The sequence below is a fragment of the Serratia sp. NPDC087055 genome (assembly GCF_044900985.1).
Lineage (GTDB): Bacteria > Pseudomonadota > Gammaproteobacteria > Enterobacterales > Enterobacteriaceae > Serratia.
The window spans coordinates 2,467,581-2,525,251 of record NZ_JBJDOG010000001.1 but is presented as its reverse complement, the minus strand read 5'-3'; the positions used below and the strand labels follow the sequence as shown (position 1 = coordinate 2,525,251).

Below are 57,671 nucleotides of genomic sequence, written 5' to 3'. Positions count from 1 at the left end.
CATCTCGCTGGTCGGCTTGCGGATGAACGCGGGGTTGTGGGTGCCTTTTTTCAGCGGGCTAAGGTACGGCCCTTCCAGATGCAGGCCAAGTGCCTGATTCGGGTGTTTTTTCAGATAAGCGCGCATCACATCGATGCTGTGCTTCATAAATTCGTCGCTGCTGGTGATCAGCGTTGGCAGATAGCTGGTGCAGCCGGATTTTTCGTTGGCACGCTGCATGATTTCCAGCGTCTCTTCCGAAATGGCGTCCAGCGAGTCGTTAAATTGCACACCGCCGCAGCCGTTAAGCTGCACGTCAATCAAACCGGGGGCCAGGATAGCGCCACCCAGATCGCGCGTTTCGATGCCGGCCGGCAGCTCAGCCAGCGGGCAGACTCGTTCAATCAGCCCATCAGCGATAATAACTGCGTGGTCGTCAAGTACGTCGTGGCCGGTGAAAATACGGCCGTGGGTTAAAGCGAACATCGTAGCCCCCTGCAAGAATTAAAGACTCTTAACGCTTTCCGCTTCTAATTCGCGGAAATATTTAACGGTTTTGACTTTCAGTTCCATGGTAGATGGCTCATCGCACACCACAACCGCTTTGGCATGCAATTGCAGGCAACTGATGGTCCACATATGGTTGATATTGCCTTCCACAGCGGCTTCCAGAGCTTGTGCCTTGGCATGGCCGGTCACCAGAATCATCACTTCTTCTGCGTCGAGCAGCGTACCGACACCCACGGTCAGTGCAAACTTCGGTACCAGGCTGACATCGCCGCCGAAGAAGCGGGAGTTGGCGATACGGGTATCTTCAGTCAGCGTTTTGATGCGAGTACGTGATGCCAGGGATGAAGCCGGCTCGTTAAACGCGATATGACCGTCAATGCCGACGCCGCCCATGAACAGATTGATTTTGCCGTAGGATTTGATTTTTGCTTCGTACTGGCGGCACTCGGCGTCAACATCCGGTGCATTACCATTCAGCAAGTTGATATTTTCACTTGGGATATCAACGTGATCAAAGAAATTACGGTACATGAAGGTATGATAGCTCTCCGGGTGTTCCTGCGGCAGGCCAACGTATTCATCCATGTTGAAAGTCACCACATGCTTAAAGCTTACTTCACCTGCTTTGTGCATCGCAATCAGATGTTTGTACGCTTCCAGCGGAGTACCGCCGGTTGGCAGGCCGAGCACAAACGGACGCTCCGCAGTAGGCTTGAATGCGTTGATGCGCTGGACGATATGGCGGGCGGCCCATTTGCCGACTTGTGCAGTATCTTTCAGTGGGATAAGTCTCATCTAACACCTCTTGGGGTAAGTAAACTAAAGCTATACTGGTTCGAGCCTGTGCAAGAGTCCTAAGCGTAACCCAGCTTTATGATTCTCGCGTGAAGCGTCAGGCTTGATGATTTTTTTAATGATAAAATAAGTTTTGTGTGATGGCTAGCAATGTGGCAGGTAAAGACTGCTTTTTGGTGATATAAATCACAAAAAAGGAGGTTTTAATTTGCGATACGAAATAATTTTTTTACACTCCACTTGTTGTCGCTCGTCCAGAGTTAATCGCAGTGTGTGATGGCGCTTGCGTAAAATATGATAAAGCCCATAAAAGGGCATTAGGGGGAATATTAAGGTGAACATACTCGGCTTTTTCCAAAGATTGGGCAGGTCGTTGCAACTGCCAATCGCAGTACTGCCCGTTGCGGCGCTTTTGCTACGCTTCGGCCAGCCTGATTTACTCAATATTTCGTTCATCGCACAGGCCGGTGGATCAATCTTCGATAACCTGGCGTTGATCTTTGCTATCGGTGTGGCGGCAACCTGGTCGAAAGACAATGCCGGCTCAGCTGCACTGGCGGGCGCGGTGGGTTACTTCATCCTGACCAAGGCGATGGTCACCATTAACCCAGCAATCAACATGGGTGTGTTGGCAGGTATCATTACCGGCCTGGTGGGTGGTGCTGTCTATAACCGCTGGTCCGGCATCAAACTGCCAGAGTTCCTTTCCTTCTTCGGCGGTAAGCGTTTCGTCCCAATCGCTACCGGCTTTTTCTGTTTAATCCTTGCAGCCATCTTTGGTTATATTTGGCCACCGGTTCAAAATGCTATCCACGCAGGCGGTGAATGGATTGTTTCCATGGGCGCGATCGGTTCCGGTATCTTCGGTTTCGTTAACCGTCTGCTGATCCCAACCGGTTTGCATCAGGTATTGAACACCATCGCCTGGTTCCAGATTGGTGAATTCACCAATGCCGCAGGCACTATCTTCCACGGCGACATCAACCGCTTCTACGCGGGTGACGGCACCGCCGGGATGTTCATGTCCGGCTTCTTCCCAATCATGATGTTTGGTCTGCCGGGTGCGGCATTGGCCATGTATTTCGCGGCACCTAAAGAGCGTCGCCCAATGGTCGGCGGTATGCTGCTGTCCGTTGCTCTGACCGCATTCCTGACCGGTGTGACCGAGCCACTTGAATTCCTGTTCATGTTCCTGGCTCCGCTGCTGTATTTAGTCCACGCTATTTTGACCGGCATCAGCCTGTTTGTTGCTACCTTGCTGGGCATCCATGCCGGGTTCTCCTTCTCTGCCGGCGCGATCGACTACGTGTTGATGTACAACCTGCCAGCAGCCAGTAAGAACGTCTGGATGCTGATTGTGATGGGTCTGGTTGCCTTCGCGGTGTACTTCGTCCTGTTCTCTATCATTATCCGTGCGTTCAACTTGAAAACCCCTGGGCGTGAAGATGCGTCTGACGATGTCGTCGCTCCTGAAGCCAACAGCAACACGGATGAAGGCCTGCGCGCACTGTCTCGCAGCTACATTGGTGCCATCGGGGGGTCTGACAACCTGACCGGCATTGATGCCTGTATCACCCGTTTACGTCTGACCGTTAAAGATTCTTCAAAAGTACTCGATGCAAGCTGTAAGCGCCTGGGGGCTTCAGGCGTCGTGAAACTGAACAAGCAAACCGTTCAGGTTATCGTGGGCTCTAAAGCTGAAGCCATTGCTGATGGTATGCGTGCAGTCATCGCTACCGGCCCGGTTCCTGCGGCAGAAGTCGCACCGGCTGCCGGTGTGAATGTCGCAAAATCACAGGCTGTGCCTAATGCACCTAAAGTGGCCTTTGAGTCGCTGGTGGCGCCGGTAACAGGTGATGTGATGGCGTTGGATCAGGTTCCTGATGAAGCCTTTGCCAGCAAAGCCGTAGGCGACGGCGTAGCGATTCGCCCGACCGACAAAACCGTAGTGGCACCGGCTGACGGCACCATCGTGAAAATCTTCAACACCAATCATGCATTCTGTCTGGAAACAGACAAAGGTGCGGAGATTGTGGTGCACATGGGTATCGACACCGTTGCACTGAACGGTCAAGGCTTCAAACGTCTGGTTGAAGAGGGTGCTGAGGTGAAAGCCGGTCAGCCAATCCTTGAATTGGATCTGGAATTCCTGAACGCCAATGCCCGTTCGATGATCAGTCCTGTCGTGGTCAGTAACTCTGACGATTACGCAGGTCTGACGGCGCTGGCAACCGGCTCTGTCGTGGCTGGCCAGACCAAGCTGTTTGAGATCCAAAAATAAACTGTTTTACCTGAGTAGTGCCCGGGGTGTTTAACGAGTCATGACGGAAGGCACCCTACCTTTGGCGGGAAGAGAGCAATCTCTTCCCGCTTTTTTATGGGTGGCGAAGAAAGAAGAGGCCACAGAAAGGGGGGCAGCGATCCATTGTGGTGCAATGCTCCGCATTTTTCGTGAAACAAACGGTTGTTTCCGGGCGTGGCTTGTTGGAACATAGGCGGTTATGTGTAGCGCTTTGCATTGAGGAATAGTGAAATGAGTGAGGCTGAAGCCCGCCCAACCAATTTTATCCGTCAGATCATTGATGAAGATCTGGCGTCAGGGAAACACGCGTCTGTTCATACCCGTTTCCCACCAGAGCCAAATGGCTATCTGCATATTGGCCATGCTAAATCCATCTGCCTGAACTTTGGCATCGCCCAAGATTATCAAGGCCAGTGCAACCTGCGTTTCGATGATACTAACCCGGTAAAAGAAGACATCGAGTTCGTTGAGTCGATCAAACACGATGTAGAGTGGTTGGGCTTTGAGTGGAGCGGTAACGTCCGTTATTCCTCAGATTACTTCGATCAACTGCACCATTATGCGGTGGAACTGATCGGTAAAGGCTTGGCTTATGTCGATGAACTGTCGCCTGAACAGATCCGTGAATATCGCGGTAGCCTGACCGCGCCGGGTAAAGACAGCCCATACCGTGACCGCAGCATAGAAGAGAACCTGGCGCTGTTTGAGAAAATGCGCAACGGCGAGTTCGCCGAAGGTGCCGCTTGCCTGCGCGCTAAAATTGATATGGCATCCTCGTTTATCGTGATGCGCGATCCCGTGCTGTACCGTATCAAATTTGCTGAGCATCACCAGACTGGCAACAAATGGTGCATCTATCCGATGTACGATTTCACCCACTGCATTTCCGATGCGCTGGAAGGGATCACCCATTCACTGTGTACGCTGGAGTTCCAGGACAACCGCCGTCTGTATGACTGGGTGCTGGATAACATCACCATCCCTTGTCATCCGCGTCAATACGAGTTCTCGCGTCTGAATCTTGAGTACGCCATCATGTCGAAGCGCAAGCTGAATCAGTTGGTGACCGAGAATATCGTTGAAGGCTGGGATGACCCGCGTATGCCGACCGTTTCTGGCCTGCGTCGCCGTGGCTATACTGCCGCATCAATTCGCGAGTTCTGCCAGCGTATCGGCGTGACCAAGCAGGATAACAACGTCGAAATGATGGCGCTTGAGGCCTGTATTCGTGAAGATCTGAACGAGAACGCGCCGCGTGCGATGGCCGTGCTGGATCCGGTGAAGGTCGTTATCGAGAATTTGACGACCGGTGTGGAAATGGTGACGATGCCTAACCACCCGAATAAGCCGGAAATGGGCAGCCGTGAAGTGCCGTTCAGCCGTGAGATTTATATTGATCGCGCTGACTTCCGTGAAGAAGCCAACAAACAGTACAAGCGTCTGGTACTGGGTAAAGAAGTGCGTCTGCGTAATGCATACGTGATCAAGGCGGAACGCGTTGAGAAAGACGCTGAGGGTGAGATTACCACCATCTTCTGCAGCTATGACCCCGATACGTTGAGCAAGGATCCTGCCGATGGCCGCAAGGTGAAAGGTGTGATCCACTGGGTTTCCGTTGAGCACGCATTGCCAGCTGAAATCCGCCTGTATGATCGTTTGTTCAATGTGCCGAATCCAGCTGCAGCAGAGGACTTCCTGACCACGATCAACCCTGAGTCGTTGGTTATCAAGCGTGGCTTCGTAGAGCCAAGCCTGGCAGCAGCACAGCCTGAAAAAGCCTATCAGTTCGAGCGTGAAGGTTATTTCTGTGCTGACAGCCGCGACTCTTCGGCCGAGCACCTGGTGTTCAACCGCACTGTTGGCCTGCGTGATACCTGGGCTAAAATTGACGCCTGAGTTCTGAAGCGGTATTAACGCGAAAAGCGCAACTTGAGTTGCGCTTTTTTTATGCCTGTCGCTGCCGCTTAGCCCCAGCAGGGCATTTTATTTTCTCAATCTTATTTATCTGCCCGGCATATCAGTAATTTCTTGATAAAAATCATTAGTAATATAACATTGTCTTATATATTCGCGATGCGAATTAATGTCATTTAGAGAGCGCTCTCACATTTTTTCTCCTGACTGACTTTTTTGATTAAGCTGAAACCATTAATCGTCTCTGGTTGACCTGATATCCTTTTTTATTCTGATTTAATTGAATTTTTTATTCGACAGCCTCTTTGCATAGCTACGTAACAAAATCTCATCGATATGTGCTCTTTGTCATACTTTGACAAATCTCTCTCATAATTCATTTGATAATTCGCGTCGCGAAAAATAGTCTAGCTGTAGCAATAAGTGCTGTGGGGTTTGAGCTCTGCCAGCATTATTTTTTACCCGGTTGGGTTTTTTATTAGCAGTCGTGCAGGGCAGTGGTGAACACGGGCGGCTGCAACTTTTAAAGTTAAGTCAAAGAGGAATTTCATTATGGGTACGCACGGTGCTCAGCGTAAAACGCTGGCGCTCGCAGTAGCGGGTGCGCTGTTGGGAACAGGGTTTGCCATGGCCCCTGAGGCGAAAGCCGCAGGGTTTGTCGATGATTCCACGATGACCGGCGGTGTGTATTACTGGCAACGTGAACGCGACCGTAAAGATCTCAATCCGACCAGTGACGATTACAATAAATACACCACTAACCTGTCACATTCGACGGCCAACCTGAGCCTGGATTTCGCTTCGGGCTATGCCTGGGACATGTTTGGTCTGGACGTAGGCGCCTTTACCGCCATTGAGCTCGCTGAGTCCAGTGCCAGCGGCCACCCGAACGAAATTGCGTTCTCTTCCAAAAACCGTACCTATGATGAAGATTACAGCGGCGATAAAGGCGGTATCAGCCTGTATAAAGCTGCAGGTAAATTCAAGTATGGCCCCGTCTGGGCACGTGCCGGTTATATCCAGCCAACCGGCCAAACTTTGCTGGCGCCACACTGGAGCTTTATGCCGGGCACCTATCAAGGGGCTGAGGCCGGTGCCAAATTTGACTACGGTGATGCAGGGGCATTGAGTTTCTCCTACATGTGGACCAATAAATACAAAGCGCCATGGCATATCGAAATGGACGACTTCCGCCAGAACGATAAAAAAACGGGCGTCTCCTACCTTCATTCGCTTGGTGCGAAGTATGACTTTAAAAACGACTTTGTACTGGAAGCGGCATTCGGTCAGGCCCAGGGCTATGTAAACCAGTACTTCACCAAAGCCTCTTATAAATTCGATCTGGTAGGCAACCCGTTGACGACCAGCTATCAGTTCTACGGTACGGAAGACCGCATTAGCGACAAGAATGATCCTAACAGCATCTATGACGGGTTAGCCTGGTTGCAGGCGCTGACTTTTGGCTACACCACAGGGCAGTTTAATTGGCGCCTGGAAGGCACCATGGTCAAGGCCGAAGGCAATCAGGGTTACTTCCTGCAGCGTATGACTCCAACTTACGCTTCGTCCAACGGGCGTCTCGACGTGTGGTGGGATAACCGTTCTGACTTCAACGCCAACGGCGAAAAAGCGGTTTACGCCGGCGTGATGTATGACCTGAGCAACTGGAACCTGCCGGGGATGGCGGTTGGCGGTTCTTATGTTTATGCCTGGGATGCGAAGCCGAGTACCAACCCAATGTACGATCAGAGCCAGCGTTTGAAAGAAAGCGCCTGGAGCCTGGACGCGATGTACACCATTCAGGACGGTCGTGCCAAAGGCACCCTGCTGAAACTGCACTACACCCAATATGACAACCACACCAACATCCCAAGCTGGGGTGGCGGCTACGGCAACATCTTCCAGGACGAGAAAGACGTCAAGTTCATGGTTATCGCACCATTCACCATTTTCTAAAACATAGCCTATGGCCTTCAAGTTACGGCTAGGCGGCCAGCTGGCTCCTCCCCTGGCAAGGTAGGGGCGCTGCATGCAGCGCCCGTATTCATCGGGACGAATATATTCGTCCCCTAGGGTAACGGGTAAGCGAGTGCCGATAACAACGCTGCGGCTTGAAAGATGACGGGTATATTCCCGGCGGCAGCGCCGGGGACACTTAACGGGAATAACACGATGAAAAAAATCATGTTGATGTTGGCCGCAACTGTCGCGCTGAGTGCGTGTGTACAGCCAGCTGCACCGCCGGAAGACGCCAAATTGAAACAGGCCTACAGTGCCTGTATTAACACTGCCGAAGGGTCGCCAGAAAGGCTACAGCCCTGTAAGGCCGTGCTGAACGTATTGAAACAAGAGAAGCAGCATCAGCAGTTTGCCGAGCAGGAAACGGTGCGGGTGATGGATTATCAGAACTGCATTCAGGCGGTTCATAGCGGCAACGGCCAGGCTTATGACGCACAGTGCGGGAAAATTTGGAAAGAGATCCACGATAACAATAATTAAGGATGATGCTAAAGATGAACAAATTCAAATTGAGTGCGGTTGCTGCATTGACGGCAACCGTAGGGTTATTTGGCAGCGTGGGGAACGCGATGGCCAATCAGCAATTGGTGGATCAACTTAGCCAGTTGAAACTGAATTTGAAAATGGTCGATAACCGCGCCGCAGACAGTGGCCTGGATTGCGGCAAACTGGGCGCCGATTGGGCAGCATGCAATAAGGTCCTAATCAGTCTGACCAACGATAATCAGGAAATTACAGGCCACGACTGGGCGATTTACTTCCACAGTGCCCGCCAGACAATGCGGGTGGACAACGATCAATTCAAAATATCTCACCTGACGGGCGATCTGTATAAGCTGGAGCCCACCGATAAATTTACCGGCTTCCCTGCGGGTAAAACGGTTGATATCCCGATTATTGCAGAATACTGGCAGTTGTTTAAAACAGACTTTGTGCCGCGCTGGTATGCCACTTCAGGCGATGCCAAGCCAAAAATCCTGATCAATACCGACACCGAAGATCTGAGTCAGTTTGTGGCGCCCTTTACCGGCGACCAGTGGAAGCGCACCAAAGATGACAATAACATCTTGATGACGCCAGCCTCCCGTTTCACAAAAAATGCCGAGCTGAAAACCTTGCCGGCAGCGTCACTACGCGGTCAGATCGTGCCCACGCCGCTGCATGTGAAAGTACATTCACAGGATGCCGATCTGAGTAACGGCGTAGCGCTGGAATTAAGCGCATTGTCCAAACCGGCCGCAGACGCGGCAACCCAACGTTTTGCTTTATTGGGAATAACCGATAACGCGAGTGGCTATCCGATCAAGACCGATATCCAGCCTGGAAAATTCAACGGTGAGTTGGCGGTGTCGGGTGCCTATGCGTTGAGCATTGGCAACAAGGGAGCACAGGTTATCGGTTTCGATCAGGCCGGGGTTTTCTATGGTCTGCAATCTATACTGTCGCTGATTCCTGCCGACGGTAGCGCCAAAATTGCCACGCTGGAGGTTAAAGATGCTCCACGCTTCCAGTATCGCGGTATCTTCCTGGACGTCGCACGTAACTTCCATCAAAAAGAGGCCGTTTTGCGTCTGCTTGACCAGATGGCGGCTTACAAACTCAATAAATTCCATTTCCACCTGAGTGATGACGAAGGTTGGCGTATTGCCATCCCAGGGTTGCCGGAATTGACGGAAGTCGGGGGGCAGCGCTGCCATGACTTGAGTGAAACCACCTGCTTGTTACCACAATACGGCCAAGGCCCTGACGTCTACGGTGGGTTCTTCTCCCGTCAGGATTATATCGACATTATCAAATACGCTCAGGCGCGCAAGATTGAAGTGATCCCAGAGATCGATATGCCGGCGCATGCTCGTGCAGCCGTGGTCTCAATGGAAGCACGTTATAAAAAACTGCAAGCCGCAGGTAAAGAGCAAGAGGCCAACGAATTCCGCCTGGTGGATCCGACCGATATCTCCAATACCACCTCGGTGCAGTACTTCAACCGTCAAAGCTACCTCAACCCTTGCCTGGACTCGTCCAAGCGCTTTGTCGATAAGGTGATTGGCGAGATTGCCCAAATGCACAAAGAGGCGGGGCAGCCGCTGAGCACTTGGCACTTTGGCGGTGACGAGGCGAAAAACATTCGTTTAGGTGCTGGGTATACCGATGTTGCCAAGCCGGAGGCGGGTAAAGGCATCATTGATCAGCGTAAAGAAGACAAACCTTGGGCGAAGTCCCAGGTGTGCCAAATGATGATCAAAGACGGTAAAGTCGCGGATATGGAACACCTGCCAAGCTACTTTGGCGTCGAAGTTAGCCAACTGGTGAAGGCACATGGCATCGACAGAATGCAGGCTTGGCAGGATGGTCTGAAAGATGCGAAGAATGCCAAGGCATTCGCTACTGAACGCGTCGGGGTGAATTTCTGGGATACCTTGTATTGGGGCGGTTTTGATAGTGCCAATGACTGGGCCAATAAAGGCTACGAAGTGATCCTGTCTAACCCGGATTACGTTTACATGGATTTCCCGTATGAGGTGAATCCGGACGAGCGTGGCTATTACTGGGGTACCCGTTTCAGCGACGAACAGAAAATGTTCAGCTTTGCGCCGAATAACTTGCCGCAAAATGCGGAAACCTCGGTTGACCGTGATGGCAATCATTTCACCGCCAAGAGCGACAAACCTTGGCCGGGCGCTTACGGTATTTCAGCCCAGATGTGGAGTGAAACCCAGCGCACCGACGATGAAATGGAATACATGATATTCCCTCGTTCGCTGTCGGTGGCAGAGCGCGCATGGCACCGCGCAAGTTGGGAGCAAGATTACCGGGCGGGCCGGGAGTATAAAGGCGGTGAAACCCACTTTGTCGACACGAAGAAACTGGATCGTGATTGGCTGCGCTTTGCCAACCTCCTTGGTCAGCGAGAACTGGCAAAACTGGACAAAGGTGGCGTGAGTTATCGGCTGCCGGTGCCGGGCGCTCGCGTAGTGGGGGGCATGCTGGAGGCCAATATTTCTCTGCCGGGTCTGGGCATTGAGTATTCCACGGATGGTGGCAAGCAATGGCAGCGGTACGATGCCAACGCCAAGCCGCGAGTTGGCGGTGAGGTGCTTATCCGCGCGATAAGCCCGGACGGGAAGCGCTATAGCCGTGCCGAGAAAGTGTAATTTTTGAGCCACGGCCCGTCTGTTCGCAGGCGGGCCGTTATTGATCCTCAATAGCAGCGACCGACGGTAATCAGAGATGAATTCGATACGGCTGACCTTTATGGTCGTTGCTTTTTTTTCCGGGATTGCCGGGGCACTGCAAATACCGACCCTGAGTCTGTTCCTCACGACCGAGGTGCAGGTCACGTCTTTATGGGTCGGTTTTTTTTATGCGGTTAACGCTGGCGTTGGCATTATTGTCAGTTTTTTACTGGCGAAAAAATCAGACCGCCAACGGGATCGGCGCAACCTGATTTTAATCTGTTATTTATTGGCGGCGGGGAACTGTCTGTTATTTGCATTTAATCGTAATTATTTAACGCTAATAACGGTGGGCGTGCTGTTAACGGCCATCGCCAATACGGCGATACCGCAATTATTTGCTCTTGCGCGTGAGTATGGCGAGCGCTCAACGCAAAACGTTGCGATGTTCAGCGCGGTCATGCGCGCCCAACTTTCTCTTGCCTGGGTCTTTGGCCCCCCATTGGCGTTTATGCTGGTGGTGAATTATGGCTTCACTGCCATGTTTATTTTTGCCGCGGGGATATTTCTGTTAGTTACGCTGTTGGCTTGGCGGATATTGCCCGAGGTGGCGCGTGTCATCATCAATAGCCATGTCGCAACGCAGCAAAAAACGGTCTTTGATAAAGACGTTAGCCTGCTGTTTTTTGCCTCGGTATTGATGTGGACCTGCAGCGCCATGTATCTGATTGATGTTCCGCTGTATATCAGTGCCGAACTGGGTTTGCCGCAGCGTTTGACCGGCTGGATGATGGGCGTTGCCGCTGCGATAGAAATCCCGATCATGATCCTGGCAGGGCGTTACGTGAACCGGGTGGGCAAACGCCTGATGATGTTGACTGCGATGGTGGCTGGCATGCTGTTTTATGCCGGCATGCTGTGGTTTACCTCTCCCGTTGGCTTGCTGGTCTTGCAGGTCTTTAATGCGATATTTATCGGTATTGGGGCCACCATCGGCATGCTCTACTTCCAGGATTTGATGCCGGAACGGGCGGGGATGGCCACCACGTTGTTCACCAACAGTATTTCAACCGGCGTGATCCTGGCCGGAATATTACAAGGGATCCTGACCGAGTACGGGCCACATTCCTCCGTTTATCTGTTAGCCATATTACTGCTTTTTATTGCTTTACCTGTCGGTTTTAAAACCCGGGAAGTGTAGGTGGTTTCTGAGTGAGTCGTTTATTTTTAAACACAAACAAGGATATATGATGGCTATATTGGTGACGGGCGGCGCCGGTTATATCGGCTCGCATACGGTGTTGGCGCTGTTGGAAAGGGGGGAGAACGTCGTTGTATTAGACAACCTGTCCAACAGTTCGTCAGAGTCTCTGTTTCGCGTAGAAAGGCTGACGGGGAAAAAAGTTATTTTCTATCAGGGTGATATTCAACAATATCACCTATTGGATCACATCTTCCGTCAGCATGATATTCATGCTGTTATTCATCTTGCCGGTTTGAAATCTGTCAGAGAATCAACCGAGCAGCCACTGAAATATTATCAAAATAATATTTCGGGATCATTGATCGTACTGGACAGAATGCGCCATGCGGGCATTAATCAGTTTATTTTCAGCTCTTCGGCCACCGTTTACGGACCTGCGGAATATACCCCGCTGACGGAAAATTGCCGTGTTGGGCAGACCACGAATCCTTATGGCACTTCCAAGCTGATCGTTGAGCAGATCCTGGCAGAGTTTGCCACCACTGCGCCACAGATGGCGATCACCGCATTGCGTTATTTTAATCCCGCCGGTGCGCATGAGTCTGGCTTGATTGGTGAAGATCCCGCCGGCATTCCCAATAATCTTCTGGCGTATCTGGCACAGGTGGCTATTGGCAAACTCGCGGTGTTGCCCGTGTATGGCAACGACTACCCGACCAGCGATGGAACTGGGGTACGTGATTATATCCACGTTATGGATCTGGCTGAAGGGCATTTGAAAGCGCTGGATAACCTGCAGCCAGGTTTTAACGTCTATAACCTGGGCACGGGCAAGGGTTACTCGGTACTGGAAATTATTCAGGCGTTCGAACGTGCCTGTGGATTCAAGATCGCCTACCAATTTAATCCCCGACGTGCGGGTGACATCGCCGAGTGTTGGTCCGATCCGTCGTTGGCTGCGGAAAAGCTGGGTTGGCAAGCTAAGCGCAGCCTGGAAAAAATGGTATGTGATGCGTGGTCTTGGCAGAGCAAAAATCCGCAGGGTTATGGTCCATTAATAAGGATGGCTGCCGATGGCGCTTAACAACGGGCATTTTGGCGCCCTGCAGGATGATCTGTTTCGGGCTGAATATGAGGCGCGGCTAAGCGATTTGAAGTTTGAATTCGTGAAGTGCCAACGTCAGGCTACGCCAGCGGCAAAGGCGCGTTATCAACGTGGGGTGAATCAACTACGGGAATGGCTGTCTGCGCAGGGGCATTTATTTGATGCCGCACGCTGTTCTTCACTATTTTGCGTGCCCACGCGGCCACTTGCCGCAGGGGAACAATTGCTGCACCGCATTTGGTTGGGCGGAGCCATTCCTGACGACGCGCGAGAAGTTATCTCTCAGTGGGGGGATGCACAACAAGCGGTGAGTCGTGGCGAGGCTCGTGACTGGGTCGGCATGTTATGGGTTTGGGATGCAAAGCAGCTGGCAAAGGATGCCTGTTTCATTGCCTCACCCCAAACGCATGGCGGCCAGTTGGGTGAGTACGATGCCGGTAACCATCGCCTGCAGGTGCATTCGTTGAGTGAACTGGCGCAAAGAAGAGTCGGTAATAGTTTGGGGTTTATCCATCAGCTCCATGATAAACGCTATTACGCCACACTGTCCGACTACTTCCGCTTTTTGATTTTGATTGAGATGGGGGGCGTGTATATGGATATCGACACACTTCCCCACCGAGCGGCGACACTGTTTCTGATCAAGCCTGAGGTTCCGGACTATCTTCAGTTCCTGCCCGGAGGTGAAGTTAGCCACGTCAGTTGGTTGAATTTGTTCCTCGACGAAACGGGAATGATCATCAGCCGTAAGGGAGATATGGCGCTGTGCAGGATGTTAGCTGGGCTCGATCAAATTTATGCGGGGGAAAGCAGTGAGGTACCGGAAAGAAATCCGATTTATGAACGGAAGCTGTTCGATCCTTTTTACCAATTGTGGAGTCGTCATATTGAACGTACTTTCCTCAGCCACGATCGTTTTTGCCAGATGCATGGTGTTTTGTATGACGCAACCCCACAGGCGGTAACCTGCGGTATTCGCGGTATGCGGCTGCTGGAAGATGTGATCACCAATGTGCGGCTACCGTTGTCGCAAGAAGAAGAGCAGAGCTACCGGCAATGTGTTAGCCGGTTGGAAAATCTGGATTGGCAGCTTGAGCAGCCGCTGGATTTGGCACGCTATGCGGAAATATTTACCGTTGATGAAGTACCTCGCATGGCCTATCCGGCGCAGATTCGGTCCGACATCGATCATTACCACTACTATTCGGTGCTTTCTCATGATCAGCGGCTTGATCGGGTAAACCAGCTTTTTGGGGAGTACCTGATTGCCGACAACCGGCGGCAGATAGCGGCAGGGAATTACTGGCGTTCTGCCCAGGGCGAGGGGGAGGCTGTGCCGCCTGAACCGCGGGGATCGTTGCATTTCATGGCGGGACGGCAGGTGGGTGAAGCGGATAAGACCCGCATGGCAAAGCTGATTTTTAGCACGAGCTACCTGGAATACTGTTCTGTTGGCAATCGTGCTGGGCTGGATCTGGTGTCTTTGCAGCAGGCGCAAAATATCGAGCCTTACCTGGATCTGATCACCGTGGCTTACGATCGGCGCGGAGAGTTTATCGGTTTTTTCAATGCGGCGACCGTCAGTGAACTGTATGCCATAGACGCGGACTACCTTTATCGCGATGAAATGAAACCTCTTGATGAGGCTTACGACAGCTTTGTGCAAAGCCACTGTGTCGCTGACGATTATTTTGTCTGTAGCTTGGCGATTGAGAGCCAATTTCGGGGGCTGGGGTATTTTAACCAAATGTTTGCCTTGATTCAGCTACAGGCGGATCAACGCCAGGCGAAAAACATTGCGCTGTGCGTCTGGCAAAGTAGTGATGCCTGCAAAATGTATTTGAACAAGGGGTTCCGTATTCGTGGTGTGTTCGACCAAGCCAAGGCAATGTTTTTTGATCGGCTGCTCTTTCTTGAATATGCATTGTAACGAGTTTACTCATCCGCGTGTCGGCGGGGGAGTTGACGTTGAAGTGGGTGTAAGTGGGAAGTGAGAAGTACCGTGGAGAAGTGCCGCTGCAATTGTTGTCATTTAGCTATGATCTTTCCCCGGGCCTGTCCGGGGATTTTTTTATCTATTTGCTTCAGGCATAAAAAAACCGCCGTTAAGGCGGTTCTCAATGCCGGTTAAGGGCATTATTTTTTGTCGTGCAGAGTGTCGTCTTCGCGGCAGTCACCCGTTTCACAGTGGCCGTACAGGTACAGGCTGTGGTTGGTGAGCTTGATGCCGTGTTGTTTGGCGATATCACGCTGACGCACTTCGATAGATTCATCGCTGAATTCGATCACTTTGCCACAATCCAGGCAAATCAGGTGGTCGTGATGATGTTGCTGAGTCAGTTCGAACACGGACTTGCCGCCTTCGAAGTTGTGACGAGTCACAATGCCTGCATCATCAAATTGGTTCAGTACGCGGTAAACCGTAGCCAGGCCAATTTCTTCGCCCATATCTATCAGTTTTTTGTACAGATCTTCCGCACTGACGTGATGGCATTCCGGATTTTGCAGTACTTCCAGGATTTTGAGTCGCGGAAGCGTGACTTTTAAGCCGGCCTTCTTCAATGCGGTGTTGTTGTCAGTCATGCGGATTCAGTCCTGTTACTATGCTAATCAAGTTGAGGCGTTCTCGCCTGTGGCATCGGTCGGCACAAAGTGTTAATTGCGTCTCATTATAGAACCGGTTGGCCTAAATAGAAACCGCCGGTTGTTAACAAAGATATAATTGCACTATTGCATGTTGCACACGCAACGTCTTGATGGATGGGATAAACCGATATCTCAGTCTACCTTGACGATGTGAGAAGTTACAAATATGTATCTTCTATTGCAGTAATCCGTACTGCCGATGACGGCCCTGCCGGCAACACTATGCACTTTGCAGGGCTTTTGTTCAACCTTTGGCGTTACCCGACGATCTCGGCCAGGCTCAACTCTTCGACGATTTGTTTTACCCAACCTTCGACACGTTCATTGGTCAGTTCTGGCTGGCGATCTTCGTCAATGGCGAGACCGATGAAGTGGCTGTCACTTGCCAGGCCTTTCGACGCTTCGAAGTGGTAACCTTTGGTTGGCCAGTGGCCTACAATGGCGGCGCCACGTGGTTCAATGATGTCGCGGATAGTCCCCATCGCATCACAGAAATATTCTGCATAGTCTTCTTGGTCGCCACAGCCAAACAGCGCAACCAGTTTGCCGTTGAAGTCGATCTCTTCCAGCGTTGGGAAGAAGTCATCCCAGTCACACTGGGCTTCGCCGTAGTACCATGTCGGGATACCGAGCAACAGAATATCGAAACCTTCCAGGTCTTCTTTACTGCTTTTGGCGATGTCGTGAATTTCGCAAACATCGTCGCCAAACTGTTGCTTAAGAATTTTCTGGATCATCTTGGCAATGTTTTCGGTATTGCCAGTGTCGCTGCCAAAGAAAATGCCTACATTAGCCATATCGCGTATAACCTTTAAATTCAATAAATTGCATTACACGATGTTAGCGCTGACCACGATAACACCGATTAAAATGATGCCATAGCAAGGGAAACCCTTACCGGTAATTGCGTATCATGCCAGAAATTTACCCCGGGGTTTTATCACGTTTATGCGATACCGGGTGGAATAAAACGATGTTGATCGGGCGTCATCCTTAACGCCGCGCCGCACGTGCGGCTGCAATGATCAATGTTCTGGCTGGTCGTCTGCCAGTTGCGCCAACAGCATTTGCTCAATAAGCTCGCTGCGACTGATATTACGCTGTTCCGCCAATTTGTTCAGGGCGTCCACCGCATCCGCGTTGATCTTCAGTTCCACACGCCGTAAGCCACGGACTTTATCGCGTCGAAGCTGATTACGCTTATTGATTCTAAGCTGTTCATCTCTGGATAGCGGGTTGGTTTTCGGGCGCCCCGGACGGCGTTCATCTGCGAACAGATCCAGCGTCGTGCGATCCGTTTGTTCTTTTGCCATAGGTAGCGGTACTGCAAGGGAGTTTGCATCAAAAAGCGCGTAAACGCTTCTGGATGGTTCGGTTAACACACTTCGGGCCAATAAACCCTAACCCAAATTCACCCCCAGCCCGGCGCTATTGAACACGCTTAGCACGGCGGCAAAATTATAGCGCGCCATATTACCCCAGCAGATGGAGCGACGACAATGTTTAACTGAGCCGAAAACGCGCTAAGCCGTTATCTTTAGCGCGTTTTTTCACCAGATGGCCGTTTTAGGGAGGATTCCTTCTCTGACAAGGGGGCAATTGGCTCAGGCTTCGCCGAGAAAACGATGAATGGCACGTAACACGGCTTCTGGTTTTTCTGCATGAACCCAGTGCCCAGTGCCTGCAACCACGTGTGCACGCGCCTGTGGGAATTGACGGGCGATATCGGCGCGGTAGCTATCTTGTACATAGGGCGACAGCCCACCACGAATGAACAGCGTCGGGTGCGGCCAGGCGGGGACTTCCTGCCAGCCGGTGATATTTTCATATTGATCGATCAGCGCCGGCAGGTTGAAACGCCATTGGCCCTGATGGAATGACTTCAACAAGAACTGGATCACACCTTCTTCATCCAGATAGCTGCGCATCAACTCCGCAGCCTGTTGGCGCTGCGTGATGCCGGCTGCGCTGACGGCTTGTAACGCGGCAAAAATTTCGTCGTGGCGGCGAACGTGATAGTCCACCGGTGCAACGTCAATAATGATCAGTTTCTCCACTCGCTCTGGCGCGATGGCCGTCAGTGCCATCGCCGCTTTACCGCCCATTGAATGGCCGATAACAATGACCTTCTCCAGATGCAAATCATCCAGCAACGCCAGCAGATCCTGGGCCATTTCCGGGTAGGTCATTACCGCTGAGCGTGGCGACAGGCCGTGGTTACGCAAATCGACTTTAATCACGCTGTGCTGTTGGTTCAGGTCGCGCGCCAGGACGCCCAGATTGTCCAGATTGCCGAATAGCCCGTGGATCAGCATGACCGGCAACGCTGCGGACTCGGTTGCCAGCAATTGATAATGTAATTTCATGGTGAAGTTCATACTGAGAGAGATTCAGATTAGGTTATCATGATTAAAACACCGGATGAACATACCCGTTGCCGTGCTGCCGCTTGAAATCCATGGGGTATAACGCGGATTTTTCATGGTAAGGTGCGGGTTTGGCAACGTGGATGCTGGGCGGACTCTAGGTAATAGTCTGCTTTTGCCCTGTCGGGACACATTGTTATGTTCGCTCCCGCGCTTTTAACCTTATAATCCCATGGCTTGAATGCAGGATCTGGCTTCAGGTTCTAAGTAGAAAAAAACAGTACTGGATAAAGATGAAAACTATTGAAGTCGACGAAGAGCTTTACCGTTATATTGCCAGCCACACGCAACATATTGGTGAGAGCGCGTCCGATATTTTGCGCCGTATGTTGAAATTTACCGCCGGTCAGCCCTTGCGCGCTGCGCCAGTTGCCAGCGCACAGAGCGCCGAGCAGGACAAAATTGTTGCTGCTCCGCGACCGCGCGATCGCGTGCGTGCCGTGCGCGAACTGCTGTTGTCGGATGAGTATGCCGAGCAGAGCAAAGCGGTGAATCGTTTTATGCTGGTACTATCCACCCTGTATACCCTCGATGCGGCCGGTTTTGCCACCGCAACTGAAGCGTTGCACGGCCGTACCCGCACCTATTTTGCAGGCGATCAGCAAACCCTGTTGGCGAATGGAACGCACACCAAGCCGAAGCACGTTCCGGGCACGCCTTATTGGGTGATCACCAATACCAATACCGGTCGCAAACGCAGCATGGTGGAGCACATCATGCAGGCTATGCAGTTCCCAGCGGAACTGACAGATAAAGTTTGCGGCACTATCTAATTTAGCGAACAGCCCGTCATGGTGGCCGTGAGCGACATATTGCCAGGCCGCTGGACAGGGATTAGGGAGATATGTCGATGGCGAATAACCCACGTGCCGGGCAGCCGGCTCAGCAAAGCGATTTGATCAACGTAGCCCAGCTGACGTCGCAGTACTATGTACTGCAACCGGAAGCGGGCAACGCCGCACATGCGGTGAAGTTCGGAACCTCAGGCCATCGTGGCAGCGCTCAGCGCCACAGCTTCAATGAAGCCCATATTCTCGCTATCGCGCAGGCGATTGCCGAAGTACGCCACCAGCAAGGGGTCACCGGCCCATGCTACGTGGGCAAAGACACCCATGCATTGTCAGAGCCAGCCTTCATTTCTGTGTTGGAAGTGCTGACAGCCAACGGCGTGGATGTGATCGTGCAGGAACATAACGGTTTCACACCGACGCCTGCGGTATCTCACGCCATCTTATGCCACAACCGCAACGGCGGAGCATTGGCTGACGGTATTGTGATTACCCCATCCCATAATCCACCTGAAGACGGCGGCATCAAGTATAACCCGACCAACGGTGGCCCGGCCGATACCAACCTGACTTCTGTGATTGAAAAACGTGCCAATGAACTGCTGTCTGTGCAGTTGAAAGGCGTACAGCGTCAGTCGCTGGATAAAGCCTGGAACAGCGGTCATGTACAGGCTCAGGATCTGGTGCAGCCCTATGTTGAAGGTTTGGTGGACGTGGTCGATATGCCCGCCATTCAGCGTGCCGGTCTGAAGCTGGGTGTTGATCCGCTCGGGGGTTCTGGCATTGCCTACTGGCAGCGCATTGCAGAGCACTACAAGCTGGATCTGACGCTGGTGAATGATTCTATCGATCAGACCTTCCGCTTTATGCACTTGGATCACGACGGCGTGATCCGCATGGACTGTTCGTCGGTTCCGGCGATGGGGGGCCTGCTGGCGCTGCGTGACAAGTTCGATCTGGCGTTTGCCAATGACCCGGACTATGACCGCCACGGCATTGTTACACCGGCGGGCCTGATGAACCCGAACCATTATCTGGCGGTGGCTATCAACTATCTGTTCCAGCATCGTCCACAGTGGGGCGCTGATGTGGCAGTGGGTAAGACGCTGGTTTCCAGCGCGATGATTGACCGCGTAGTGGCAGATTTGGGCCGTAAATTGGTCGAAGTGCCGGTGGGCTTCAAATGGTTTGTCGACGGTCTTTTCGACGGTAGCCTGGGCTTTGGTGGTGAAGAGAGCGCAGGGGCATCGTTCCTGCGTTTCAACGGCACACCTTGGTCGACCGACAAAGACGGCATCATCATGTGCCTGTTGGCCGCCGAAATCACTGCGGTGACTGGCGAAAACCCTCAGCATCATTACGATGATTTGGCCAAGCGCTTTGGTGCACCGAGCTACAACCGCATCCAGGCACCGGCAACCTCAGCGCAAAAAACCGCGTTGTCCAAGCTGTCGCCAGACATGGTCAAGGCCGATACTCTGGCGGGTGACCCTATCACTGCACGCCTGACGGCAGCGCCGGGTAATGGTGCACCGATTGGTGGTTTGAAAGTGATGACAGACAACGGCTGGTTCGCAGCACGTCCTTCTGGTACTGAAGATGCCTACAAGATTTACTGTGAGAGCTTCCTGGGTGCCGAACACCGCGAAAAGATCGAGCATGAAGCCGTCGATATCGTGAGTGCGGTACTGGCGTCCGCCAAGTAATCTTTCTTCGTCTGATAAAAAGCGCTGTTTTTACAGCGCTTTTTTTATGCCCGGAGTTTAGATATATCTTTTTCATGAACACCGCTTGCGCATTTCGATATATCGATCTAGATTAGATATATCGAAGTTATTTAGATATATCTAAATAACCTCGTCAACGTACTATTCATTGAGAGGTATACCTATGTTTCACCGTTTAGATTTACACCGTCGTCATGGTTGTCACCATGACAGCGAAGAAGGGCACGACCATCATCGCCGTCGCGGCGGACGTCATCACTTTGGTGGCGATCACGGCGAAGAACTTGGCCGTGGTGGGCGAGGTGGACGTGGCGGGCGTCACCGCATGTTTGAACATGGCGATCTACGATTGGTGCTGTTGGCGCTGGTGGCGCGTAAGCCAAGCCATGGTTACGAACTCATCAAGGCGATTGATGAGGCGTCCTCCGGCCTGTATGTGCCAAGCCCAGGTGTGATTTACCCCACGCTGACACTGCTGGAAGAGCAAGATTTTCTTGAGCCAATCACCAGCGGCAACGGCCGTAAAAGCTACCAGATTACCGCACTAGGCCAGAGTGAGCTGCAAAAGCACCAGGCCGCTGTCGACGTGATCCTGGCCCGCCTGGCAGGAGCCGATCGGGGTCATCATCATCACGGCAATCTTGCCGAAGGCATCTCTGACGCCATGAACCGTCTACGCAGTTTGCTACGCGGTAATGTGATGCGTGCCGATCTTTCACCGCAGCAAGTTGAACGCATTAATGCCGCATTGCTCACCGCAGTAGCGGCGATTGAAAGCGAAATGAACATTACCCCAACAGCGACGGAGAATGACTGATGCCAGGACACCGTTTCCGTATTACCGTCGAAGCGTTGAATGACCGTAAGGGGGAGCCCGTCGACAAAGCACCACTGAGCTTTGAGGTGGAGAACCACGATGACATTCTGGGCATCGTTGAGCGTATCAAAGCGCGTGAAGATCTGAATTTCGGTGACAATAACAGCGCGGCTTTTGCCGTTGGCCTCAAGTTGTTTTCTGAAGTGATGATCGAAAACCGCAAGCACCCGGTGTTTGCACCGTTACGTGAGGCGTTCAAAGAATTTATGATGGGGTTGAAGAAAGGGCCAAACGCGTAGGGGCGCGGTTTGTCGCGCCCCTGACTCTTAAGGCATAAAGCGGTAACCGACGCCGGTTTCGGTCAGTAAATGTTTTGGCCGGGCCGGATCGGCCTCCAGCTTTTGCCGTAGATGACCCATATAAATCCGCAGATAATGGCTATGCTCGACGTAATTCGGTCCCCAGACGTGGCTCAGTAGCTGACGCTGGGTGATGACTTTGCCGGAATTTGCCAGCAGTTCGGCCAGCAGACGAAACTCAATCGGCGTCAGATGCAGATCTTCACCCTTACGCAGCACCCGGCGATTAATCAGATCGACGGTAATTTCCGAGAAGTTAACCAATGGGCTTTCCTGCAGGCTGCCGGAATGACGCCGTAAAGCGACCCGCACCCGAGCAAGCAGTTCACCGATACCAAAAGGTTTGCTGAGATAGTCGTCCGCTCCAGCGTCCAGCGCGGCAATCTTGTCTTCTTCGGCGTTGCGCGCCGACAGCACAATCACCGGAATAGCGCTCCATTGCCGTAAATCACGGATATAGTTAAGCCCGTCGCCGTCTGGCAACCCTAAATCAAGAATAATCAGATCCGGTTTGCGCGTGCCGGCTTCTATTAACCCACGTTGCAACGTTTCGCTTTCAAACACCCGCAGACCTTCACTTTCGAGCGCGGTGCGGACGAAACGCCGGATCTCTTTCTCATCTTCGACAATCAGAATATTGGTTGGCGTGCTGCTCACAAGACTCCCGGGGCTTGATTAAAGATCAAAGGCTTCATTGTCTATTTCCGGTGGCTTTTCCAGCGGTAGCACAAAGCGGAAACTGGCCCCGCCGTTGGCCCCGTTTTCTGCCCAGATGCGGCCACCGTGTACTTCAATAATGGCACGGCAAATCGCTAACCCCAAACCCACACCGGGGATTGCAGACTCTTTATTGCCGCGGGAAAACTTATCGAAAATAAGCTGTTTTTTCCCTTCGGGAATTCCCGGGCCATTGTCCCAGACTTCGACTTCCAGCCATTCAGGCAGAGTATGGGCACGAATTCCGATAGTAGCATCGTAGCCGGCATATTTATTGGCATTTTCCAACAGGTTAGTGAACACCCGTTCCAACAGGCTGCCATCGCAGTTGACCAATATCTGCTCTGGCGGCAGCTCAACCTTGATTTGATGCTGGGTCATCAAGGGTTCCAGCATATGCAGCGATGCGCCGACGATCTCTTCCAGTGACTGCCACTCTTTACGCAGGTTGAAGCCACCCGATTGAATGCGAGCCATGTCCAATAGGTTGTTCACCAGCCGTGTCGTGCTCAGCACCTGTTGGCGGATTTGACTGGCCTGGGGGGCATGATTGGAACCTTCTGCCGCTAAATCGAGCGTCAGAATTTCCGCCTGGCCAAACAGTACCGTCAGCGGGGTGCGTAAATCATGGGACAGGGCCGCCAAGAGCGAGTTACGCAGTTGCTCGCGCTCGGCATCCAGTTTGGCTTCCTCGGCACTGCGTGCCAAATGCAAACGTTCCAGCGCACTGGCGATTAGTACGGCAAAGGTCTGCAGCAGCCGCTGTTGTTCCGGCACCATCAGTTGGCGCAGGTTGCTGGGTTCGATGGCCAATAAGCCAAAGGTTTGTTTCGACGTGGCTAACGGCAGCAGCTGATAGGGGACGCCGGGCAGAGTGTCGGTACCGGCGCCGGCAGGCATGCCCTTATCAAAACTCCAGCGTGCGATAGCTTCATCCACTGATAATAATCCGCCGGTTTCCCCGACCATTTGCTGTAACTTGCCGTCCTCCTGCGGGAGCAACAACACGGTTTTGGCCTGGAAGCTACTGGAGAGGAAATGGCGACTGGTTTTGGCGATGTCTTCGGCGGTCAGCGCCTGGCTCAGCCCTCGAGAAATCTCATACAGGTGTCGAGCACGCTGTTCGCGATAACGCGCGACACGCGCCTGATAGCGCACGCCCGCGGTCAGGTTACCGATGGTGATGCCAACGATCAGCATCACGCCGAAGGTCAGCAGATACTGCATGTCACTGACGGCAAACGACCATTCCGGCTGGACGAAGAACAGATCGAAGCTGGCGACGTTAATCACAGCGGCCAGAACCGAGGGCCAGCGGCCGAAGAACAACGCGACGATTGCGACCCCGAGCAGATACACCATCACCAGGTTGGCTTGGTCAAAGCCAGGCAGCAACCATTGAGAGAGCAGGGTAATCAGGGCACAGAGTGCGACCGCCACGGCGCAGCCGCGCAATTGCATGCGCCACTTTTCGGTAAAGTTACGGTTATCATGCTCTTTCCCCGGCGCTACGGGGGGATCGTTTTCCAACGCGACGATCACCAGATCCAGATCCGGCCCCAGCCGGCCGAGACGGTCGGCAAAGCTGCCGCGCAGTTTCCAGCGTTGCTCGCTGCGACGGCCAATAATGATTTTGCCCAGATTGTGCTCACGGGCATAGCGCAGCACCGCACGTTCTTCATAGGGTTCGGACAGCGTGGCGGTCTCGGCACCCAGTTCCTGTGCCAGCCGCAGCGCCCGCAGTATTGCCCGGCGTTGATTCTCCGGCAGACGGTGCAACTTTGGCGTTTCCACGTAAACTGCGTGCCAGTGACAACCCAGTCTGGCTGCCAGGCGAGCGGCGATGCGCACCAGTTTTTCGTTACCGCTGTTATGACCGACGCACAGCAATATGCTGTCACGGGTATGCCACACACGTTCACGGCCTTGAGTATCGCGGAAGGCGCGCATTTGGTCATCGACCCGATCGGCAGTGCGGCGCAGCGCCAGTTCACGCAGGGCAATCAAATTGCCCTTACGGAAAAAGTGCTCGATGGCACGTTCGGCCTGACCGGGGATATACACTTTGCCTTCGTTCAGGCGCTGGCGCAGATCGTCGGGGGGCAAGTCAACCAATACCACTTCGGTGGCTTCGTCGAAGACATGATCGGGCACCGTTTCGCGTACTCGCACCCCGGTCACGCCGCCAACCACGTCGTTTAGGCTTTCCAGGTGTTGTACGTTGACGGTGGTGAGCACGTCGATGCCCGCGTCCAGCAGCTCTTCCACGTCCTGCCAGCGTTTCGGGTGGCGTGACCCCTGGGCGTTGCTGTGCGCCAGTTCATCCATCAGGATCAGAGCAGGGTGACGTGCGAGCGCGGCGTCGAGATCAAACTCCTGCACTAACCTGCCGCGATATTGGATGCGCTTTTGCGCTAACACATCTAACCCATTCAGTAGCGCAGCGGTTTCGCTGCGACCGTGAGTTTCGACCACGCCCACCAGCACGTTTAACCCTTGGCCACGCAGCCGCTGCGCCTCTTGCAGCATGGCGTAAGTTTTGCCTACGCCGGCACAGGCACCGAAAAATACCTTCAGCCGACCGCGTGGTTTTTCATTGGCCAGTGCCAGCAGGCTGTCTGGGTCTGGACGCTGTTGTTCCTCATCCACCATCGGAGTTCCTTTTGCAGCAACGTAAAGCGGGTTCGGCACGCCGAACCCGATACTTATCCTGTCACTCGCACGTGAAGCATTATTTCAATGCGTCGAGTGCCAGGTTCAATTTCAGCACGTTTACCACCGACTCGCCCATAAAATTGGGGGTCGCCTGATCGGTGCTTTCATCAATCAGTTTCGCGATTTGCTCCGGTGCCAATTGGCGTGCCGCAGCAACACGGGCCAGTTGGTATTGTGCCGCCGCAAGTGAAATCTGCGGATCCAACCCGCTGCCCGACGCGGTCAGCAGGTCGACAGGGATCGGGCCTTTCATCGCTGGGTTGGCCTGGCGCAATTGGGCCGCGCGTTCGGCGATGGCTTTATCCAGTGCCGGGTTGGTGGCAGCCAGGTTGCTGCCGGCAGACGCCATGGCATTATAGGCCGAATCACCGGTAGCAGAAGGGCGCCCCCAGAAATACGCCGGTTTAGTGAAGTTTTGGCCGATCAGCGCCGAACCTATCACTTTATCGCCCTGATGCAGCAAAGAGCCGTTGGCTGCATGAGAAAACAGTAACTGTGACAGCCCGGTCGTCAACAGCGGATAAGCGATACCGGTAATCAACGTCAGCAGGACTAACATCACCAGCGATGGACGTAAGTAAGACATGGTTATTTCCTCTCAATGATTAACCGGCAATGTGCAAAGCAACCAGGATCAGGTCTATCAACTTGATGCCGACAAAGGGCACTAACAGACCACCGACACCGTAGATCCACAAGTTGCGACGCAGCAGTGCGGCTGCACTCATCGGCTTGTAGCTCACCCCTTTCAACGCCAGTGGGATCAGGAACACAATCACCAAGGCGTTGAAAATAACCGCCGACATAATGGCGGAGGCAGGGGAGTGCAGGTGCATCACGTTTAGCGCGTTCAACTGCGGATAGGTTGCCGCGAACGCCGCCGGAATAATGGCAAAATACTTCGCTACGTCGTTGGCGATGCTGAACGTCGTCAGTGAGCCACGCGTCATCAGCATTTGTTTACCGATGTGCACGACTTCAATCAGCTTGGTCGGATTGGAGTCCAGATCCACCATGTTGCCCGCTTCCTTGGCGGCTTGGGTACCGGAGTTCATCGCCACCGCGACATCGGCCTGTGCCAGCGCAGGAGCGTCGTTGGTACCGTCGCCGGTCATCGCGACCAGGCGTCCTTCTGCCTGATATTGGCGAATCAACGCCAGCTTGGCTTCCGGTGTTGCTTCTGACAGAAAGTCATCCACCCCGGCCTCGGCGGCGATGGCTGCTGCGGTGAGCGGGTTATCACCGGTGATCATTACCGTTTTGATGCCCATTTTGCGCAGTTCGGCGAAGCGTTCTTTGATACCGCCCTTGACGATATCTTTCAGTGCGACCACCCCCAGCACGCGTGGGCCTTCGGCTACGACCAGCGGTGTACCGCCGGTACGTGCCACGCTGGCGACCAAATCGTCCACCGCCTGTGGGAAGTGGCCCTGATTGGATTCCACGTGGCGACGGATGGCATCCACAGCCCCTTTACGGATCATGCGGTCCTGCACGTTCACGCCGCTCATACGCGTCTGGGCGGAGAAAGGCACAAAGGAAGCATTCAGCGCCTGCAGGTCGCGTTCACGCAGGTTAAAGCGCTGTTTGGCCAGCACTACAATGCTGCGGCCTTCCGGCGTTTCATCGGCCAGTGAAGACAGCTGTGCGGCATCGGCCAGTTCCTGTTCTTTAACCCCGGGAGCCGGCAGGAACTCGGAAGCCTGGCGGTTACCCAACGTAATGGTGCCGGTTTTATCCAGCAGCAACACGTCCACGTCACCGGCGGCTTCTACCGCACGGCCGCTGGTAGCGATGACGTTAGCACCCAGCATCCGACTCATCCCCGCCACGCCGATGGCAGACAGCAGGCCGCCAATGGTTGTAGGGATCAGACAGACCAGCAGTGCCACCAGTACGGTGATGGTGACGACAGATCCTCCGTTGGCGGCTTCCACGCTGTATTGCGAAAACGGGAACAGCGTGGCCGTCGCCAGTACGAACACAATGGTCAGCGCGACCAACAAAATAGTCAGTGCCACTTCGTTCGGGGTTTTGCGGCGTTTGGCGCCCTCCACCATGGCGATCATCCTGTCGAGGAAGGTTTCGCCTGGGTTGACGCTGCACTGTATCACCAGCCAGTCGGACAGCACGCGGGTACCGCCGGTCACCGAGGAGAAGTCACCGCCGGATTCACGGATCACCGGGGCAGACTCACCGGTAATGGCGCTTTCATCGACCGAGGCACCGCCTTCCAGCACTTCACCGTCACACGGAATGGTGTCACCGGCCTCAACCAGGACGATGTCGCCTTTTCGCAGACTCTCGGCGGAAACTTTCTCGGTCACGCCATCACGGCGCGGCGCGGCCAGTTTCTTCGCCCAGCTGGTTTTCTTGGTGCCTCTCAGGCTCTCTGCCTGGGCCTTGCTGCGCCCTTCGGCCAGCGCTTCGGCAAAGTTGGCGAACAGCACGGTGAACCACAGCCACAGGGCAATGCTGCCGGTAAAGGCCGCGCTACCCTCGGTCTGTTTGGTGAGGATCGCTAACCAGATAACCGTGGTCAGGATGCTGCCTATATACACCACGAACATCACCGGATTACGCCATTGAGTGCGCGGATCCAGTTTTTTCAGCGCATCGATCAGCGCGGTACGGACCAATGCCGGTTCAAACAGCGCGCGTTGTTTGCGAGTCATCTCTTCTTCTCTCTCTATGAGCTCTGTTATTTAGCCAGCCAAAGCTGCAAATGCTCTGCCACCGGTCCCAGCGCCAACGCCGGTACGAAGGTTAAAGCGCCCACCAGCAATACGGTGCCGATCAGCAGGCCAATAAACAGTGGCCCGTAGGTTGGCAGAGTACCGTTACCCGCCGGCTGACGTTTCTTCGCGCACAGCGAACCGGCAATCGCCAGGACAGGGAGGATCACCCCAAAACGGCCGACGAACATGGCAAAGGCCAGCAGCAGGTTGTAGAACGGGGTGTTGACGCTCAGCCCGGCAAAGGCGCTGCCGTTGTTGTTGGCTGCGGACGACACGGCGTACAGCACTTCGCTAAAACCGTGTGCACCTGGATTCAGGATACCGGCGCGTCCTGCGTCGGTGGCGATAGCCAACGCCGTGCCCAACAGCACCAGCGTCGGTGTCACCAAAATCGCCAGCGCGGTCATTTTCATGTCATAGACATCAATCTTTTTGCCCAGGTATTCGGGGGTACGGCCAATCATCAAGCCGGCAATAAAGACGGTCAGCAGGACGAACAGCAGCATGCCGTACAGGCCAGAGCCGACGCCGCCAAACACCACTTCACCAATTTGCATCAGCCACATGGGCACCATGCCACCCAGCGCAGTGAAGGAGTCATGCATGGCGTTGACTGCACCGCAGGAGGCCGCAGTCGTCACCACCGAGAACAGGCTGGTGGCGAGAATGCCAAAGCGTGATTCTTTGCCTTCCATGTTGATGTTGCTATCGCTGCCCAATGCGCTCAAATGCGGGTTACCCGCCAATTCGGCAAACATCACCACGACCACAGCGACGACAAAGATCAGCGCCATAGCCCAGATCAACGCGTGGCCCTGGCGGTTCTCTCCGGCCACGCGGCCGAAAGCGAAACACAACGCGCAGGGGATCAAGAAGATCGCCAGCATCTGCACAAAGTTGGTCAGAACCGTTGGGTTCTCAAACGGGTGCGCGGAGTTAACGCCAAAGAAGCCGCCGCCGTTAGTACCGAGCATCTTGATCGCTTCCTGTGAGGCTACCGGCCCCATAGGCAGCGTTTGCTGCGCGCCTTCCAGCGTGCTGATATGCACGTAAGGCAGGAAGTTTTGCAGCGTGCCCTGGCTGACGAAAAACAGCGCAATCAGCAGTGAAATTGGCAGCAAGACATAGAGTGTCACGCGGAATATGTCGATCCAGGCGTTACCGATGGTGGCACTGGAACGGCGGGTGAAGGCACGGATCAAGGCGAACGCCACCGCGATACCGGTCGCCGCTGACAGGAAGTTCTGCACTGCCAATCCCGCCATCTGGCTGAAATAGCTGAGTGTGCTTTCACCACTGTAGGCCTGCCAGTTGGTGTTGGTGACAAAGCTAACGGCGGTATTGAACGCCAGATCCCAAGACAGGCCGGGGAAGCCCTGTGGGTTGAGTGGCAGCGAACCTTGTGTCATCAGCAGCACGAACAGTAAAGCCAGACCGAGCAGGTTAAACCACATGATTGCCAGCGCGTACTGCCACCATTTCATCTCAGCGGTAGTATTGCCACAGCAGCGCCAAACGGCCGTTTCCAACTGACGCAGTGCCGGCAGTGGCTCACCTTCGATCAACCGCGCCAGAAAGCCGCCCAATGGACGGGCTAGCAGCAGAAGCACCAGCAGGAAGCTGGCAATCAATAAAAAGGCTGAAGCCGCCATCAGAAATCCTCCGCATTAAACAGGGCATAGACCAGATAGCCCAACAGCAGCAGAACCAACAGCGCACCACCAATAACGCTGATACTCACGGGACACCTCCAGAGGTGTAGTTTTTGATACAGCGAGTGTAGGGAGGGCGGTAGAAAGAAGATGAAAAAATAGCGTTGGCCGGTGTAAAAAAAGTATAAAAATGGCTGAAATTACAGCAGAAAATGGCTTTTTAGCCTCGATTTTTGGGGGCGTAGTGCGATTGGACTCCTGTTTGGGGGCGTGAAGATGAAGGTTTGTGTAAACAGGCTGTAAATAACCACAATGTAACCAATGGTTAGTTAATTATTAACCTTGGTGTAACAAAATTACGGATTGTACGAATTATTTGCGATTTTTTGTGCGATAAGGTGGTCGGATGAGTAGTAAACTTTCATCAATTGCGCTAAAATTTTGTCCAGTTACCAAATGGTCCTGTTTTAATTGTTTACGCCAGTGCTGTTTCCAAGACAGATCAACGGCCAGGCGTTTTTTGAGGAGGTTCGCATGTCTATCTATCACGCTTATTCATTGCATCGGATTCTCCTGCGCCGCAGCGCAGTGATCCTGGCAGGTTTATTGGCTTTACCGGTAATGCTGTTCCGCAGCGACCGTGCACGTTTTTACAGCTATTTGCACCGCGTTTGGTCAAAAACCAGCGATAAACCGGTCTGGCTGCAACAGGCGGAACTGGCGTCCTGCGATTTTTACTGATCGTTGCCGTCGTCCCCTAAAACCCTCGCTTCACAGCGGGGGTTTTTTTATGGGCGCCGTTCAGTCATTGTGTCGGTAAGGTTCGTCCCCTGAGGGAAATTCCTCTACACTTTTAACATCATCCAACGCTGGGAGAGCCTATTGATGAGTGACAAAATTCCTATTGGGATCAGCGCCTGCCTGCTGGGTGAGAAGGTGCGCTTTGACGGTGGCCATAAACGGCTGGCCTTTGCGGTGGAACAACTGGCCCCCTTCGTGCGTTTTGAGGCGATTTGCCCGGAAATGGCGATCGGTTTGTCGACCCCGCGCCCGGCACTGCGGTTGATCAAAAAACAACATCATGTGGCATTACGCTACAGCAATGACGACAGCATCGACGTGACCGACCAGATGCAGCAATTTTCCTCACAGCGCATTGCCGCTTTGCAGCACCTGTGCGGATACATTGTTTGCGCCAACTCGCCAAGCTGTGGGATGGAGCGGGTTCGACTGTATGACGATAGCGGCGAAGGCGCGCGTAAAAGCGGTGTCGGGTTGTACACTGCCGAACTGCTGCGGCAAATGCCCTGGTTACCGGTGGAAGAAGACGGGCGGTTGAACGATGCAACGCTGCGGGAAAATTTTGTAGAACGCGTTTATGCGCTGTATGAATTGAACATGCTGTGGCGCAAAGGGCTAACCCGTGGCGGGTTGATTGCCTTTCATAGCCGTTACAAGCTGTCGTTGTTGGCGCACTCGCAGCCAGAATACCGTGAGTTGGGCCGTTTTGTGGCAGGCGTGGACAAATGGGAATCGCTGGAGGCGTTTGCCATTGAATACCGTAGTCGCTTGATGAAACTGCTGGCGCACAAGGCGACGCGCCGTAACCACACCAACGTGCTGATGCATGTGCAGGGTTATTTCCGCAGCCATCTGAGTTCTGCGCAGCGCCAGGAGTTGGCACAGCTGATTGATCGTTATCGACAGGGTGTACAACCGCTGCTGGCACCGATCACCTTGCTCAAGCATTACATGGCTGAGTACCCCGATCGCTATCTGGCGGATCAACGTTATTTCGAACCCTATCCCGAAGCGCTGCGCCTGCGTTATGGCCACTAACCGACAAGGAGTTTTATGACCACGCATCTGGTCTGGTTGCGTAACGATCTGCGTATTACCGACAACAAAGCGCTGCACGCCGCCTGTAGCGATCCTGACGCCCGCGTGTTGGCCGTGTTTATCGCCACCCCGCAACAATGGTTACAGCACGAAATGGCACCGCGCCAGGCGGCATTTATCCATGCCAATTTGCTGCTGGTGCAGCAGGCGCTTGCCGAACGTGGTATTCCGCTCGGCTACCATCAATGTGATGATTTCGCCACCTCGGTTGATTGGTTGGTTGCTTACTGCGAGCAGGAACAGGTGGATAGACTGTTTTACAATCGCCAGTACGAAATCAACGAACGCGTCCGTGACCAAGGGTTAGAGCAGTGTTTATCCGGGAAGGTGATTTGCCAGAGTTTTGATGACAGCCTGTTATTGCCGCCAGGTAGCATAAAAACCGGTGGCGGTGAAATGTACAAAATCTATACGCCATTTCGTAAAGCCTTTATTCAACGCCTGACAGAATCGGACGTTCGTTCCCTGCCTGCCCCCAAAACACGGTGTGGTGGCGCGCTGCCAATAACCGCCGTACCTGAAGCATTCAATTATCCGCCGGCAGAGGCAATGGGGGATTTCCCTGCAGGGGAAGAGGCGGCGCTGCAGCGGTTACGAACCTTTTGCCGTGAACAGGTGCAAGATTACCTTGAACAGCGAGATCTGCCCGCCATTGCCGGCACTAGCAGTTTGTCGCCTTATCTGGCCATCGGCGCCTTATCACCGCGCCAGTGCTTTAATCGTCTGCGTGCTGAATGCCCGCAGGTATTGGAAAACAGCGATAGCGGCGCCTTTGGTTGGCTAAATGAGCTGATCTGGCGCGAGTTTTATCGGCATCTGATGGTGGCCTATCCTGCGTTATGCAGGCACCGTCCCTTTATCGATTGGACGGATAAGGTACGCTGGCAGAATAATCCTGAGTTTTTGCAGGCGTGGCAGCAGGGGGCAACGGGCTATCCGATTGTCGATGCCGCCATGCGCCAGTTGAATGAAACCGGTTGGATGCACAATCGCTTACGTATGATCAGCGCCAGCTTTCTGGTGAAAGACTTGTTGGTTGATTGGCGCGCTGGCGAACGTTACTTCATGTCAAAACTGGTGGACGGCGACCTGGCGGCCAATAACGGTGGTTGGCAGTGGGCGGCGTCAACCGGTACCGATGCTGCGCCCTATTTCCGCATTTTTAACCCGACCACTCAGGGCGAACGTTTTGATCCGCAAGGCACTTTTATCCGTAAATGGTTGCCCGAGCTGGCGGATGTACCGGACAATGCTATCCATCAACCCCATCGCTGGGCGGAACAGCAGCAGCGTGTGCTGGATTACCCGCTGCCGATTGTCGACCACAAGCAGGCGCGGTTGGATACGCTGGCAGCCTTTGAAGCGGCGAAGCGCGGGGAATATTAAGGCAACAGCAAGGAGCGACATAATGATGAAAAAGGTGCTGGCCCTGTGCCTGAGCGGTTATTCAGCCCTGGCGATGGCGGGCTTTGATGTAGTGGCATTAGGCGTGGACGGGGGGGTTAGCGACGGCAATCTGACCTCCTACCTGATCCGCAGCGACAATCAGTCGCAGTATCTGGCGCTGGATGCCGGCTCGCTGCTGCCAGGCATTGCCAAAGGGCTGGAAAAGGGCAGTTTCCCTCAAGTCACCCCTGAATTGGCTGCGCCCTATACCCCGCAAGGCTATGTATTCCGCCAGCTGATTGGCGCTTATTTTATCAGTCACGGCCATTTGGACCATGTGGCGGGGCTGATTATCGGCTCGCCGGAAGACAGCAAGAAAAATATCTATGCCCAGGCAGATACCATTCTGACCCTGCGCAACCATTACTTTAACTGGAAGGCCTGGCCCAACTTTACCGACTCCGGCAATGGATCGCGGTTGGGTACCTACCGCTTGCAAACGGTAAGGCCGCAGCAGCGCGTGACGCTGGGGGTCACCGGATTGACGGGCGTGATGTATCCGCTCAGCCATGATCGTTACCCTTCATCGATGTTGCTGGTGTCCGACCGTAGCGGATCCTTTGCCTTTTTCGGCGATACCGGGCCGGATGCACTTGAGCAATCCCGCAATCTGGATAGCGCCTGGCGCGTGCTGGGGCCGCTCATCGAACAGAAAAAACTGAAAGGGATGATCATCGAAGCGTCCTACCCCAATGAGGTGGAGGATAAAAATCTGTATGGGCATTTGACGCCTGCGTGGTTGCTTAAAGAGCTGAAAAATCTGGCGCAGTACAGCGGCGGCGAAGGTTCACTGAAAGATTTACCGGTGGTGATCAGCCATATCAAACCCAGTCTGAAGCAAGGTGAAAACGTGCGCGCGACCATTAAGCAACAGTTGGATCAGGGCAACGCTCTGGGCGTAAAATTTATCCTGATGGAACAGGGCGACCGGCAGACATTTTGAATTGAAGAGAGAACTTTATGCGTAACCTCGATCTGGAACAGTTGATCAATAGCGAACTGAACACCGCCGCGTTTCAGGATTACGGGCCAAATGGCCTGCAGGTGGAAGGGCGGCCGCATGTGCAGCGCATTGTCACTGGCGTTACGGCGTGCCAGGCCTTGCTGGATGCCGCGGTGGTACACCAGGCGGACGCTATTGTGGTGCATCATGGCTATTTCTGGAAAAACGAAGCGCCATCAATACGCGGCATGAAGCGCAACCGGCTGAAAACGCTGCTGAGCAATGATATCAACCTGTATGGCTATCACCTGCCGCTGGACGCACACCCGGTATTGGGCAATAACGCGCAGTTGGCACATTTGCTGGGTATTCGCGTGATTGGTGAAGTGGAACCCCTGGTACCACACGGCGAATTCGAACAACCGCTGACCGGGGCTGAACTGCAAGCACGTATCGAGAGCCGTCTGGGCCGTTCCGTGCTGCACTGTGGCGATAACGCGCCAGCACATATCCGCCGCGTTGCCTGGTGTACCGGCGGCGGTCAGGGCTTTATCGACAGCGCGGCACGATTTGGCGTGGATGCCTTCATTACCGGCGAAGTTTCTGAGCAAACTATTCACAGCGCGCGGGAAATGGGCATTCATTTCTTTGCGGCTGGTCACCATGCCACTGAGCGCGGTGGTATCAAGGCGCTGGGGGAATGGCTGGCTCAACAACATGGTTTTGATGTGACCTTTATTGATATCCCGAATCCTGCCTGATTTTTCTCTTCAGGATTCAGCCGGTTTATACACTGGCTGAATCCTTTTAATAGCCTAATCCCTTATTTTCGCAAAGGTTGTTCTATTGACAGCCGGGGCGCTGTCACGCATAACTGATGGGTTTTCATCGCGATAATAATAAGGAGAAAAGGGTGCAACGAGCACGATGTTACCTGTTAGGTGAAAGAGCGGTAGTGCTTGAACTGTCGCCGCCGGTGACGCTGTCGAGCCAGCAGCGGATCTGGGCGTTGGCCGAAAAACTGAATCATCATCCCGATGTACGTGAAGTGGTGCCGGGCATGAATAATCTTACGCTGTTGCTGAATACGCCCAAGGCTGACGCCGAAGCGATGCTGGGGTTGTTGCAAGAGGGCTGGGACAGCAAGGAAAGCCTGGTTCCTGAATCGCGTCAGGTGGATATTCCGGTCATTTATGGTGGCCAGGATGGGCCCGATCTGGATGACGTCGCGCGCCATACCGGTATGACGGCACAGCAGGTGGTGGAATGTCATTCATCAGCGGCCTACGTGGTCTATTTCCTCGGTTTCCAACCCGGTTTTTCCTACATGGGCGGTATGCCTGAAAAATTGGCGACGCCGCGACGTGCTGAACCACGGCTGTCAGTGGCGGCCGGTTCCGTAGGCATTGGCGGTAGCCAGACCGGGATTTATCCGTTGGTGACTCCGGGCGGATGGCAGTTGATTGGGCGAACCCCCCTGGCGTTGTTTAATCCGTATGAAATGCCACCAACCCTACTGCGTCCTGGCGATAGCGTAAGGTTTGTGCCACAGAAGGAGGGCGTATGCTGAAGATTCTGCGTGCGGGTATTTACACCACGGTGCAGGATCTGGGCCGTAACGGTTTCCGCCGTCTGGGGATCAGCCAGGGCGGTGCACTCGATGAACCCGCGTTGAGGATCGCTAACTTGCTGGTGGGCAATGACATCAAGGCCGCCGGACTGGAAATCACCCTTGGGCAATTTAGCGCCGAATTTACCCAGCCAGGTTGGATCGCTCTGACCGGTGCTGGTTGCGATGCGCAATTGGATGGAAAGCCTTTATGGACCGGCTGGCGCTATGCGGTCAGTGCGGGTCAGCAGCTTGTTCTGAAAATGCCGAAACGCGGAATGCGCACTTATCTGGCGATAGCCGGGGGTATCGCGGTTCCTGAAATGCTCGGCTCCCATAGTACAGATAGCAAAGCGGCTTTCGGCGGGCTGGAAGGGCGCAACCTGCGGGATGGTGACAGCCTGCCATTGGGGCAAGGGCGTTCGTTGCCGCCGCAGAGCACTGGCGTAAAGCAATTGCTGTTTAACAACCGCGTCCGTGCGTTGCCGGGGCCGGAATATGACGAATTCAGTGAAGAGGCGCGGGAAGCATTTTGGCGTACGGCCTGGCAGCTGAGCCCGCAGAGTAATCGTATGGGCTATCGCCTGCATGGTAGCAGTGTGCTGAGCCGCACCACCGATCGCGAAATGTTGTCGCATGGCCTGTTACCGGGTGTTGTACAGGTACCGCATAACGGCCAGCCAATCGTACTGATGGCCGATGCGCAGACTACCGGGGGATATCCGCGTATTGCCTGCGTGATCGAAGCCGATCTTTACCATTTGGCGCAAATTCGCCTGGGCGAAGCCATCCACTTTGTACCCTGTACTCTAGCAGAGGCGCAACGCGCCAAGGCGGAACAGGAACACTTCATCCAACAGATTGCCTGGGGGTTAAATGATCGTTGATTTGAATGCCGATCTTGGAGAAGGCTGCGCCAACGATGAGGCGCTGTTGCAACGGGTGAGCTCGGCCAATATCGCCTGCGGTTTTCATGCTGGGGATGCACAGACCATGCGGCAGTCGGTGCGTTGGGCACTGCAATACGGCGTTGCCATTGGCGCGCATCCAAGCTTCCCCGATCGTGAGAATTTTGGCCGTACTCGCATGCAATTGCCGCCAGAAACGGTGTATGCGCAAGTGGTGTATCAGCTTGGTGCGCTTGCCGCAATTGCCCGTGCTGAAGGCGGAGTGATGGTGCATGTGAAACCCCATGGCATGTTGTACAACCAGGCCGCGGTAGAACCGGAGCTGGCAGAGGCTATCGCCCGGGCGGTTAAAGCGGTAGATCCGACGCTGCGGTTAGTGGGATTGGCGGGCAGTGAGCTTATCCGCGCCGGTCAAAAACAGGGGCTGAAGACACGGCAGGAAGTTTTTGCGGATCGTGGTTATCAGGCCGATGGCACGCTGGTGCCGCGTGGCCAGGCTGGGGCGCTGATTACCAGCGACGAACTGGCGTTGGCACAAACGCTGGAAATGGTTCGTCATCATCGGGTTCGTACGCTGGACGGCACCTGGGCCGCCGTTCAGGCCGAAACTGTCTGCCTGCATGGCGACGGTGAACATGCGCTGGAATACGCGCGCACGCTGCGCGAGCGTTTTGCCGTTGAAGGTATCAACGTTAGCGCCGAGTAGTTAAGCAGTACACACAACATCACAAACAAAAAAACTATTAGAAATTATCGAGGGAATACTATGGAACAGGCCGTTAACCTCTGGCCATTGATTGGCATTGCCGCCATCGTGGTTGGATTTGTTTTACGCTTTAACCCCGTGCTGGTGGTGATTGTCGCCGGCATCATCACCGGGCTGGCGGCACTGATGCCGCTAGACGTGATCCTGGAAAAACTGGGTGAAGGCTTCCTCAATACCCGTAACCTGCCGCTGATCTTGTTACTGCCATTGGCGGTAATTGGTTTGCTGGAGCGCCACGGGTTGAAAGAACGCGCGCAGGCGTGGATCGCCAAGATCAAGAGTGCCACCGCAGGACGGTTGTTGATCGTCTATCTGTTTGTCCGTGAAATCACCGCAGCCATGGGGCTGACCAGCCTGGGCGGGCATCCGCAAATGGTGCGTCCATTGTTGGCGCCGATGGCTGAAGGGGCAGCAGAAAACCGCTACGGCGAATTGCCGGAACGTACGCGCCACCGTCTGCGTGCCATGTCTGCTGCTACGGATAACGTCGGGTTGTTCTTTGGTGAGGATATTTTTGTGGCTTTCGGTGCCATTATCTTCATGCACAACTTTATGCTGGAGTCCGGTGGTATTCAGACCGAGCCATTGCATATCGCACTTTGGGGTATCCCGACGGCCATCTTTGCTTTCCTGATCCATTCATTCCGGCTTTATCGGATGGATAAACAGCTCAGCGCCGAATTGGCGCAACTCAATCAGGCGGCGCTGCAGGCTAAAGGGGATGCTCAATGACTTTCCAACAACAATATCTCTATTGGCTGGCCGGTGTCGTGCTGTTGATCGTGGCGGTGATGTCTTTCCGCGATCGTGCCAATCCACGCCGCATTACCACAGGTTTGTTCTGGGCGCTGTATGGCCTGGTGTTCCTGGTTGGCGACTGGACTTATCGTCTGTTAGGTGACGTGCTGGGTGAAGGCAGCAACGAGAAACGCATGCTGCACATCATTGTCGGTGTGGTGGTCATGATCATGGCGTTGATCGCCGGTTTTGGCGGTGTACGCCTGGGTAGCTATCATCAGCGTACGCCACAACAGCGCGAAGAAAGTGCCAAGCGCCTGGGGAACCGGCTGTTTATTCCCGCATTGGCCATCCCGGTAGTGACGGTCGTGGGTGTGCTGCTGTTTAACAATATTCCTGCGCTGCAAACCGCGGTATTCGGCAGCGGCAATCACGCAACCTTGATTACGCTGTTCTCGATGACCGCCGGTTGTTTGCTTGGCCTGGTTATCGCCGTGAAAATGACGCATGAAAAAGTGCTGCAACCGATCCAGGAAGCGCGTCGCCTGTTGGACTCCATCGGTTGGGCGTTTATTTTGCCGCAAATCCTCGCCACGCTGGGCCTGTTGTTTACCGCAGCCGGTGTCGGCACGGCCATTTCTCATCTGACCCAGGAGTATCTGGCGGTCGACAATCGCTTTATTGCCGTTGCGGTTTACGCTATCGGTATGGCGTTGCTGACGATGGTGATGGGCAATGCCTTTGCGGCTTTCCCCATTGTTACCGCAGGTATCGGTATTCCGATTCTGGTGTTACAGCATGGGGGTAACCCGGCAGTCATGGCGGCTATCGGTATGTTTTCCGGCTATTGCGGCACGCTGATGACGCCAATGGCTGCTAACTTTAATATTGTACCGGCGGCGTTATTGGAATTGCCGGACAAGAATGCGGTGATCAAAGCGCAGGTACCGACTGGGGTGCTGCTGCTGCTGGTTAACGTATTCCTGCTTTATTTCCTGATGTTCCTGTAAGGAGAACGCATGCAAAAGGTATTGATCACGGGTTTTGAACCCTTTGGCGGCGAACGCGTTAATCCTTCGTGGGAAGTGGTCAAACAACTCAATGATATGGAGTTGGCTGGTGCGCGCATTATTGCGCGCCAACTGCCCTGCGTGTTCGGCGCGGCGTTGGACACGCTGAATGCCGCGATTGATGAGGTACAACCCGTGATGGTGCTGGCCATCGGGCAGGCGGGTGGGCGCACCGATATAACCCTCGAACGGGTGGCGATCAACATCGATGATGCGCGTATCCCCGATAATCAGGGGCAACAGCCAATAGACGAAGCGATCGTTGCAAGTGGGCCGGCAGCCTATTTCAGCACGTTGCCGATCAAGGCAATGGTGAACTCGATGCGTGAAGCCGGTATTCCGGCCTCAGTGTCACAAACGGCCGGGACCTATGTCTGCAACCACGTGATGTACGGCTTGTTGCACCGCTTGAGTGACCAACAGGCAATCAAGGGTGGGTTTATTCATATCCCTTATCTGCCGGAACAGGCGGCGGCGCACCCTGGTGCGCCGAGCATGGCCGCGAACACGGTGTTGTTTGCCCTCGAGCTGGCGATTTCCATTGCATTGCAGGTGGAACATGATTTGAAAGTGGTTGGCGGTGCGACACACTAACACCCGTCATTCCCCGGTGCGGCTTGCTGCGCCGGGGCTTATTCAGGAGTTTTCATATGCCGGAAGGACCGGAAATTCGCCGGGCGGCAGATGCGCTGGCGGCGGCGGTACTAGACCAACCGCTGACCGAGGTCGGTTTTGCTTTCCCTCAACTTAAACATTATCGCAACCAGCTAATTGGCGAACGCATTGTCGCTATTGAACCGCGTGGCAAGGCGCTGTTAACCCATTTTTCAAACGGATTGACGCTGTATAGCCATAACCAATTGTATGGCGTATGGAAGGTGGTAAACGCGGGGGAGATGCCTGAAACCAAGCGGGATCTGCGTGTAAGGCTTGAAACGGCGGAGCGGGCGATTCTGTTGTACAGCGCTTCGGATATTACCGTCAGACCGCGTGAAGAGATAGAACAGCACCCGTTTTTAAAGCGCATTGGCCCTGACGTGTTGGACATGACGCTGACAGTGGCGGCAGTGGCGCTGCGACTCTTGTCGTCTGAATTTCGCCGCAGACAACTGGGCGGCATGTTGCTCGATCAAGCTTTTCTCGCGGGGTTGGGCAACTATCTGCGCGCTGAAATTCTTTGGCAGGCAGAATTGGCACCTCACCATAAGCCGCAAGATCTGCCGCCTGACGTTTTACAGCGGCTGGCGGAAGCTTTACTGGCGGTGCCGCGATTGTCTTACCAAACGCGCGGGCAGGTGGATGAAAACCGCCACCATGGTGCGCTGTTCAGTTTTAAAGTATTTCACCGCAGTGGCGAACCTTGTGAGCGTTGCGGTGCGATGATCGTGCGTACTTCATTGTCGTCCCGACCTTTCTATTGGTGTCCGGGATGTCAGAAATAGCAAAAAAATGCCGCCCATTGGGGCGGCATTTTAGCGGCAATACGTAGGGTAAAGCGGCGTTACTTGTTTTTCAGCTGGGACGTGAAGTCGCGTTCGGCATAACCGGTGTACAACTGACGTGGACGGGCAATCTTGATGCCTTCGTCGTGCATTTCGTTCCAGTGTGCGATCCAGCCGATAGTACGTGCGATAGCGAAGATAACGGTAAACATGGAAGAAGGAATACCCATCGCCTTCAGGATGATACCTGAATAGAAGTCGACGTTCGGGTACAGTTTCTTCTCGATGAAGTACGGGTCGTTCAGCGCGATGTGTTCCAGCTCCATCGCCACTTCCAACAGGTTATCGTCCTTCTTGTTCAGCTCTTTCAGCACTTCGTGACAGGTTTCACGCATCACGGTGGCACGTGGGTCGTAGTTCTTGTACACGCGGTGGCCAAAGCCCATCAGACGGAATGAGTCGTTTTTGTCTTTGGCACGCTTGATGAACTCAGGGATGTGCTCAACGGTTTTGATCTCTTCCAGCATTTTCAGTGCGGCTTCGTTGGCACCGCCATGTGCTGGTCCCCACAGTGAAGCAATACCGGCAGCAATACAGGCAAACGGGTTAGCGCCTGAAGAGCCTGCGGTACGTACGGTTGAGGTGGACGCATTTTGCTCGTGGTCTGCGTGCAGGATCAGGATGCGATCCATAGCGCGTTCCAGCACCGGATTCACCACGTATTCTTCACACGGAGTCGCGAACATCATATGCAGGAAGTTGCCGGCGTAGGACAGATCGTTGCGAGGGTAAACGAACGGCTGGCCCAGAGAATATTTGTAACACATGGCTGCCACGGTAGGCATTTTGGACAGCAGGCGGAACGCGGTGATTTCGCGGTGGCGCTCGTTGTTAACGTCCAGTGCATCGTGGTAGAACGCCGCCAGGGCACCTGTTACACCGCACAGCACGGCCATTGGGTGTGAGTCACGACGGAAACCACGGAACAGATGGGTGATCTGGTCGTGGATCATGGTGTGGCGGGTGACGGTCGTTTTGAAGGTCTCAAACTCTTCGGCAGTCGGGGTCTCGCCGTACAGCAGGATGTAGCATACTTCCAGATAGGAAGATTCTTTCGCCAACTGTTCGATTGGGAAGCCACGATGCAGCAGTATGCCTTTGTCACCGTCGATAAAGGTGATTTTGGATTCGCAGGAAGCGGTAGAGGTAAAGCCGGGATCAAACGTGAAATAACCTTTGGAGCCCAGGGCGCGGACATCAAGGACATCGGGGCCCAGTGTCGGGGATAATACGCCCAGTTCGATTGGAGCTTCACCATCGTTAATGGTTAGCGTCGCTTTCTTATCAGTCATTTACAGTCTCCTTTGCGCCTTATTTTAAAAACCTCTAACAACTGAAATACCTTAATTCTCCTCAGGTTGCCCGCAAAAAATGGTGCGGACGCTAACTCTGTGAGCGACTGCGCAATTGCGCGGGTAGGGTACAGAGTGCTAACCAGGCGAACGAGGCGGGTGACCAGTTGTTAACGATTCATCGGAATTCGTTATGTTCTGTTAATCTTACCTACGACGTGTTCGGGGGTTGTTGAACCTATCCCAATAAACTGTTTTCTACGCCTTATTTAATTATGTCTGCGGCAATGTGCTGCAAATATGAACGGCAAAAACCGCCATTGGGATAGGTTCCGCCAAATACACTGTTGCATATCTTGAACACTGGGGGAAGTGTATCTGCTGACCTATAGCGCGTCATAGGGCCGTTTGTGCCCCTATATGTAATGGAATTGTTGATCTCTTGTCAAATCAGATAATTAATTTTGTGCCAATTGTGAAATCCGTGATCTAAATCACTGTTCGGGGGAAATGTTACCAAAGGGATTGTATGGGAATTGTAATCAGAATGTGATCCTCCTATACTGCCGCCAGGTCTCCGGGATACCCTGAAGTAGGAGCACCCAGCGTTATAACTACGCGCCGTTTAAGCACACAGGATGTTGTTGTTTGAGCGCGTGACGTGTGAGGGTTTTGGCTCTTAACGCTGTCTGATCCCCGCCCAGGCCGGAGGAAGGAAAATAATAAGAGCTGTGTGGGCAAAAACGTGAAAAAACAAAGACCTGTCAACCTGGATCTGCAAACGATCCGGTTTCCCGTAACTGCGATAGCGTCCATCTTACATCGAGTCTCTGGCGTAATTACCTTCGTTGCCGTGGGTATCCTCCTCTGGCTGCTGGGCCTGTCTCTCTCTTCCCAAGAGGGTTTCATGCAGGCTGCTGCCATCATGAATAGCTTCGTTGTCAAATTCATATTCTGGGGCATCCTCACTGCACTGGCCTATCACATTTGCGGTGGCATTCGCCATTTGTTAATGGATTTTGGCTATATCGAAGAGAGTTTAGCCGCCGGTACCCGTTCTGCCCAGGTGGCGATCGGTCTGACCGTCGTGCTGTCAGTTCTGGCTGGAGTCCTCGTATGGTAAACAATGTTTCTGCATTAGGACGCAACGGCGTACACGACTGGTTGTTACTGCGTGCTTCCGCTATCGTCATCATCCTGTATGTACTGTATATCCTGGGCTTCTTCGTCACGGCTCCGGATCTCACCTACGAAATCTGGCGCGGTTTCTTCGCCACCTCTATTACGAAAGTGTTCACTGTACTGACGCTGCTGTCGATTCTGGTTCACGCCTGGGTCGGTTTGTGGCAGGTACTGACAGACTATGTCAAACCCGTCGCGGTGCGTCTGGTGTTGCAACTGGCGGTTATTGTCGTGTTGCTGGTCTATTTACTGTACGGAACAATCGTAGTGTGGGGTGCGTAAAATGAAACTGCCGGTCAGAGAGTTTGATGCTGTCGTTATCGGTGCAGGCGGTGCAGGTATGCGCGCGGCACTGCAAATTTCTCAAGCGGGCTCTACTTGCGCCTTGCTGTCAAAAGTCTTCCCGACCCGTTCCCATACCGTGTCTGCACAGGGGGGGATTACCGTAGCCCTGGGTAACAACCACGAAGATAACTGGGAATGGCATATGTATGACACGGTGAAAGGCTCCGATTATATCGGTGACCAAGACGCCATTGAATATATGTGTAAAACCGGCCCTGAAGCCGTTCTGGAACTGGAACATATGGGGCTGCCGTTTTCTCGTACGGATGATGGCCGCATCTATCAGCGTCCATTCGGCGGCCAGTCACTGAACTTCGGTGGCGAGCAGGCGGCCCGCACTGCGGCGGCAGCTGACCGTACCGGTCACGCGTTGTTGCATACCCTGTATCAACAGAACCTGAAAAACCACACCACTATCTTCTCCGAGTGGTACGCGCTGGATCTGGTGAAAAACCAGGATGGTGCGGTCGTCGGTACCACGGCTATCTGCATTGAAACCGGTGAAGTGGTGTACTTCAAAGCCAAAGCTACCGTGTTGGCAACCGGCGGCGCAGGCCGTATTTACCAGTCCACCACTAACGCACATATCAATACCGGTGACGGTGTTGGCATGGCAATTCGTGCCGGCGTGCCCGTGCAGGACATGGAAATGTGGCAGTTCCACCCGACCGGCATCGCTGGCGCGGGTGTCTTGGTGACCGAAGGTTGCCGTGGCGAAGGCGGTTATCTGCTGAATAAACACGGCGAGCGTTTCATGGAGCGCTATGCGCCGAACGCTAAAGACCTGGCTGGTCGCGACGTGGTTGCTCGTTCAATCATGATTGAAATCCGCGAAGGCCGTGGTTGTGACGGTCCGTGGGGCCCGCACGTCAAACTGAAGTTGGATCACCTGGGCAAAGAAGTCCTGGAATCCCGCCTGCCGGGTATTCTGGAACTGTCGCGTACTTTCGCTCACGTCGATCCAGTGAAAGAACCTATTCCCGTTATTCCAACCTGTCACTACATGATGGGCGGTATTCCGACCAAAGTGACTGGCCAGGCACTGACTGTGAACGAAAAAGGCGAAGATGTTGTGATCCCGGGCCTGTTCGCCGTTGGCGAAATTGCCTGCGTATCCGTGCATGGCGCTAACCGTCTGGGTGGCAACTCGTTGCTGGACCTGGTGGTGTTCGGTCGTGCTGCCGGTATGCATCTGCAGGAGTCAATGGCAGAGCAGGGCGCAAGCCGTGATGCCAGTGAATCTGATGTGGAAGCGTCACTCGATCGTCTGAACCGCTGGAACAATACCCGTTCAGGTGAAGATCCGGTTGAAATCCGTAAGGCACTGCAAGCCTGTATGCAGCATAACTTCTCGGTATTCCGTGAAGGTGATGCGATGGCGAAAGGCCTGGAAGAGCTGAAAGAGATCCGTGAACGTCTGAAGAATGCACGTCTGGATGATACCTCCAGCGAGTTCAACACCCAACGCATTGAATGCCTGGAGTTGGATAACCTGATGGAGACCGCGTATTCCACCGCCGTGTCGGCCAACTTCCGTACTGAGAGCCGTGGTGCACATAGCCGCTTCGACTTCCCAGAACGTGACGATGCCAACTGGCTGTGTCATTCGCTGTATCAGCCGCAATCGGAAAGCATGACGCGTCGTGAAGTGAACATGCAACCGAAGCTGCGCCCGGCATTCCCGCCGAAAGTGCGTTCTTACTAATTGCGGAGATCGATTGATGAAACTCGAATTTTCAATTTATCGCTACAATCCGGATGTTGACGACGCTCCGCATATGCAGGACTACAGCCTGGAAGCGGAAGAAGGTCGCGACATGATGTTGCTGGATGCCTTGATCCAGCTGAAAGAGAAAGATCCGACCCTGTCGTTCCGCCGCTCTTGTCGTGAAGGGGTCTGTGGTTCCGATGGCCTCAACATGAACGGTAAAAACGGTCTGGCATGTATCACACCGGTCTCGTCGTTGCGTAAAGGCAATAACAAGATTGTGATTCGTCCGCTGCCAGGTTTGCCGGTCGTGCGCGATCTGGTCGTTGATATGGGTCAGTTCTATACCCAGTATGAGAAGATCAAGCCTTACCTGCAGAACGACGGCAAGAACCCACCGGCGCGTGAGCACCTGCAATCGCCGGAGCAACGCGCCAAGCTGGATGGTCTGTACGAGTGCATTCTGTGTGCATGTTGCTCGACGTCTTGCCCATCGTTCTGGTGGAACCCTGACAAATTCGTTGGCCCGGCTGGCCTGTTGGCGGCGTACCGCTTCCTGATCGACAGCCGTGATACGGAAACGGAAGAACGTTTAGACGATCTGGACGACGCTTTCAGTGTTTTCCGCTGCCATAGCATTATGAATTGTGTCAGTGTATGCCCTAAAGGCTTGAATCCGACGCGTGCTATCGGTCATATCAAGTCTATGTTGCTGCAACGCGGCGCATAAGTGGAATGAGATGCTGCGCCGGGCAGTTTCCGGCGCACATCGCAAAGGAGGGAGCCTCTAAAAACTGACCAGTGGCTGTGGCAGCATGCAGCCTGGTTCGCCCGCCGGTTTTTAGAGGTTCCTTGTAAGGGACCGCGAGGTCCATAGCAGAACGTACCGTAAAAGTACGTCGAGTGAACCGTTTCTACGGCAAACCGTATCCATCACGGTAATTATGTTAACCACGGCGAAAACTAAAGCTTCAAAGCTTAAGGGATCATGATGCAGAACGGCGCAATGAAGGCCTGGCTGGATTCCTCCTATCTGGCGGGCGCGAACCAGTCTTACATAGAACAGCTCTATGAAGACTTCTTAACCGATCCGGGCTCCGTTGAAGATAGCTGGCGTTCCATTTTTCAACAGCTACCAACCGCGGGTGTAAAACCCGATCAGCTTCACTCTCAAACGCGTGACTACTTCCGCCGCCTGGCGAAAGACTCTGCGCGTTATAACACCACCATCAACGATCCAGACACCGACGCCAAACAGGTCAAGGTACTGCAGCTGATTAACGCCTTCCGTTTCCGCGGACATCAGCATGCCAACCTCGATCCGCTCGGTCTATGGCAGCGGGAGCAAGTTCCTGACCTTGAGCCTGGCTACCATAACCTGACCGAAGCCGACTTCCAGGAAACCTTCAACGTGGGTTCTTTCGCCATCGGCAAAGAAACCATGAAATTGGGCGACCTGTATGCTGCGCTGAAGCAGACCTACTGCGGTTCGATCGGTGCTGAATACATGCACATCACCAATACCGAAGAGAAACGCTGGATCCAGCAGCGTATCGAATCGGTCGTGGGTCACGCCAGCTTTACCAACGACGAGAAACGCCGTTTCCTGAACGAGCTGACCGCTGCGGAAGGCCTGGAACGCTACCTGGGTGCCAAGTTCCCGGGTGCGAAGCGCTTCTCGCTGGAAGGCGGCGATGCGCTGGTGCCGATGCTGAAAGAGATGGTGCGTCACGCCGGTAAGAATGGCACGCGCGAAGTGGTATTGGGCATGGCCCACCGCGGCCGTCTGAACGTGCTGATCAACGTACTGGGTAAAAAACCTGCCGACCTGTTCGACGAGTTTGCCGGCAAGCATAAAGAACACCTCGGTACCGGTGACGTGAAATATCACCAAGGCTTCTCCTCCGACGTAGAAACCGAAGGCGGCATGGTTCACCTGGCGCTGGCGTTTAACCCGTCGCACCTGGAGATCGTCAGCCCAGTGGTTATGGGTTCTGTACGTGCTCGTCGTGACCGTCTGGATGAAGCGCGCAGCAATATGGTACTGCCAATCACTATCCACGGTGATGCGGCCATTACTGGCCAGGGCGTAGTTCAGGAAACGCTGAACATGTCTCAGGCTCGCGGCTATGAAGTGGGTGGTACGGTTCGTATCGTGATTAACAACCAGGTTGGTTTCACCACCTCCAACCCGTTGGATGCGCGTTCAACCGAATATTGTACCGATATTGCCAAGATGGTGCAGGCGCCGATCTTCCACGTGAATGCTGACGATCCTGAAGCGGTGGCCTTTGTTACCCGTCTGGCGTTGGATTTCCGTAACACCTTCAAACGTGACGTGATGATCGATCTGGTTTGCTACCGTCGCCACGGGCATAACGAGGCCGATGAGCCAAGTGCAACCCAGCCGGTGATGTACCAGAAGATCAAAAAACACCCTACGCCGCGCAAGCTTTATGCTGACGTGCTGACTGAACAAAAAGTCGCCACGCTGGAAGATGCCACGGAAATGGTCAACCTGTATCGTGATGCGCTCGACCGCGGTGACTGCGTGGTTGAAGAATGGCGTCCGATGAACCTGCACTCCTTTACCTGGTCGCCGTACCTCAACCACGAATGGGACGAAGAGTACCCAAGCAAAGTTGAAATGAAGCGCCTGCAGGAACTGGCCCGTCGCATCAGTACCGCGCCGGAAGCGATCGAAATGCAATCACGCGTAGCGAAAATCTACGGTGACCGCGCAGAGATGGCAGCAGGTAGTAAAGCGTTCGACTGGGGCGCAGCGGAAACGCTGGCTTACGCTACTTTGGTTGACGAAGGCATTCCAATCCGCCTTTCCGGTGAAGATGCCGGTCGCGGTACCTTCTTCCACCGTCATGCGGTGGTGCATAACCAGAAAAACGGTTCGGTCTACGTGCCGCTGGCCAATGTCCACAGCGGGCAGGGCGAGTTCAAAGTTTGGGACTCCGTACTGTCTGAAGAAGCCGTACTGGCGTTCGAATATGGCTATGCTACCGCAGAACCACGCACCTTGACGATTTGGGAAGCGCAGTTCGGTGACTTCGCTAACGGCGCTCAGGTGGTCATCGACCAGTTCATCAGTTCCGGCGAGCAGAAATGGGGCCGTATGTGTGGTCTGGTGATGCTGCTGCCGCACGGTTACGAAGGCCAGGGCCCAGAGCACTCATCTGCGCGTCTGGAACGTTACCTGCAGCTGTGTGCTGAGCAGAATATGCAGGTGTGTATCCCATCCACCCCGGCCCAGGTTTACCACATGCTGCGTCGTCAGGCGCTGCGCGGTATGCGCCGTCCGCTGGTGGTGATGTCACCGAAATCTCTGCTGCGTCACCCGCTGGCGACTTCTTCTCTGGATGAACTGGCTAACGGCACCTTCATGCCGGCGATTGGTGAGATCGACGATCTGGATCCGAAAGCGGTCAAACGCGTGGTGCTCTGCTCCGGTAAGGTCTATTACGATCTGCTGGAACAGCGTCGCAAAAACGACCAGAAAGACGTGGCCATCGTACGTATTGAGCAACTGTACCCGTTCCCGCATCAGGCCCTTCAGGCGGTGCTGGAGAAATATGCTCACGTGCATGATTTCGTCTGGTGTCAAGAAGAGCCGCTGAACCAGGGTGCCTGGTACTGTAGCCAACATAATTTCCGTGAAGTCGTGCCGTTCGGGGCTTCTTTACGTTACGCCGGACGTCCAGCCTCTGCCTCTCCGGCAGTCGGTTATATGTCCGTACACCAGAAGCAGCAGCAGGCTCTGGTTAATGACGCGCTGAATATTGATTAAAGATTAAGGGAAAGCAAATGAGTAGCGTAGATATTCTGGTTCCTGACCTTCCTGAATCGGTTGCAGATGCGACCGTAGCCACCTGGCACAAGAAACCAGGTGACAGCGTCCAGCGTGACGAAGTTCTGGTTGAAATCGAAACTGATAAAGTTGTGCTGGAAGTACCGGCCAGCGAAGCAGGGATCCTCGATGCGATCGTGGAAGAAGAGGGTGCAACCGTGCTTTCTCGCCAGATCCTCGGCCGTATTCGCCCGGGCAACAGTTCAGGCAAGCCGACCGAAGAGAAGAGCCAGGCTAAAGAAGCCACTCCAGCTCAGCGCGCAACCGCCAGCCTGGAAGAAGAAAGCAACGACGCACTCAGCCCGGCGATCCGCCGTCTGATTGCCGAGCACGATCTTGATGCTGCTGCCATCAAAGGTAGCGGTGTGGGTGGCCGTATCACCCGCGAAGATGTGGAAGCACACCTGGCTAACGGCAAGAAAGGCGATAAGCCAGCTGCCGTTGAGGCCGCTCCGCAGCCTGCTCTGAGCGGTCGCAGCGAGAAGCGTGTACCTATGACCCGTCTGCGCAAGCGCGTAGCCGAGCGCCTGTTGGAAGCGAAGAACAGCACTGCGATGCTGACGACCTTCAACGAAATCAACATGCAGCCGATCATGGACATGCGCAAGCAGTACGGCGAAGCCTTCGAAAAACGTCACGGTGTACGTCTGGGCTTCATGTCCTTCTACATCAAGGCCGTGGTTGAAGCGTTGAAACGCTTCCCTGAAGTGAATGCGTCTATCGACGGCACCGACGTGGTGTACCACAACTATTTCGATATCAGCATTGCAGTATCTACCCCACGTGGCCTGGTGACCCCAGTTCTGCGCGATGTAGACAGCATGAGCATGGCGGACATCGAGAAGAAAATCAAAGAACTGGCAGTCAAAGGCCGTGATGGCAAATTGACCGTGGAAGAGCTGACGGGCGGTAACTTCACCATTACCAACGGCGGCGTATTCGGTTCACTGATGTCTACCCCGATCATCAACCCACCGCAAAGCGCCATCTTGGGCATGCACGCCATTAAAGATCGCCCAATGGCGGTTAAAGGCCAGGTTGTGATTCAGCCAATGATGTATCTGGCACTGTCCTATGACCACCGCCTGATCGACGGTAAAGAATCCGTGGGTTACCTGGTGACGGTCAAAGAGATGCTGGAAGATCCGGCTCGTCTGCTGCTGGACGTTTAGTAACCCTGATGGGCGCGCGACCTTAAATAATTGAAGTTGTATCTCGGCGGCAACGGAACGAATCCCCAGGAACATAGCGAACTATGTGACTGGGGTGAGAGAAGGCAGCCAACAAAGATGCAGCTTCAAGTATGACGGGGACGCCGCGTCCACACTCTGTGCTATGTGGCCGATTAAAGTCATGCGGTTTTCCGCCAAAATGGCTCGGCTAAAACCTTCAGAACTGAATGGATAGAACATCATGAATTTACACGAATATCAGGCAAAACAGCTGTTTGCTCGGTATGGTATGCCGGCACCAACCGGTTATGCCTGTACCACACCGCGTGAAGCGGAAGAAGCCGCATCCAAAATCGGCTCCGGCCCGTGGGTGGTTAAATGTCAGGTTCATGCTGGCGGCCGCGGTAAAGCTGGCGGCGTTAAAGTCGTAAACAGCAAAGAAGATATCCGTGCTTTTGCTGAAGCCTGGCTGGGCAAACGTCTGGTGACTTACCAGACTGACGCGCTGGGTCAGCCGGTTCACCAGATCCTGGTAGAAGCCGCGACCGATATCGATAAAGAGCTGTACCTGGGTGCGGTAGTAGACCGTGCAAGCCGTCGCGTGGTGTTTATGGCCTCCACCGAAGGTGGCGTTGAGATCGAGAAAGTTGCGGAAGAAACGCCGGAACTGATCCACAAAATGACCATCGATCCATTGGCAGGCCCGCAGCCTTACCAGGGTCGTGAGTTGGCCTTCAAACTGGGCCTGACTGGCAAGCAAGTTGGCCAGTTCGCCAAGATCTTCATGGGTCTGGCGACCTTGTTCCTGGAGCGTGACCTGGCCATGGTTGAGATCAACCCGTTGGTCGTCACCAAGCAGGGCGATCTGATCTGCCTGGACGGTAAACTGGGCGCCGACGGCAACGCATTGTTCCGTCAGCCAGAGCTGCGTGAAATGCGTGACCTTTCTCAGGAAGATGAGCGTGAATCCCGTGCGGCTCAGTGGGAGCTGAACTACGTTGCTCTCGACGGCAACATCGGTTGCATGGTTAACGGCGCAGGCCTGGCGATGGGTACCATGGACATCGTTAAACTGCACGGCGGCGAACCTGCTAACTTCCTCGATGTGGGCGGCGGTGCAACCAAAGAGCGCGTGACCGAAGCATTCAAAATCATCCTGTCTGACGACAAGGTGAAAGCCGTTCTGGTTAACATTTTCGGTGGTATCGTGCGTTGCGACCTGATCGCCGACGGTATCATTGGCGCTGTAGCCGAAGTGGGCGTTAACGTCCCGGTGGTTGTGCGTCTGGAAGGGAATAACGCCGAGCTGGGCGCCAAGAAACTGGCGGACAGCGGTCTGAATATCATTGCTGCGACCAGCCTGACTGATGCGGCTCAGCAAGTTGTTGCGGCAGTGGGGAGCAAATAATGTCCATTTTAATCGATAAGAACACCAAAGTAATTTGCCAGGGCTTCACCGGTAGCCAGGGGACTTTCCACTCTGAGCAAGCTATCGCTTACGGCACCAAAATGGTCGGCGGCGTTACGCCGGGCAAAGGTGGCACTCAGCACCTGGGCCTGCCTGTATTTAACACTGTGCGTGAAGCCGTAGAAGCGACTGGCGCAACAGCGTCCGTGATCTACGTACCGGCGCCATTCTGCAAAGATTCCATTCTGGAAGCTATAGATGCAGGTATCAAACTGATCATCACCATCACCGAAGGTATCCCAACGCTGGATATGCTGACCGTGAAAGTGAAGCTGGACGAAGCCGGCGTGCGCATGATCGGCCCTAACTGCCCAGGTGTTATCACCCCAGGCGAGTGCAAAATCGGCATCATGCCTGGCCACATCCACCTGCCGGGTAAAGTGGGTATCGTTTCCCGCTCTGGTACCCTGACCTATGAAGCGGTGAAACAAACCACGGATACCGGTCTGGGTCAGTCTACCTGTGTGGGCATCGGTGGTGACCCGATCCCGGGCTCCAACTTCATCGATATCCTCAAGCTGTTCCAGGAAGATCCGCAGACCGAAGCGATCGTGATGATCGGTGAGATCGGTGGCAGCGCGGAAGAAGAAGCCGCCGCTTACATCAAAGACCACGTGACCAAGCCAGTGGTTGGCTATATCGCGGGTGTTACCGCGCCTAAAGGCAAGCGTATGGGCCATGCTGGTGCCATCATTGCCGGCGGTAAAGGCACTGCAGACGAGAAATTTGCGGCGCTGGAAGCGGCAGGGGTTAAAACCGTACGCAGCCTGGCTGATATCGGTGAGGCAGTAAAAGCGGTTCTGAATCGCTAATTAACCGGCTACAGTAGCCCATATTTAAGCAGGGCCAGACTTTTTGTCTGGCCCTGTTTTTTTTTGCCTGCCCTAGGCGGGAGCGTTAACCTATATCCCGTGTATCGGGCGTCAGGCACCTTTGGAGAGCCATTTCGTGGCGAAAAGAGGATAGGCGGCGGGTGTATATGCTGACTGTTTCAATCAATAAGTTTTCTTTTTTATTGCCAGAAATTATCAGAGCAAAAAAATAAGCTAAGCTTGTCCTGAGAGTAGGTTAATAAAAGCTAACATTAGTCACAGGCCAACTTCGATTTAAATACAAATAACCATTAAATATCACATCTATTTAACACAAAAGGCACGTAGATAGACTACGAAACCATTGTGTAACATAACCACAAGATAATTATGAGAAATTGTGAGCTGAATCTGGAAATAAAATGCAGATAGGCTTAAATTGTTTCAGATCAAATTACGTCTGAATACCTCTTTAGGCCAGAATTTGACCTGTAACCAAAAGTCTAACCCATATCACGTAAAAACCTATTTATTGTGTGGGATTGGGCGAGTATCATCCATGATGAAAATGGATGGTTGATCTTGTTGCATTTGTTACCCGTTGTCGGTTTTCAGTGGTGTGTTTAGTACATTGGCCGGTGTGGCCTGCGTCGAATGCATGGTTGAAAGCGGAGAAGCTGGATCAAATTTTTGTTGTGTTTAAGGGCATTCACTGCGGGGCGTTACCGGTAGCTTCACCCGAAGTCATATCGATAACCGCATGTCGGAGTCTTCCTGCGAGGAGCAAGGAGTCAAGATGTTTGATATTGTCGAACTGTCGCGCTTACAGTTTGCTTTAACGGCGATGTACCATTTCTTATTTGTCCCATTAACGCTAGGTATGGCGTTTTTGCTGGCAATTATGGAAACGGTATATGTACTGTCAGGCAAGCAAATCTATAAAGATATGACCAAATTCTGGGGCAAGTTATTTGCAATTAACTTTGCTCTGGGTGTGGCCACCGGTTTGACCATGGAGTTCCAGTTCGGGACTAACTGGTCATATTTCTCACATTACGTCGGTGATATTTTCGGTGCCCCTCTGGCCATCGAAGGTCTGATGGCGTTCTTCCTTGAATCGACGCTGGTTGGCCTGTTCTTCTTCGGCTGGGATCGTCTGGGCAAGGTGCAGCACATGGCCGTTACCTGGCTCGTTGCATTAGGCTCAAACTTCTCTGCGCTGTGGATCCTGGTTGCCAACGGTTGGATGCAGAACCCAATTGCCTCGGATTTCAACTTCGAAACCATGCGTATGGAGATGCTCAGCTTCTCCGAACTGGTACTCAACCCCGTTGCGCAAGTGAAGTTTGTACACACCGTGGCTGCCGGCTATACCTGTGGCGCGATGTTCGTTCTGGGTATCAGTTCTTACTACCTGCTGAAAGGCCGTGATACTGCCTTTGCCAAGCGCTCTTTCGCTATTGCTGCCAGCTTCGGCATGGCTGCCGTGCTGTCTGTTATCGTACTGGGTGATGAATCCGGTTACGAAATGGGCGACGTGCAGAAAACCAAACTGGCTGCCATTGAAGCCGAGTGGGACACTCAACCGGCTCCGGCTTCCTTTACCCTGTTCGGTATTCCGAATCAGGATAAAATGGAAAACTCCTACTCTATCCAAATTCCTTATGCGCTTGGCCTGATTGCCACCCGCTCAACAGATACCCAGGTCACCGGCCTGAAAGATCTGATGGCGCAGCATGAAGTCCGTATCCGCAACGGTATGAAAGCCTACCAGCTGCTGGAAGAGCTGCGCAGCGGCAATACCGACCCGGCAGTACGTGCTGAGTTCAATAAGGCCAAACAGGATTTGGGTTACGGTTTACTGCTGAAGCGTTATACCCAGAACGTCACCGACGCGACGGAAACGCAGATCCAACAGGCAACCAAAGACTCCATTCCACGCGTAGCACCACTGTACTTCGCCTTCCGTATCATGGTGGCCTGTGGCGTGCTGATGCTGTTGATCATCGGTCTGTCGTTCTGGAGCGTCCTTCGCGGCCGCATTGGCCAGAAGAAGTGGCTGCACCGTGCGGCGCTGTATGGCTTGCCATTACCTTGGATTGCGATCGAAGCCGGCTGGTTCGTGGCTGAATACGGTCGTCAGCCTTGGGCAATTGGTGAGGTGCTACCGACTGCGGTTGCGAACTCTTCACTGACTGCGGGCGACATTCTGTTCTCGATGGGGCTGATTTGCGGCTTGTACACCCTGTTCCTGGTGGCTGAAATGTACCTGATGTTCAAATTTGCACGTCTGGGTCCAAGCAGCCTGAAAACTGGCCGCTACCACTTTGAACAACCGACTGCCGCCGTGCAGGAAGCGCGCTAAACAGGAGTCCACGTATGTTTGATTATGAAGTACTGCGATTTATCTGGTGGGTCCTGATTGGCGTATTGCTGATCGGTTTCGCCGTCACCGACGGTTTCGACATGGGTGTCGGCATCCTGGTGCGCATTATCGGTAAAACCGATACTGAGCGCCGTGTGATGATCAACTCCATCGCACCGCACTGGGACGGTAACCAGGTGTGGCTGATCACTGCTGGTGGTGCGTTGTTTGCTGCCTGGCCAATGGTCTATGCAGCGGCGTTCTCCGGTTTCTATGTTGCTATGATCCTGGTGCTGTCTGCCTTGTTCTTCCGCCCGGTCGGTTTTGACTACCGTTCGAAGCTGGAAAGCAGCCGCTGGCGTAACATGTGGGACTGGGGCATCTTCATCGGCAGCTTCGTGCCGGCGGTGGTGTTCGGCGTGGCATTCGGTAACCTGCTACAGGGCGTACCTTTCCACATGGACGAATACATGCGTCTGTTCTACACCGGCAACTTCTTCCAACTGCTGAATCCGTTTGGCCTGTTGGCGGGTGTGATCAGTCTGACCATGCTGGTGACGCAGGGGGCAACTTACCTGCAGATGCGTACAACCGGTGAGATTCACCTGCGTGCTCGCGCTGCGGCGCAGATCTCCACGCTGGTGATGGCGGTATTCTTCCTGTTAGGCGGCATTTGGCTGGTAAAAGGCATCGATGGTTATGTGATTACCTCGGCGCTGGACACCATGGCAGAGTCTAACCCGATGCGCAAAGAAGTGGCTCATCAGGCCGGTGCCTGGTTGATCAACTTCAACAAGTACCCGCTGCTGTGGGCACTGCCTGCCTTGGGTGTGGTGCTGCCGTTGTTCACGGTTCTGTTCTCTCGCTTGTCGAAAGACGCGCTGGCGTTCGTGACGTCGTCATTGACCATTGCCTGTGTGATCCTGACCGCCGGGGTGACTATGTTCCCGTTCGTGATGCCATCAAGCACGGTGCCTAACATCAGCCTGACGATGTGGGATGCCACCTCCAGCCTGTTGACGCTGGAAGTGATGACCGTTGTCGCGGCGATCTTCGTGCCTATCGTTCTGGGGTACACCAGCTGGTCGTACTACAAAATGTTCGGCCGTCTCGACAAAAACTTCGTCGAGAACAACAAGCATTCGCTGTATTAAGGATAGGGAGCTAAACCATGTGGTATTTTGCCTGGATTCTCGGAACGCTTCTTGCCTGTGCCTTCGGCATCATCACGGCGCTGGCGCTTGAGCATCACGAAGATTCAAAAGCACAGCAAGACGGTAAGTAATGAGTTCGTCATTGACTGACAAGCTGTACGCTATCACTGATAAGGGCCCTATCAGGGCCCTTTCACTGGTGCTGGCGTTGATTTTGGCGGGCTGTATTTTCTGGGATCCGACCCGCTTTGCGGCGAAGACCAGCTCGCTGGAGATTTGGGAAGGCCTGCTGCTTATTTGGGCAGTGTGCGCCGGGGTGGTTCATGGCGTCGGGTTCCGACCGCAACGCACTTTGTGGCGTGCTTTTTTTGCGCCACTTCCGGCAATTGTGATCCTGGCCGCAGGATTACTTTACGTTTCTTTATAATCTCCGCTATACCCCCAAGTTATGGGCCATCGCGGCCCATAATTATTTTCGTTCCCATCTTGTAACCCATTCCCAACCCGATCTGTCTTGCGTATAGTAGCACCGTTAAATTGCATTGCTGGGAAGTAGAGTGAGTAATACGTTGTTTCGATGGCCGGTTCGCGTTTACTACGAAGATACCGATGCCAGTGGTGTGGTCTATCACGCCCGCTATGTGGCTTTTTTTGAAAGAGCGCGCACTGAGATGCTGCGTCATCATAACTTTCATCAACAGCAGCTGCTCAGTGAAAATGTCGCCTTCGCTGTCCGGCGCATGACGGTAGATTATCTGCTTCCCGCACGTCTTGATGACCAGCTGGAAGTTCAGAGTGAAATCACCTCGATGCGCGGGGCTTCTCTTACGTTTGCTCAACGTATTGTCAATTCTGACGGAACTCTTTTGAGTCAGGCCGATGTGTTGATTGCATGCATTGATCCACACCAAATGAAGCCGATAGCGCTTCCTAAGTCTATTGTCGCGGAGTTTAAGCAGTGAATGAGATGAACATCCTAGATTTATTCTTGAAGGCAAGCCTGCTGGTTAAGCTTATCATGTTGATTTTGATATGCTTCTCAGTGGCCTCCTGGGCGATCATCATTCAGCGCACCCGCATTTTGAATGCGGCTACGCGTGACGCCGAAGCCTTTGAAGACAAATTCTGGTCCGGTATTGAGCTTTCCCGTTTGTATCAGGAAAGCCAGGCACGTCGCGATAGCCTGACGGGTTCCGAACAAATTTTCCACTCTGGTTTCAAAGAGTTCGCGCGTTTACATCGTGCTAATAACCATGCGCCGGAATCGGTGATCGAAGGGGCGTCGCGTGCGATGCGTATCTCGATGAACCGCGAACTGGAAACGCTGGAAACCCACATTCCTTTCCTTGGCACCGTAGGTTCGATCAGTCCGTATATCGGCCTGTTCGGCACCGTGTGGGGGATTATGCATGCCTTTATCGCACTGGGTGCGGTTAAACAGGCCACGCTGCAAATGGTAGCGCCGGGTATCGCTGAAGCACTGATCGCAACGGCTATCGGTTTGTTCGCCGCTATTCCGGCTGTTATGGCCTATAACCGCCTCAACCAGCGCGTCAACAAGCTTGAGCAGAATTACGACAACTTTATGGAAGAGTTCACCGCTATTCTGCATCGTCAGGCCTTCTCCAGCGACAGCAAATAAGTAGGAGGTAGCATGGCGAGAGTTCGTGGACGTAATCGGCGCGAGCTGAAGTCCGAAATTAACATAGTTCCGTTGCTCGACGTGTTGCTGGTGCTGTTGCTGATCTTTATGGCAACGGCGCCGATTATCACGCAGAGTGTTGAGGTTGATCTGCCAGACGCCACCGATTCTAAAGCGGTGTCCAGTAGCGATAACCCGCCGGTAA

Annotated in this window: 52 protein-coding genes (2 of these 52 cut by a window edge); 39 read left to right on the top strand and 13 right to left on the bottom strand. The window is 53.8% G+C overall.

From position 1 onward, the window contains the following. Positions 1–465, bottom strand: the start of a protein-coding gene (gene nagA / locus ACI2J2_RS11980) for an N-acetylglucosamine-6-phosphate deacetylase (protein WP_209636335.1). The gene continues 675 nt to the left of window position 1, outside the view; 465 of the gene's 1,140 nt are visible here — the first part of the coding sequence; the start codon lies at positions 463–465; its stop codon lies off the left edge, out of view. A gap of 18 nt (positions 466–483) precedes the next feature. Continuing rightward, positions 484–1,284 carry a glucosamine-6-phosphate deaminase gene (nagB, locus tag ACI2J2_RS11975; RefSeq protein ID WP_012005664.1) on the bottom strand — a complete coding sequence of 267 codons (801 nt, stop codon included), beginning with the start codon at positions 1,282–1,284 and terminating at the stop codon, positions 484–486. Positions 1,285–1,618: 334 nt separating this feature from the next. Between nagB and nagE the strand changes: the two genes are divergently transcribed. The 8 genes from nagE (at position 1,619) to ACI2J2_RS11935 (ending at position 14,931) form a co-directional block, all read left to right on the top strand. Beyond that, a complete protein-coding gene (nagE, locus tag ACI2J2_RS11970) occupies positions 1,619–3,565 on the top strand; it encodes a PTS N-acetyl glucosamine transporter subunit IIABC (protein ID WP_404760163.1) in 1,947 nt (648 codons plus the stop codon). Between the two features lie 252 nt (positions 3,566–3,817). Beyond that, positions 3,818–5,482 carry a glutamine--tRNA ligase gene (gene glnS, locus ACI2J2_RS11965; RefSeq protein ID WP_404760162.1) on the top strand — a complete coding sequence of 555 codons (1,665 nt, stop codon included), beginning with the start codon at positions 3,818–3,820 and terminating at the stop codon, positions 5,480–5,482. 570 nt (positions 5,483–6,052) lie between these two features. Further along, positions 6,053–7,456: an OprD family outer membrane porin gene (locus ACI2J2_RS11960; RefSeq protein WP_209636329.1), complete on the top strand. Its 1,404-nt coding sequence runs from the start codon at positions 6,053–6,055 to the stop codon at positions 7,454–7,456. A gap of 216 nt (positions 7,457–7,672) precedes the next feature. Next, positions 7,673–7,999, top strand: coding sequence for a ChiQ/YbfN family lipoprotein (chiQ, locus tag ACI2J2_RS11955; protein WP_209636327.1), 327 nt, complete (start codon positions 7,673–7,675; stop codon positions 7,997–7,999). Between the two features lie 14 nt (positions 8,000–8,013). Further along, complete coding sequence (locus ACI2J2_RS11950; protein WP_404760161.1) at positions 8,014–10,671, top strand: beta-N-acetylhexosaminidase; 2,658 nt, start codon at positions 8,014–8,016, stop codon at positions 10,669–10,671. A 76-nt stretch (positions 10,672–10,747) separates the two neighbouring features. Further along, positions 10,748–11,893, top strand: coding sequence for an MFS transporter (locus tag ACI2J2_RS11945; protein ID WP_404760160.1), 1,146 nt, complete (start codon positions 10,748–10,750; stop codon positions 11,891–11,893). 49 nt (positions 11,894–11,942) lie between these two features. Beyond that, positions 11,943–12,980, top strand: coding sequence for a UDP-glucose 4-epimerase GalE (gene galE / locus ACI2J2_RS11940; protein WP_209636319.1), 1,038 nt, complete (start codon positions 11,943–11,945; stop codon positions 12,978–12,980). After that, positions 12,970–14,931: a glycosyltransferase gene (locus tag ACI2J2_RS11935; RefSeq protein WP_404760159.1), complete on the top strand. Its 1,962-nt coding sequence runs from the start codon at positions 12,970–12,972 to the stop codon at positions 14,929–14,931. The genes galE and ACI2J2_RS11935 overlap by 11 nt, the downstream gene beginning before the upstream one ends. 206 nt (positions 14,932–15,137) lie before the next feature. Here ACI2J2_RS11935 and fur read toward each other — a convergent pair whose 3' ends face one another. The 4 genes from fur to ybfF all read right to left on the bottom strand — a co-directional run bounded on the left by fur (position 15,138) and on the right by ybfF (position 18,025). After that, positions 15,138–15,584, bottom strand: a complete 447-nt coding sequence (fur, locus tag ACI2J2_RS11930; protein ID WP_020825646.1) for a ferric iron uptake transcriptional regulator — start codon at positions 15,582–15,584, stop codon at positions 15,138–15,140. A 320-nt stretch (positions 15,585–15,904) separates the two neighbouring features. Continuing rightward, positions 15,905–16,444: a flavodoxin FldA gene (fldA, locus tag ACI2J2_RS11925; protein WP_209636316.1), complete on the bottom strand. Its 540-nt coding sequence runs from the start codon at positions 16,442–16,444 to the stop codon at positions 15,905–15,907. A gap of 228 nt (positions 16,445–16,672) precedes the next feature. Continuing rightward, complete coding sequence (gene ybfE, locus ACI2J2_RS11920) at positions 16,673–16,960, bottom strand: LexA regulated protein (RefSeq protein ID WP_012005675.1); 288 nt, start codon at positions 16,958–16,960, stop codon at positions 16,673–16,675. 291 nt (positions 16,961–17,251) lie between these two features. Further along, entirely contained in the window at positions 17,252–18,025 is a 774-nt protein-coding gene (ybfF, locus tag ACI2J2_RS11915; protein ID WP_404760158.1) for an esterase, read from the bottom strand. A gap of 281 nt (positions 18,026–18,306) precedes the next feature. Here ybfF and seqA point away from each other — a divergent pair, with 281 nt between their 5' ends. From seqA to ACI2J2_RS11895, 4 genes are all read left to right on the top strand, one after another. Beyond that, entirely contained in the window at positions 18,307–18,846 is a 540-nt protein-coding gene (gene seqA, locus ACI2J2_RS11910; protein ID WP_265554397.1) for a replication initiation negative regulator SeqA, read from the top strand. 77 nt (positions 18,847–18,923) lie between these two features. Then, positions 18,924–20,567 (top strand): phosphoglucomutase (alpha-D-glucose-1,6-bisphosphate-dependent), encoded by a 1,644-nt coding sequence (gene pgm / locus ACI2J2_RS11905; RefSeq protein WP_404760157.1) that lies wholly within the window; start codon positions 18,924–18,926, stop codon positions 20,565–20,567. Positions 20,568–20,751: 184 nt separating this feature from the next. Beyond that, positions 20,752–21,405: a PadR family transcriptional regulator gene (locus tag ACI2J2_RS11900; protein ID WP_404760156.1), complete on the top strand. Its 654-nt coding sequence runs from the start codon at positions 20,752–20,754 to the stop codon at positions 21,403–21,405. Further along, on the top strand, positions 21,405–21,704 hold the full coding sequence (locus tag ACI2J2_RS11895) for a DUF3861 domain-containing protein (protein WP_209636306.1): 300 nt from the start codon (positions 21,405–21,407) through the stop codon (positions 21,702–21,704). The genes ACI2J2_RS11900 and ACI2J2_RS11895 overlap by 1 nt, the downstream gene beginning before the upstream one ends. 27 nt (positions 21,705–21,731) lie before the next feature. On the opposite strand, the gene kdpE is transcribed toward ACI2J2_RS11895, so the two are convergent. The 6 genes from kdpE to ACI2J2_RS11865 all read right to left on the bottom strand — a co-directional run bounded on the left by kdpE (position 21,732) and on the right by ACI2J2_RS11865 (position 29,675). Beyond that, entirely contained in the window at positions 21,732–22,421 is a 690-nt protein-coding gene (gene kdpE / locus ACI2J2_RS11890; protein ID WP_209636304.1) for a two-component system response regulator KdpE, read from the bottom strand. A gap of 18 nt (positions 22,422–22,439) precedes the next feature. Next, positions 22,440–25,133 carry a two-component system sensor histidine kinase KdpD gene (gene kdpD, locus ACI2J2_RS11885; RefSeq protein WP_265554393.1) on the bottom strand — a complete coding sequence of 898 codons (2,694 nt, stop codon included), beginning with the start codon at positions 25,131–25,133 and terminating at the stop codon, positions 22,440–22,442. Positions 25,134–25,212: 79 nt separating this feature from the next. After that, positions 25,213–25,782: a potassium-transporting ATPase subunit KdpC gene (kdpC, locus tag ACI2J2_RS11880; protein ID WP_209636300.1), complete on the bottom strand. Its 570-nt coding sequence runs from the start codon at positions 25,780–25,782 to the stop codon at positions 25,213–25,215. Between the two features lie 19 nt (positions 25,783–25,801). Next, positions 25,802–27,871 carry a potassium-transporting ATPase subunit KdpB gene (kdpB, locus tag ACI2J2_RS11875; RefSeq protein WP_209636298.1) on the bottom strand — a complete coding sequence of 690 codons (2,070 nt, stop codon included), beginning with the start codon at positions 27,869–27,871 and terminating at the stop codon, positions 25,802–25,804. Between the two features lie 26 nt (positions 27,872–27,897). Further along, a complete protein-coding gene (gene kdpA / locus ACI2J2_RS11870) occupies positions 27,898–29,586 on the bottom strand; it encodes a potassium-transporting ATPase subunit KdpA (protein ID WP_265554389.1) in 1,689 nt (562 codons plus the stop codon). Beyond that, positions 29,586–29,675: a K(+)-transporting ATPase subunit F gene (locus ACI2J2_RS11865; protein WP_004949718.1), complete on the bottom strand. Its 90-nt coding sequence runs from the start codon at positions 29,673–29,675 to the stop codon at positions 29,586–29,588. Before ACI2J2_RS11865 ends, kdpA begins: the two co-directional genes overlap by 1 nt. Positions 29,676–30,120: 445 nt before the next feature. Between ACI2J2_RS11865 and ACI2J2_RS11860 the strand changes: the two genes are divergently transcribed. From ACI2J2_RS11860 to nei, 12 genes are all read left to right on the top strand, one after another. Then, positions 30,121–30,327, top strand: coding sequence for a YbfA family protein (locus ACI2J2_RS11860; protein WP_209636294.1), 207 nt, complete (start codon positions 30,121–30,123; stop codon positions 30,325–30,327). A gap of 144 nt (positions 30,328–30,471) precedes the next feature. Further along, positions 30,472–31,425, top strand: a complete 954-nt coding sequence (locus ACI2J2_RS11855; RefSeq protein ID WP_209636292.1) for a 2-thiouracil desulfurase family protein — start codon at positions 30,472–30,474, stop codon at positions 31,423–31,425. Between the two features lie 15 nt (positions 31,426–31,440). After that, positions 31,441–32,871: a deoxyribodipyrimidine photo-lyase gene (gene phrB, locus ACI2J2_RS11850; protein WP_265554385.1), complete on the top strand. Its 1,431-nt coding sequence runs from the start codon at positions 31,441–31,443 to the stop codon at positions 32,869–32,871. A 22-nt stretch (positions 32,872–32,893) separates the two neighbouring features. Continuing rightward, positions 32,894–33,874 carry an MBL fold metallo-hydrolase gene (locus ACI2J2_RS11845; protein WP_265554383.1) on the top strand — a complete coding sequence of 327 codons (981 nt, stop codon included), beginning with the start codon at positions 32,894–32,896 and terminating at the stop codon, positions 33,872–33,874. 17 nt (positions 33,875–33,891) lie between these two features. Continuing rightward, positions 33,892–34,635, top strand: coding sequence for a type 2 GTP cyclohydrolase I (locus tag ACI2J2_RS11840; protein ID WP_265554381.1), 744 nt, complete (start codon positions 33,892–33,894; stop codon positions 34,633–34,635). A 152-nt stretch (positions 34,636–34,787) separates the two neighbouring features. Then, positions 34,788–35,444: a 5-oxoprolinase subunit PxpB gene (gene pxpB / locus ACI2J2_RS11835; protein WP_265554379.1), complete on the top strand. Its 657-nt coding sequence runs from the start codon at positions 34,788–34,790 to the stop codon at positions 35,442–35,444. After that, complete coding sequence (gene pxpC / locus ACI2J2_RS11830) at positions 35,438–36,370, top strand: 5-oxoprolinase subunit PxpC (RefSeq protein WP_265554377.1); 933 nt, start codon at positions 35,438–35,440, stop codon at positions 36,368–36,370. The genes pxpB and pxpC overlap by 7 nt, the downstream gene beginning before the upstream one ends. Next, positions 36,360–37,097, top strand: a complete 738-nt coding sequence (pxpA, locus tag ACI2J2_RS11825; protein WP_265554375.1) for a 5-oxoprolinase subunit PxpA — start codon at positions 36,360–36,362, stop codon at positions 37,095–37,097. The genes pxpC and pxpA overlap by 11 nt, the downstream gene beginning before the upstream one ends. Positions 37,098–37,157: 60 nt before the next feature. Further along, positions 37,158–37,889 (top strand): DUF969 domain-containing protein, encoded by a 732-nt coding sequence (locus tag ACI2J2_RS11820; RefSeq protein ID WP_209636277.1) that lies wholly within the window; start codon positions 37,158–37,160, stop codon positions 37,887–37,889. Further along, positions 37,886–38,905, top strand: coding sequence for a DUF979 domain-containing protein (locus ACI2J2_RS11815; protein WP_404760155.1), 1,020 nt, complete (start codon positions 37,886–37,888; stop codon positions 38,903–38,905). The genes ACI2J2_RS11820 and ACI2J2_RS11815 overlap by 4 nt, the downstream gene beginning before the upstream one ends. Positions 38,906–38,914: 9 nt before the next feature. Then, positions 38,915–39,559: a pyroglutamyl-peptidase I gene (gene pcp, locus ACI2J2_RS11810; protein ID WP_404760154.1), complete on the top strand. Its 645-nt coding sequence runs from the start codon at positions 38,915–38,917 to the stop codon at positions 39,557–39,559. A gap of 56 nt (positions 39,560–39,615) precedes the next feature. After that, positions 39,616–40,407 carry an endonuclease VIII gene (gene nei, locus ACI2J2_RS11805; protein WP_404760153.1) on the top strand — a complete coding sequence of 264 codons (792 nt, stop codon included), beginning with the start codon at positions 39,616–39,618 and terminating at the stop codon, positions 40,405–40,407. A gap of 59 nt (positions 40,408–40,466) precedes the next feature. Here the strand turns inward: nei and ACI2J2_RS11800 are convergent, their stop codons facing one another. After that, positions 40,467–41,759, bottom strand: a complete 1,293-nt coding sequence (locus tag ACI2J2_RS11800; RefSeq protein ID WP_209636268.1) for a citrate synthase — start codon at positions 41,757–41,759, stop codon at positions 40,467–40,469. A 733-nt stretch (positions 41,760–42,492) separates the two neighbouring features. Here ACI2J2_RS11800 and sdhC point away from each other — a divergent pair. The 15 genes from sdhC to tolR all read left to right on the top strand — a co-directional run. Further along, complete coding sequence (gene sdhC, locus ACI2J2_RS11795; protein WP_020825671.1) at positions 42,493–42,882, top strand: succinate dehydrogenase cytochrome b556 subunit; 390 nt, start codon at positions 42,493–42,495, stop codon at positions 42,880–42,882. After that, positions 42,876–43,223 carry a succinate dehydrogenase membrane anchor subunit gene (gene sdhD, locus ACI2J2_RS11790; RefSeq protein WP_404760152.1) on the top strand — a complete coding sequence of 116 codons (348 nt, stop codon included), beginning with the start codon at positions 42,876–42,878 and terminating at the stop codon, positions 43,221–43,223. Before sdhC ends, sdhD begins: the two co-directional genes overlap by 7 nt. A gap of 1 nt (position 43,224) precedes the next feature. Continuing rightward, positions 43,225–44,991 carry a succinate dehydrogenase flavoprotein subunit gene (sdhA, locus tag ACI2J2_RS11785; RefSeq protein WP_209636264.1) on the top strand — a complete coding sequence of 589 codons (1,767 nt, stop codon included), beginning with the start codon at positions 43,225–43,227 and terminating at the stop codon, positions 44,989–44,991. A gap of 16 nt (positions 44,992–45,007) precedes the next feature. Further along, on the top strand, positions 45,008–45,724 hold the full coding sequence (locus tag ACI2J2_RS11780) for a succinate dehydrogenase iron-sulfur subunit (RefSeq protein ID WP_209636262.1): 717 nt from the start codon (positions 45,008–45,010) through the stop codon (positions 45,722–45,724). Positions 45,725–45,985: 261 nt separating this feature from the next. Further along, positions 45,986–48,793, top strand: coding sequence for a 2-oxoglutarate dehydrogenase E1 component (gene sucA, locus ACI2J2_RS11775; RefSeq protein WP_265554873.1), 2,808 nt, complete (start codon positions 45,986–45,988; stop codon positions 48,791–48,793). Between the two features lie 17 nt (positions 48,794–48,810). Then, positions 48,811–50,025, top strand: a complete 1,215-nt coding sequence (gene odhB / locus ACI2J2_RS11770; protein ID WP_209636258.1) for a 2-oxoglutarate dehydrogenase complex dihydrolipoyllysine-residue succinyltransferase — start codon at positions 48,811–48,813, stop codon at positions 50,023–50,025. A gap of 241 nt (positions 50,026–50,266) precedes the next feature. Further along, complete coding sequence (gene sucC / locus ACI2J2_RS11765; RefSeq protein WP_012005704.1) at positions 50,267–51,433, top strand: ADP-forming succinate--CoA ligase subunit beta; 1,167 nt, start codon at positions 50,267–50,269, stop codon at positions 51,431–51,433. Beyond that, complete coding sequence (sucD, locus tag ACI2J2_RS11760) at positions 51,433–52,305, top strand: succinate--CoA ligase subunit alpha (protein WP_209636256.1); 873 nt, start codon at positions 51,433–51,435, stop codon at positions 52,303–52,305. Before sucC ends, sucD begins: the two co-directional genes overlap by 1 nt. 796 nt (positions 52,306–53,101) lie before the next feature. Beyond that, a complete protein-coding gene (gene cydA / locus ACI2J2_RS11755) occupies positions 53,102–54,670 on the top strand; it encodes a cytochrome ubiquinol oxidase subunit I (RefSeq protein ID WP_209636254.1) in 1,569 nt (522 codons plus the stop codon). 14 nt (positions 54,671–54,684) lie between these two features. Continuing rightward, complete coding sequence (gene cydB / locus ACI2J2_RS11750) at positions 54,685–55,824, top strand: cytochrome d ubiquinol oxidase subunit II (protein WP_404760151.1); 1,140 nt, start codon at positions 54,685–54,687, stop codon at positions 55,822–55,824. A gap of 17 nt (positions 55,825–55,841) precedes the next feature. Next, positions 55,842–55,955 (top strand): cytochrome bd-I oxidase subunit CydX, encoded by a 114-nt coding sequence (gene cydX, locus ACI2J2_RS11745; RefSeq protein ID WP_004949761.1) that lies wholly within the window; start codon positions 55,842–55,844, stop codon positions 55,953–55,955. Next, positions 55,955–56,251 carry a cyd operon protein YbgE gene (gene ybgE, locus ACI2J2_RS11740; protein ID WP_265554335.1) on the top strand — a complete coding sequence of 99 codons (297 nt, stop codon included), beginning with the start codon at positions 55,955–55,957 and terminating at the stop codon, positions 56,249–56,251. The genes cydX and ybgE overlap by 1 nt, the downstream gene beginning before the upstream one ends. 130 nt (positions 56,252–56,381) lie before the next feature. Then, complete coding sequence (gene ybgC, locus ACI2J2_RS11735; protein ID WP_012005710.1) at positions 56,382–56,786, top strand: tol-pal system-associated acyl-CoA thioesterase; 405 nt, start codon at positions 56,382–56,384, stop codon at positions 56,784–56,786. Next, positions 56,783–57,466: a Tol-Pal system protein TolQ gene (gene tolQ, locus ACI2J2_RS11730; RefSeq protein WP_209636248.1), complete on the top strand. Its 684-nt coding sequence runs from the start codon at positions 56,783–56,785 to the stop codon at positions 57,464–57,466. The genes ybgC and tolQ overlap by 4 nt, the downstream gene beginning before the upstream one ends. Before the next feature lie 12 nt (positions 57,467–57,478). Next, positions 57,479–57,671: the 5' end (the start) of a colicin uptake protein TolR gene (tolR, locus tag ACI2J2_RS11725; protein WP_037418155.1), read on the top strand. The gene runs 236 nt beyond the window's last position; 193 of the gene's 429 nt are visible here — the first part of the coding sequence; its start codon is at positions 57,479–57,481; the stop codon falls past the right edge of the window.

Coding starts and splice junctions, on each gene's coding strand:
- sucA (WP_265554873.1), top strand. CDS start 45,986: ATGCAGAACGGCGCAATGAAGGCCTGGCTGGATTCCTCCTATCTGGCG.
- glnS (WP_404760162.1), top strand. CDS start 3,818: ATGAGTGAGGCTGAAGCCCGCCCAACCAATTTTATCCGTCAGATCATT.
- sucC (WP_012005704.1), top strand. CDS start 50,267: ATGAATTTACACGAATATCAGGCAAAACAGCTGTTTGCTCGGTATGGT.
- galE (WP_209636319.1), top strand. CDS start 11,943: ATGGCTATATTGGTGACGGGCGGCGCCGGTTATATCGGCTCGCATACG.
- ACI2J2_RS11855 (WP_209636292.1), top strand. CDS start 30,472: ATGAGTGACAAAATTCCTATTGGGATCAGCGCCTGCCTGCTGGGTGAG.
- nagB (WP_012005664.1), bottom strand. CDS start 1,284: ATGAGACTTATCCCACTGAAAGATACTGCACAAGTCGGCAAATGGGCC.
- ybfF (WP_404760158.1), bottom strand. CDS start 18,025: ATGAACTTCACCATGAAATTACATTATCAATTGCTGGCAACCGAGTCC.
- ACI2J2_RS11780 (WP_209636262.1), top strand. CDS start 45,008: ATGAAACTCGAATTTTCAATTTATCGCTACAATCCGGATGTTGACGAC.
- kdpA (WP_265554389.1), bottom strand. CDS start 29,586: ATGGCGGCTTCAGCCTTTTTATTGATTGCCAGCTTCCTGCTGGTGCTT.
- sdhD (WP_404760152.1), top strand. CDS start 42,876: ATGGTAAACAATGTTTCTGCATTAGGACGCAACGGCGTACACGACTGG.
- ybfE (WP_012005675.1), bottom strand. CDS start 16,960: ATGGCAAAAGAACAAACGGATCGCACGACGCTGGATCTGTTCGCAGAT.
- ACI2J2_RS11820 (WP_209636277.1), top strand. CDS start 37,158: ATGGAACAGGCCGTTAACCTCTGGCCATTGATTGGCATTGCCGCCATC.
- cydB (WP_404760151.1), top strand. CDS start 54,685: ATGTTTGATTATGAAGTACTGCGATTTATCTGGTGGGTCCTGATTGGC.
- ACI2J2_RS11935 (WP_404760159.1), top strand. CDS start 12,970: ATGGCGCTTAACAACGGGCATTTTGGCGCCCTGCAGGATGATCTGTTT.
- pxpC (WP_265554377.1), top strand. CDS start 35,438: ATGCTGAAGATTCTGCGTGCGGGTATTTACACCACGGTGCAGGATCTG.
- ACI2J2_RS11960 (WP_209636329.1), top strand. CDS start 6,053: ATGGGTACGCACGGTGCTCAGCGTAAAACGCTGGCGCTCGCAGTAGCG.
- kdpB (WP_209636298.1), bottom strand. CDS start 27,871: ATGACTCGCAAACAACGCGCGCTGTTTGAACCGGCATTGGTCCGTACC.
- sdhA (WP_209636264.1), top strand. CDS start 43,225: ATGAAACTGCCGGTCAGAGAGTTTGATGCTGTCGTTATCGGTGCAGGC.
- ACI2J2_RS11950 (WP_404760161.1), top strand. CDS start 8,014: ATGAACAAATTCAAATTGAGTGCGGTTGCTGCATTGACGGCAACCGTA.
- ACI2J2_RS11900 (WP_404760156.1), top strand. CDS start 20,752: ATGTTTCACCGTTTAGATTTACACCGTCGTCATGGTTGTCACCATGAC.
- ACI2J2_RS11860 (WP_209636294.1), top strand. CDS start 30,121: ATGTCTATCTATCACGCTTATTCATTGCATCGGATTCTCCTGCGCCGC.
- kdpD (WP_265554393.1), bottom strand. CDS start 25,133: ATGGTGGATGAGGAACAACAGCGTCCAGACCCAGACAGCCTGCTGGCA.
- ACI2J2_RS11840 (WP_265554381.1), top strand. CDS start 33,892: ATGCGTAACCTCGATCTGGAACAGTTGATCAATAGCGAACTGAACACC.
- odhB (WP_209636258.1), top strand. CDS start 48,811: ATGAGTAGCGTAGATATTCTGGTTCCTGACCTTCCTGAATCGGTTGCA.
- kdpC (WP_209636300.1), bottom strand. CDS start 25,782: ATGTCTTACTTACGTCCATCGCTGGTGATGTTAGTCCTGCTGACGTTG.
- ACI2J2_RS11815 (WP_404760155.1), top strand. CDS start 37,886: ATGACTTTCCAACAACAATATCTCTATTGGCTGGCCGGTGTCGTGCTG.
- pcp (WP_404760154.1), top strand. CDS start 38,915: ATGCAAAAGGTATTGATCACGGGTTTTGAACCCTTTGGCGGCGAACGC.
- seqA (WP_265554397.1), top strand. CDS start 18,307: ATGAAAACTATTGAAGTCGACGAAGAGCTTTACCGTTATATTGCCAGC.
- cydA (WP_209636254.1), top strand. CDS start 53,102: ATGTTTGATATTGTCGAACTGTCGCGCTTACAGTTTGCTTTAACGGCG.
- pxpA (WP_265554375.1), top strand. CDS start 36,360: ATGATCGTTGATTTGAATGCCGATCTTGGAGAAGGCTGCGCCAACGAT.
- fldA (WP_209636316.1), bottom strand. CDS start 16,444: ATGGCTAATGTAGGCATTTTCTTTGGCAGCGACACTGGCAATACCGAA.
- ACI2J2_RS11945 (WP_404760160.1), top strand. CDS start 10,748: ATGAATTCGATACGGCTGACCTTTATGGTCGTTGCTTTTTTTTCCGGG.
- ybgE (WP_265554335.1), top strand. CDS start 55,955: ATGAGTTCGTCATTGACTGACAAGCTGTACGCTATCACTGATAAGGGC.
- ACI2J2_RS11895 (WP_209636306.1), top strand. CDS start 21,405: ATGCCAGGACACCGTTTCCGTATTACCGTCGAAGCGTTGAATGACCGT.
- fur (WP_020825646.1), bottom strand. CDS start 15,584: ATGACTGACAACAACACCGCATTGAAGAAGGCCGGCTTAAAAGTCACG.
- sucD (WP_209636256.1), top strand. CDS start 51,433: ATGTCCATTTTAATCGATAAGAACACCAAAGTAATTTGCCAGGGCTTC.
- nei (WP_404760153.1), top strand. CDS start 39,616: ATGCCGGAAGGACCGGAAATTCGCCGGGCGGCAGATGCGCTGGCGGCG.
- ACI2J2_RS11845 (WP_265554383.1), top strand. CDS start 32,894: ATGATGAAAAAGGTGCTGGCCCTGTGCCTGAGCGGTTATTCAGCCCTG.
- pgm (WP_404760157.1), top strand. CDS start 18,924: ATGGCGAATAACCCACGTGCCGGGCAGCCGGCTCAGCAAAGCGATTTG.
- phrB (WP_265554385.1), top strand. CDS start 31,441: ATGACCACGCATCTGGTCTGGTTGCGTAACGATCTGCGTATTACCGAC.
- cydX (WP_004949761.1), top strand. CDS start 55,842: ATGTGGTATTTTGCCTGGATTCTCGGAACGCTTCTTGCCTGTGCCTTC.
- ACI2J2_RS11800 (WP_209636268.1), bottom strand. CDS start 41,759: ATGACTGATAAGAAAGCGACGCTAACCATTAACGATGGTGAAGCTCCA.
- chiQ (WP_209636327.1), top strand. CDS start 7,673: ATGAAAAAAATCATGTTGATGTTGGCCGCAACTGTCGCGCTGAGTGCG.